This is a genomic window from Acinetobacter sp. WCHA29 (assembly GCF_002165335.1).
Classification (GTDB): Bacteria; Pseudomonadota; Gammaproteobacteria; order Pseudomonadales; family Moraxellaceae; genus Acinetobacter.
In genome coordinates, this window is the sequence record NZ_NHRQ01000007.1 from 57,672 (window position 1) to 114,485 (window position 56,814).

Sequence of the window (56,814 nt, forward strand, 5' to 3'; positions counted from 1 at the left end):
GAATGGAATCAAGTTACGCTCTTTTAATACCGCAATCACTTGATCCCACTGTGCTGGATTTAGATCCGCACCTGTCGGGTTGTGGCAGCAAGGGTGTAACAATACGATGCTTTGCTCTGGCAAAGTTTTTAATGTTGACAACATGCCATCAAAATCAACGCCACGTGTTTCAGCATCGAAATATGGATAGTAGTTGCTCTTGATGCCAGCACCGTTGAAAATCGCAACATGGTTATCCCACGTTGGTTGGCTCACCCACACTTCTGAATTTGGGAAATAAGTTTTTAAGAAATCTGCACCAACTTTTAATGCACCTGAACCACCAAGCGTTTGGATGGTAGCAACACGACCTTGTTGAATTGCAGGGCTATTTGCACCAAACAATAACGCTTGAATCGCATCACGGTAAGGTTTAAAACCTTCCATTGGTAGATAAAGTTTGGTTTGAGTATTTTTAGGTGCAATACGTTTTTGAGCTTCGATAATAGTTTCGAGCTGTGGAACGATACTGTCTTCGTTGTAGTACAAACCAATACTTAAATTAACCTTTTCAGCGCGTGGATCAGCGTTGAACTGTTCCATTAAAGAGAGAATTGGGTCGCCTGCATAAGGTGGGATATGTTGAAACATTAACAATGTCCTTTTATTCAACAAGGTGCATGGATGTGTCTTGTGGAGCGCTGCTCCAGATGCCCAATAATGTACCAATAAAGCGATGATGAAGCACGCTGTTATTTACATTTCTAGTGTAGGGTCTGTTGACATTTCACAGATGCTTGCGACAGAGGGCATTTTTTAGACGGTACAAGGCATGTTTAGCGAAATTTAGTTATTCTAAATGAGCGAAACATAACATAGTAACGGCAAAAAATGTTCCTGTCCCGCAGGGTTATGGCTAAAACCTCCCTAAACTGCGTTATGAAACTTGACAAGGGAAGGCCATTGCCTGCGTTTCATGCCTTGTTTATGTTGTTTTAGCCGATAACGCAATGCATGGCTGAAATATCAACAGACCCTATTATTTACTTACAAAAATTTGTAGCAAAGTGCTCGATTATAAAGATTGTCTACAATCAAGCTGTCATACCATAGTCGTAGCATAAGCAATATTAATGAGTCCAAAGATATACAAAATTGAGCATAGACTAATTGTGTAAAAATCATAAGTATTTGTTTTATTTATAATTATTATGATTTTTATGACGGTTTTGAATGATTCTAATCAGAATGGATAGAATGTCTGACTGACTGCACAAGTCTATTTTATTGTCGACAATCCTATTGCATTTTTTATTATATCTCGTTATAAAATCATCAAAACTGTAGAGATTGTCGACAATATGCAAGATACCCTTGTTCCTCAAGCCATCAGCACAAGTCAGAGTATTACCCTGACGGAACATGTATTTAAGCAAATTCAATCAGCAATCGTATTAGGACAAATTCCTGCGGGCAGTAAAATTTCTGAGCCTGAGTTAGCGCGTATTTACGGGATTAGTCGTGGTCCATTGCGCGAGGCGATTCATCGTCTCGAAGGGCAGCGATTGGTTGAGCGTACGGCACATGTTGGTGCGCGAGTTGTTTCTCTTTCTCTACAACAATTTAAAGAACTTTACCAAATTCGTGCTTCACTTGAAGGCTTAGCTTGTAAGCTGGCTGCACAGCACATTGATAAAAAACAAATTTTGGCATTGCGTGATGTGTTGCGAATGCATGCTGAAGATGAAAATTTTAAGGCAGGTAAGGGTTATTACCTACAAGAAGGTCAAGACGATTTCCATTACTGCATTATCAAAAGCAGTGGCAATAAAACCTTAGAAAAAATGTTATGTGATGAGCTGTATCACCTCATCCGTATGTACCGAATTCAGTTTTCAAATACCCCAAATCGACCGAGCAAAGCTTGGGACGAACATATCCGCATTTTAGATGCGATCGCAGAAGGTGACGGTGAACTTGCCGAAATGCTGATGCACCGTCACATCAATGCATCTTACAAAATTGTTGAGCAAACATTGCTGCAAACCCAAGGAGAACATCAACATGGCTAAATCTGCTGGTCAGCTATTCCGCGACGCGGTCGCAAATGAAAAACCATTACAAGTGGTTGGTGCGATTAACGCCAATCATGCATTGTTAGCAAAACGTGCAGGCTATAAAGCAATTTATTTGTCAGGTGGTGGTGTTGCCGCAGGTTCGTTAGGTTTACCTGATTTAGGGATTAGTAATCTTGACGATGTATTGACTGATGTACGCCGTATTACTGATGTCTGTGATTTACCATTATTGGTTGATGTGGATACAGGTTTTGGTGCTTCAGCATTCAACATTGCACGTACCACTAAATCAATGATTAAGTTCGGTGCAGCAGCAATGCACATCGAAGACCAAGTGGGTGCAAAGCGTTGTGGTCACCGTCCGAACAAAGCAATCGTGACCCAACAAGAAATGGTTGATCGTATTAAAGCTGCGGTTGATGCTCGTACCGATGAAAGCTTTGTGATTATGGCGCGTACTGATGCACTTGCAGTTGAAGGCTTACAAGCAGCAATTGACCGTGCAGGTGCGTATATCGAAGCAGGTGCGGATATGTTGTTCCCTGAAGCGATCACTGAATTGGCGATGTACAAGCAATTTGCTGACCTGACTAAAGTTCCAGTATTAGCAAACATTACTGAATTTGGTTCTACACCATTATTCACGACTGAAGAATTGGCTTCTGCGGATGTAAGCATTGCGTTGTATCCACTTTCTGCATTCCGTGCGATGAACAAAGCAGCGGAAAATGTGTATGTGACTTTGCGTCAAGAAGGCACACAGAAGAACGTTGTTGACACCATGCAAACCCGTCAAGAATTGTATGAACGCATTAACTACCATGCATTTGAACAATACCTAGATGGAACTTTCGCAAAGAATAAATAAGTCAAAAAATCTCCCCTAACCCCTCTTTGGAAAGAGGGATTTAGGGAGATTAAGAACTTTATAAGTTTTACCCCAAAGATATAAAAAAGGACAATCTTATGAGCAGTAATGAAACTCCAACAGGCTTCAAGCCAAAAAAATCAGTTGCGTTAAGTGGTCAAGTTGCAGGTAACACTGCACTTTGTACCGTAGGTCGTAGTGGTAATGACTTGCACTATCGTGGTTACGATATTCTTGACCTTGCAGTGGGTAGCGAATTTGAAGAAGTTGCACATTTGCTTGTACATGGCAAACTGCCAAACAAAGCTGAGTTGAAAGCCTATAAAGCAAAACTGAAAGCACTTCGTGGCTTACCAGCCGCATTGAAAACGGCACTTGAACAGTTACCACCATCTGCACACCCTATGGACGTGATGCGTACAGGTGTGTCAGTTTTAGGTTGTTTAACGCCTGAACATGAAGACCACAATGAAGCAGGTGCAAAAGACATCGCTGATAAATTGATGGCAAGCTTGGGTTCAATGTTGTTGTATTGGTACCACTTCAGCAACAACGGTCGTCGTATCGAAGTTGAAACGAATGATGACTCAATCGCTGCGCATTTCCTCCATTTACTTCATGGCGAAGCGCCATCTGAAGAATGGATTCAAGCAATGCATACGTCTTTGATTCTGTATGCTGAGCATGAATTCAACGCTTCTACATTTACTTCACGTGTTGTTGCAGGTACAGGTTCAGACATGTACTCAGCAATTACAGGTGGTATTGGTGCGTTGCGTGGTCCAAAACATGGTGGTGCGAACGAAGTTGCATTCGTGATTCAACAACGTTATGACAACGCTGATGAAGCAGAAGCAGACATCCGTAGCCGTGTAGAGAAGAAAGAAGTGATCATCGGCTTTGGTCACCCTGTTTATACCATCTCTGATCCACGTAACGAAGTGATCAAGAAAGTCGCGTATGACCTTGCTGAAGCACAAGAAAATAACAAGATGTACCTCATTGCTGAACGTTTAGAAGCAGTGATGAAAGAAGTGAAGAACATGTTCCCGAACCTCGATTGGTTCAGTGCGGTGAGCTATCACTTGATGGGTGTTCCAACAGCAATGTTCACTCCATTATTCGTGATTGCACGTACAGCAGGTTGGTCAGCACATGTGATTGAACAACGTCAAGACGGCAAGATCATTCGCCCAAGCGCGAACTATACTGGCCCTGAAAACTTAGAATTTAAACCATTGGCGGAGCGTGGTTAATGACAAATCAATACCGTAAACCGCTGGCAGGTACCCAGCTCGAATATTATGACGTGCGTCAAGCCGTTGAAGATATTCAGCCAGGCGCATATGAAACTTTGCCATACACATCTAAAGTGTTGGCAGAGCAGCTTGTACGTAAAGCTGATGCAGAAAACTTAACTGATTATTTAAAGCAATTGATTGAACGCCGTCAGGACATGGATTTTCCTTGGTATCCTGCGCGTGTAGTTTGTCATGACATCTTAGGTCAAACCGCACTCGTCGACCTTGCTGGTTTACGTGATGCGATTGCTGACAAAGGTGGCGATCCTTCTAAAGTGAACCCAGTCGTTCCAACGCAGTTGATCGTGGATCACTCTTTGGCAGTGGAATATGGCGGCTTTGATCCTGACGCGTTTGAGAAAAACCGTGCAGTAGAAGATCGTCGTAACGAAGACCGTTTCCACTTTATCGAGTGGACCAAAACTGCATTTAAAAATGTCGACGTAATCCCTGCGGGTAACGGCATCATGCACCAGATCAACTTGGAGAAAATGTCTCCAGTGATCCAAAATCGTGATGGTTTAGCGTTCCCAGACACATGTGTAGGTACAGACTCACATACACCACATACGGATGCGCTTGGTGTGATCTCAGTGGGTGTAGGTGGTTTAGAAGCTGAAAACGTGATGTTGGGTCGTGCATCTTGGATGCGTCTTCCAGACATTATCGGTGTTGAGCTTGTCGGTCAGCGTCAAGCAGGCATCACAGCTACTGATATCGTATTGGCACTCACTGAATTCTTACGTAAAGAACGTGTGGTTGGTGCATACCTTGAGTTCTTCGGTGAAGGCGCAGACACCATGTCGATTGGTGACCGTGCAACCATCTCGAACATGACACCTGAATACGGTGCAACGGCTGCGATGTTCTACATCGACCAAAACACGATTGATTATTTACGCCTGACAGGTCGTGAAGATGCACAAGTGGCATTGGTTGAGCAATACGCAAAAGAAATCGGTCTTTGGGCATCGGATATGACCAAAGCGCAGTACCCACGTGTACTTCGTTTCGATCTTTCAACAGTGACTCGTAACATTGCAGGTCCATCAAACCCACATGCACGTGTATCTACTGCTGATTTGAAAGAAAAAGGTATTGCTGGCGTTGTTGAAAACCGTACGGATGGTTTAATGCCTGATGGCGCGATCATCATTGCTGCGATCACGTCTTGTACCAATACCTCAAACCCACGTAACACGGTGGCAGCAGGTCTATTGGCACGTAAAGCCAATGAACTTGGTTTAGTACGTAAACCTTGGGTGAAATCATCATTTGCACCAGGTTCTAAAGCGGCTGCACTTTATCTTGAAGAAGCTGGTGTACTCAAAGACCTAGAAAAACTTGGTTTTGGTATCGTGGCGTATGCATGTACTACGTGTAATGGTATGTCAGGTGCGCTTGATCCAGCTATCCAGCAAGAAATTATTGACCGTGATTTATATGCGACAGCGGTACTTTCGGGTAACCGCAACTTCGATGGTCGTATCCATCCATATGCAAAACAAGCATTCTTGGCATCTCCACCATTAGTTGTGGCGTATGCAATTGCGGGTACGATTCGTTTTGACATCGAAAAAGATGCGTTAGGTCATGACAAAGACGGTAATCCAATTTACCTGAAAGATATCTGGCCATCTGATGCTGAAATCGATGCACTGGTAAAAGAAGCTGTGAAGCCTGAACAATTCCGTAAAGTCTACATTCCAATGTTTGACCTCGGTGAAGTTGAGCAAGCGGAAAGCCCACTTTACGACTGGCGTCCAATGAGTACTTACATCCGTCGTCCGCCGTATTGGGAAGGGGCGTTGGCTGCACCACGTACGTTGACCAACATGCGTCCGCTTGCAATTTTGGGTGATAACATCACGACTGACCATTTATCGCCTTCAAATGCGATCATGATGGATTCGGCTGCGGGTGAATACCTACACAAAATGGGCGTACCTGAAGAAGACTTCAACTCATACGCGACACATCGTGGTGACCATTTGACCGCCCAACGTGCAACATTTGCCAACCCGAAATTGTTTAATGAAATGGTGGTTCGTTCAGACGGCACGATTAAACAAGGTTCAAAAGCGCGTGTAGAGCCTGAAGGCGAAGTGATGCGTATGTGGGAAGCGATTGAAACTTACATGAACCGTAAGCAACCGTTGATCATCATTGCAGGTGCGGATTATGGTCAAGGTTCAAGCCGTGATTGGGCAGCGAAAGGTGTTCGTCTTGCAGGTGTTGAAGCGATCGTGGCTGAAGGTTTTGAGCGTATTCACCGTACTAACCTTGTCGGTATGGGCGTGTTACCGCTTGAGTTTAAACCGGGTGTGAACCGTAAAACGTTGAAGTTAGATGGTACCGAGCTTTATAGCGTGATTGGTAATATTGCACCGCGTTCGACTTTGACTTTAGTGATTGAACGTGCCACAGCGGATGGTAAAGAAGAGATTGTTGAAGTGCCTGTCACTTGCCGTTTAGATACAGAAGAAGAAGTGTCTGTATATGAAGCGGGCGGTGTATTACAGCGTTTTGCACAAGACTTCTTAGAAGGTCAAGTGGCTTAAATAGCTTTAAGGAACCTACTACTAATTTTAAGTAGTAGGTTCTTGTTGCATTGATAAATATTCTGTTAAAAATTCATCACGATGATAATGATGAATTAATAGAGGTATTCCACTTAATAAATGAAAATTATCTTCAAAAGAAAGCTGTTTATTTAAAATTGTTTTTTGATTAACTAAGTCCTTATTTGAAGGATAAGTATATGTTGAATTCACTAGATAATTTGACTTTAAAATGGTTTGTCTACAAACATTTTTGATTGTTTCATAACAATTAATATGCATTATTGTAGGCTCGAATTGTGACACATAACTTTTATAATTACCTAATCCATTTCTCGGTAAAGGAGTACGTGATTCTTGGATGAGTTGACCACAACTTACAAGTTTATAACAGTGTCTAAACACTTCAATCATAGGATAATTTATAAATAGTTTTCCTATGGTGAATTCATCATCGAAAATTTCACACATTCTTTTAATTTTTTCTTCATCATAATTACCTACATGAGGGTCATAGTCAAAAATTAAATATATTTCGGATATATCATCTTTGGTTATTTCATCAAAAGATATTTCATTATTTTCATTTCTTTTTTTAAAATCATCTAGAAGATGAAATAAATGAAAGTCTTCACCTGTCAAAAGATAATTTTCAACTTTCTGAAATAACCCATATAAACAAGTACCATAAACAATAGTTGGACCTGAAGGTAAAAGCTCTTCATCGTTAAGGCTAGTAAGAGATCTAATTTGTTCATTAATACTACGTTCTTGTTTCCCTTCAACTAAGTATAATATAGTTCCTTTACTCATTCGAAGCTTCCCGAACGATACATTTTTTCAATGTTATGGGCTAATCGAATATCTTTTTTAGTACTATTGTGAAGGGATGTAATTTCTGTTCCATTTATTATAAATCCACAGTCTGGTCTGATCAAATCATTGTCCAAAAGAGTAGTATTATGAGTGGTTAGCACGACTTGGCAATCAATTTCTTTTAGACGTTTTACAATTTGACGTGATAATTTAAAATGATATGAAGAGTCAAATTCATCAATAAATAATAATGATATTTTTCCTTCTTTTATTTCTTGCCACCAGAAATAAAAAAGAGCAAGGCTTTTTGTTCCTGTTGATCCAATTAAATAGATAGGGATAGTTTTGTCTTTTATTTTAAATCCAATCGTTGGTTCGCCATCATTTAAAGTTTCCTCTAGTTGACATTCAATTTCACAGTCATTTAAAAATTTTTCAAAATCTTTTAAATTTCCTTTTTTTAGAATATCTTTATATATATTGTCTGAACCATTTTTATAACCAACATAACTTAATGAGTCAAATAGTGTTCTAAAAAGTAACATTCCATTAATAAATGACATAAACTGAGAAAATGCCTTGTTTTGATTGTTTCTTTTATCTAAGTTGCTGTTATTGTATATGTATTTTAAAGCTGAAATTTTATTGTCTTTATCTATATTTTTATTAAGACGTTCTGTTCCTTTAAATAAACATTTAAATGGTGAGCCTATATTATATTTAATATATTCCATATCATCAATTTTTAAAACCTCTGATATAAGTTCAGCATCAGAGTTTTTTTGATAAGAATAATCTATTTTTGTTTTATCGAATAAAAAACTATATTCAAAAGTTGCATTATCTAGTTCTGAGTTTTCATTTAGATAATTTTTAGATGGCAAGAATCGACTATTATTGTCTGTAATGTGGGCAACAATATCAAAAATTGCCCATGCAAGATTTGTTTTACCAGTGCCATTTTTTCCATAAACTAATGCAGTTTTTACATAGGTGCTTTTAATACATTCAGAATTAAATTCATAGTTCGCGGCTTTCCAGTCAAATGTAATGGCTTTCTCAAATCTTCGAAAATTTTGAACTGTAAATTTAGTAAGCATTTTACTAACCATTGTTTTAATTAAACGATTAGAGGTAATGTAACATTACTTTGCCGTAAAAAAAATACGGCAAAATACAATGAATACAAATAAAGCTATTAAGCTTTCATTTGTCTAAATGCCATCACCACTCGTCAGAAAGGTCAATAAATAATCAAAACTATCACGCTATAGTATATGAACCATTTCTAAAATCTATGGAGAACAAAGATGGTTACTGCTGGCGAAAAACCTGGAACTGGCTTCTATTTTTGTGTTCAATGCGGACATCGCACCTATTTAGAAATTGGTACTGATCGTTTACCTCCGTGTACCAAATGCCTTGGCAATCAATTCAACAGTAAGAATGCCTAAGCCGCAAACACCAAACAGTTACCCACTGTTTTGATGAAAGCCCTGTCACTCGATAGGGCTTTTTTGTTACTGTAAAATATGAAATAACAAGATAGCGATATCTGACAAAAATAAGGAAAACCCAGATGGAAACAATATTAGGACTTTGTATCGGCGTAGGATTAAGCGCAGCCTGTGGTTTTCGTGTCTTTGTTCCCTTGTTGGTGATGAGCATTGCAACTTTGTTGGGTTGGTATGAACCTGCCAAAGACTTTGAATGGTTAGCCATTCCATCTGTATGCGCTGCACTTGGATTTGCGACGATCTGTGAAATCGCAGCTTACTATGTGCCGTGGGTCGATAATCTCTTGGATACCATTGCCACACCTGCTGCTGTAGTGGCAGGCACACTCAGTACGATGGCAGTCAGTAGTGGAGAAATGTCACAGTTTGCGACGTGGGCAGCCGCACTGATCGTGGGCGGTGGAACGGCAGGTGTGGTGCAAATGAGTACCGTAGCGGCACGTGGCGTTTCAACAGCAACCACTGGTGGACTGGGTAATTTTGTAGTGGCAACAGGTGAGTTGATTGGCTCAATTGTCTTGTCGATCTTGGCATTTGTGATGCCTGTTGTGATTACGGTATTTGTGATTATTCTCGTGATTGTGGTCGCACGTTGGATACATAAAAAGAGAAAAAATCAGATCAATCCGTCAGCGTGTTAATAACACTCGAAAAATCATAAGGAAGCGAGTAAATTACACACACATTTTGATGGTGCGTTGGCGTTTATGGCATTTACTTGGATTCTGTTCACGATCATGGCTGCGTTTATGCAAGCATGGCGCAACGCATTTCAAAAACAGCTCAGTACCACAGTCGATGCTTATGGTACGACATTGGCCCGATTTATTTTTTCTCCGATTTTTGCGTTTAGTTATTTAGCATTCCTTTATCTGCATCAACCTGTCACTGTTCAAGCCCATTTTTCCAATACATTTTGGCTTTATGTAGTGATTGCAGGAATCAGCCAAATTTTTGCGACAGCGTTGATGGTGAAACTATTTCAACAAAAGAACTATGCGATTGGTATCGGGTTGGCTAAAAGCGAAGCGATTTTGGCAGCCTTGATTGCAGTGGTTTTTCTACACGAGCGGTTGACCACTTTGGGCTGGGTTGGTGTATTGATTGGGGCAATCGCAGTTTTTTTATTGAGTAAAGGTCGACATAGTACGCAACTTTCCTTCAATACTTTAATCATTGGTTTAGGCAGTGGTTTATGTTTTGCCATTACTTCACTTCTGGTACGTGAAGCCAGTTTAGAGCTGAGCATGTTGCCATTTTTGCATCGTGCAGGATGGGTATTATGCAGTTTGATTAGTTTTCAGTGCATTGCATTATTGCTGTATTTGGGAATCTTTAGTCGCAGTACGTTGTATAACATGTGGCAACGTCTTGGTCTGACCCTTCGTGTAAGTATTTGCAGTTTTTTAGCATCTTTGGGATGGTTCAGTGCCATGAGTATGCAAACTGTGGCGATTGTGAAAACACTGGGTCAGATCGAAATTCTATTTAGCTTACTGATCTCAGTATTTTTCTTTAGAGAAAAGTTGGCAAAGACGGATCATTTAGGTTTATGGCTGGTAATTGTGGCGGCCATTATGGTGATCTGGGCATAAATTTAGGTTTTAAATGAAAAAATACACATCTAAATTGGAATATATTGAAATGTAAATCAGCTATTTTTTATTGAAATGGAAAATAATTCTGATTGTTGGATGAGATATGCAAAATTATTTCATTAGTGGCGAAAAATACCAGTTTTTAGGAAAACAATCCCGAACTGATCTGCCTAAACTATGTCTAAAGGGTTGAGGAACGATTAAAGTTCCGTAAGGGGATCGAAAAGAGTAGCATGCACCGATGCTTATAAAGCAAGTGTGTACAAACCCAAAAGGTCTCGATTCGGCTTAGGACGCTATAGATCAAAAGTCTATAGGCAAAGGTTATGGCTTACAAAGTCATAGGTGTTGAAGTAAACAACATGTTTTCCCTTGATACCCTAAAAAATTTAATATAAACAGAATATGACCAATCAGATATAAATAATAAAAACCCGATCAATGAATTTAAATATAAGTGTGAAACAGGTCTTATAATATTTATTTTTTGAATATAAACTCCTGTTTTTATAATAAAAAACAAAATGATATAATTGAAACTAGAAAATTGATCATATTGGAAGAGGTCATAAAAATAATGAAAGAATTCGATCTTAAAATACGTTATCCGCATCAAACTAATCGAAATGAAGCTGATCATTTGGGTGCTTTTGATTTAGAAACGATCGTTACTCGTTTCGATGAGATGGGATGGCGTCAGCAATTGGTTCGTCAATTACAGCTAGATGGTGTAAGTACCAGCTTTATTGTACGAGATGATTACACTGAACAGACCTTACGCATCACAATAGATGCCTTTTCACAAACACAGCAGCTTGAATTTAAATTAGAAAGCGATATTCCTGTGTTTATTCCTAAAAAAGATTTATTCGGATTGGTGACACGTAAGAGCAAAGACACGATTTCTTTTAATTACTTAACGTTGAGTCGTGCCAAAGAATATTTGATTACTTTTTTAAATCGAGACATTGCAACTTTAGAGCAGCTTTATAAAGACAGTTTAAATAAAGCGATAAAAACAGCATCATAAAAATATACGAGTTAATGTCGTAACAATAATAATCAAAACAGGCAACGGCATTAACTCTAGACATCTTTAATAACATTTCAATAAAACAAGTTCTCTATCTAGTATTTCATCTCAAAATTCGTTTTTGGCTGAGAACTCGCTATAATTGCCCCGCTCTATTTAGAACCTTTACTGCTCATGCCCCTAAATGACAACTTTATTTATCTGCCGCCGCAAGATCCACTTGAGATAATCTATGAGGATGAAGATTTAGTGGTGATTAATAAGCCAGCAGGGCTATTGTCGGTCATGGGGCGTTTGCCTGAACATCAAGATAGTGCGTATTTGCGCGTTTTAGCACAATATCCTTCTGCTAAAGTTACACATCGTTTAGATATGGCAACATCAGGATTGTTGATGTTCGCAAAACATAGAGATGCTGAAGTTGCGATTAGCAAAATGTTCCAAGCGCGAACGGTTAAAAAATATTATGTGGCGCTTGTACAAGGACAGATTCAGCAAGACGGCAGTGTCGAAGTGCCCTTGATGACAGATTGGGAAAATCGTCCTCGTCAGATGGTGCATTTTGAATTGGGAAAGCCTGCCAAAACGCTATTCCAATCAATTGAGTATGATGTGACAACAGATCAAAGTAGAGTGTGTTTAGAACCAGTGACAGGACGTTCACATCAGCTTCGTGTACATATGATGCATATTGGGCATCCCATTATGGGCGATAAACTTTATCATCCTGAGCCTGCCAAATTCCATTTTAAACGTATGGCATTGCATGCCACCTATCTTGCTTTCCAACATCCATTAAAACAATCTGCAATCGAGCTTGAGTCGGTAGTTCCTTTTTAAAGTATGCTCACAAGAGCATTCTCAAAGAAAAGCATAGTATGGCTAGCCAAATTTGAAGATCTATAATAGATTATAAAATCATATAATGTTTTGAGCCTTTGTTGGATGAGATGGATGCGAGTAGTTAAAAATTTCTATCCTTTTTTGATGATCATATAATTGTTGCGTCTAAAAACTGACATAAAAATAGGTTAATCTATAGCCAATCATGAAATCAAAACATAACAAAGGATATTGATATGACACGCGACTATGAACAATTTCCAGACAATGATAATGGTAATGTCTTGTGGCAGATGGTTGAAGATGGCAATGATCTCACGGAACCACATGAAGTTGAATTTTCGATTGTGTTTGAAAAACAAGAGCAAGTTGAAAAATGTGCACTCCATCTGTTGCACCAAGAACAAAAGATCTCACTTTATCAAGAAGAGTTACACTCAGATGGCTCAGATATGTGGGTGTTGAATATCCATATTAATATGATGCTTGAACACGATGATATTGCAGACTTAGAAGAGTGGATGACACGTATTGCACAAGAGTTTGATGGTGAATATGACGGTTGGGGTTGTATGAGCTATATCTACGATGATGAAGACGAGTGACCATATATATTCAGCCTGCATCTGCAGGCTGAAACATTTTTAATCGTTGGTAGGATGCAATTTAATCTTATTTACTCACATCCAAATAAAGACTTTCTTTGACTTCTTCCATCACGACATAGCTATGTGAAGATGCCGAAGCAGGCAGCTTTTTAAGTAAATCACCTAATAATCGTCGGTATGCACTCATTTCTTTTAGTCTTGCTTTGACTAAATAATCAAACTCTCCTGAGATCAAATGACATTCCAAAACTTCGGGAATATCAACAAGGTCACGTGCGACTTGATCAAAAACATCACCAGATTTGGCTGAAAGTTTAATTTCTAAAAAGACCAAAAGACTGCGGTCAACATGGGCAGGATTGAGCCGTGCGTAATAGCCCATGATGATCCCTTCGCGCTCTAAGCGTTTAACACGTTCTGAACACGGGGTGGTGGACAAATTGACACGTAAAGCCAGCTCACTAATCGCAATCCGACCTTCACGTTGCAGAATATCTAAAATCAGGCGATCAATACGGTCTAATTTACGCATAGATTATTCCCTTTTATTTTAATTTTTTCATGACGAAAACATGAAATTACCTAGATTATAAGCCTAAAAATAGTGAAAAAAACTATTGATGCAAAAATATACTAGTTAAATAAACTAGTGTGCGTGAGGGATTGTTATGCGCGTCATCGTCTTAGGAAGTGGTGTTATTGGTGTAGCAAGTGCTTATTACCTTGCACAGCAAGGTACTCAAGTGACTGTGCTTGATCGTCAATCGGGTCCTGCCAAGGAAACTAGCTTTGGTAATGCAGGGCAAATTTCCCCAGGATATTCGACACCGTGGGCAGCGCCAGGAATTCCTTTTAAAGCAGTTAAATGGATGTTTCAACATCATGCACCACTAGCCATTAATATTGACGGCAGTATGTGGCAGTTACAGTGGATGGCTCAAATGCTGAAAAACTGTAATCCACAAAGCTATGCAGTGAACAAAGAGCGCATGATGCGTGTTGCGGAATATAGCCGTGACTGTCTGCGTGATCTAAGAACAAAAACCGGCATTAATTACGAAAATCGTTCTAGAGGTACGTTGCAAGTATTCCGTAATGACGCTCAACTAGAGGCAGTGCAACGTGATATTCAAGTGCTCAAAGAATGTGGTGTGGATTTCGATTTACTTAATGCACAAGAGTTAGCACGTGTAGAACCTGCTTTAGCACATACCGATAAATTAGTGGGTGGTTTACATTTGCCAAATGATGAGACAGGTGATTGTTATTTATTCACCAATGCCTTGGCAAAACTGGCACAAGATTTGGGTGTGGAGTTTAAGTTTGATCAGAATGTTGAAAACTTAATTGTTGAAGGTGATGAAATCAAAGGCGTCATGGTCAATGGAGCAGTTTTAACAGCCGACCGTTTTGTTCTTGCTTTTGGTAGTTATTCTCGTGACTTCCTCAAACCATTGGCGCTCAATTTGCCTGTATATCCAGTGAAGGGCTATTCATTAACAATTCCAATTGTTGATCCTGCACTTGCACCACAATCCACCGTTTTAGATGAAACTTACAAAGTTGCGATTACACGTTTTGATCAACGTATTCGTGTTGGTGGTATGGCGGAATTAAGTGGCTTTAACTTGGGCTTGAATGAAGACCGCCGTGCCACTTTGGAAATGGTGACTCAAGACTTATTCCCGGGTGGTGATTTACAGCAAGCTTCGTTCTGGACGGGCTTACGTCCAATGACACCTGATAGTACCCCGATTATCGGTGCGACTCAGTATAAGAATTTATTCTTGAATACTGGACATGGCACTTTAGGTTGGACGATGGCATGTGGTTCAGGAAAACTAATTAGTGATCTGGTGATGAATCATCGCACAGATATTAGTACGGATGGTTTGTCCATTCAGCGCTATTCACACGCAGCATAATTACAGCGTACAAGGAAGTTTATTATGCCTCGCCCAATTACTGCGGTCATCCATACTCAGGCTTTGCGTCAAAACCTTGAGGTCTTGAGAGCAAATGTTCCAGATAGCAAGGTGTTTGCTGTAGTCAAAGCCAATGCTTATGGACATGGTATTGAACGTGTTTATGAATCGTTTAAAACAGCAGATGGTTTTGCGTTACTTGATATTGAAGAAGCAAAACGACTACGTGCACTCGGTTGGACAGGGCCTATTCTATTGCTCGAAGGGATTTTCTCTCCTCAAGATTTATTTGATTGTGTCCAGTATCAGCTCAGTTTTACCATTCACAATGAGCAACAAGTTGAATGGGTACAGCAGCATATTTACCCCGCACAGTTTGATATTTTCTTAAAAATGAACAGTGGTATGAACCGATTAGGTTTCAAGCCACAACAATACCGCAAAGTCTGGCAGCATCTGCAACGCCTTAATCATGTTGCTAAAATCACCCATATGACCCATTTCTCTGATGCGGATAGGGAGCGTTTTGATCAAGCTGGCGTGGACTATCAACTCACAGAATTTGAAAGCACCATTCAAGATTTACCTGGGGAAAGATCGGTGAGCAATAGTGCTGCCATCCTCAGATATTCATCTCAACTACACTCCGATTATGTCCGTGGTGGCATCATGCTGTATGGAAGCTCTCCCGATTATCCTCAGCATAGTATTCAAGATTGGGGGCTTGCGCCGACCATGAGTTTGCGTAGTGAATTGATTGCAATCCAACAGTTAAATGCCAATGAAAGTGTGGGCTATGGCTCGAATTTTGTCGCTGCGCATGCGATGACCATTGGTATTGTGGCATGTGGTTATGCAGATGGTTATCAGCGTATTTCTCCTACAGGCACCCCTGTTTTAGTCAATGGAATTCGTACTCGAACTATTGGACGAGTCAGCATGGATATGTTGGCAGTTTATTTAACGCCAGTACCGAATGCTGAGATTGGCAGTGAAGTTGTGCTTTGGGGAACATCAAAAACAGGACAAATTCTCTCTATTGATGATGTTGCAGCAGCCTCAGGCACAGTTGGCTATGAACTCATGTGTGGCGTAACTGCACGCGTTCCATTTATCACTCAAGACTAAGGAAGTCATCATGTCACATTCAGAGATCCAGAAAATCAATAGCACCGAAGTGATGAGTGCTGTCACCGTCTTTAATCAAGTGGTGTATTTATCAGGACAAGTCCCTAAAAACCCCGATTTAGATATCGAAGGACAAACGCGTGATGTATTGGCAACGATCGAGCAATTGTTAGCCTCCGCAAATAGCGATAAATCACGTTTACTTTCGGTTCAACTTTTTCTCAAAGACCTAGCGGATTTTCCTAAGGTCAATGCGATTTATGTGGATTGGTTAAAAGACTGTGTGGCGCCATCACGCGCTACGATTCAAGCTGATTTGGTCAATCCAAATTGGTTAATTGAAATTGCAGTGATTGCAGCACAAAAATAAAGTGAATCGCTTTATTTTTGTTTAAATGAGATTAAAAAAGAAGAAAAGTAACGTATTTGTCATAGATAAAAGTAAGGCAAATATGTATTTTCTTGCAGTCAAAATGAATGGTTCATTTATAAAGGACAGCTGGTTAAGCTCATAAATTAGCGACCGATTCATTTTAGGAAGTAGTAAAAAGGAACTTTTTTATGACGGTGATACATAATCAGTCTTCAGGTGATGATGCACCTCAAGACTTACAACGAAAACTTTCCAATCGCCATTTGCAATTGATTGCGATCGGTGGTGCGATTGGTACAGGACTCTTTATGGGTTCAGGTAAAACGATCTCCCTTGCAGGCCCATCTATTCTGTTCATTTATATGATTATTGGTGGGATGTTCTTTTTCCTGATGCGTGCATTAGGAGAGTTATTACTTGCTAACTTACAGTACAAATCTTTTGTAGATATGGCACATGATCTGATTGGTCCATGGGCAGGTTATTACTTGGGTTGGACTTATTGGCTAGGTTGGGTTTTGGTCGGTATCGCTGACTTAGCGGCTGTGATTAATTATCTTGGCTTTTGGTTGCCTGATGGCACAACCTTTACGCCAATTGGTCAGGCGATGATTAGTGCGGGCTGTGTCTTATTTGTCTTAGCGTTGAATTTGCTTACGGTCAAATTGTTTGGTGAAGTCGAATTTTGGTTTGCTTTAATCAAAATTTTGGCAATTATGGGATTAATTGTGGTGGGTGGTTATATGATTTTCAGCCACTTTGTTGCACCACATGGTAGCGTTGCTTCATTTAGTAATATTTGGTCGCATGGTGGGATGTTCCCCAAAGGTTTAGATGGCTTCTTAGCGGGATTCCAAATCGCAGTTTTTGCGTTTGTTGGAGTGGAGTTAATCGGAACAACAGCCGCTGAAACCAAAGATCCTCACAAGAACTTACCCAAGGCGATTAATGCGATTCCGATTCGTATTATTTTATTCTATGTCTTGGCTTTACTCGTGGTGATGTCTGTGACACCTTGGGATCATATTCGTGCGGATAAAAGTCCTTTTGTTGAATTGTTCTTAAATGCAGGGATTGTCACCTCTGCGATTATCATGAATCTTGTGGTGTTATCTTCGGTGATGTCATCCATGAATAGTGGTGTGTTCTCAACGAGTCGGATGTTATTTGGTTTATCGAAAGATGGTCAGGCGCCTAATGCTTTTGGTCGGTTATCAAAGAGCGCTGTTCCAGCCAATGGTTTAATCTTCTCTTGCGTATTCATCATGGGGGGCGCGGTACTACAGTACTTCGTGCCAAACACGATTGAAGCATTTACCTTAGCAAGCTCTTTATGCGTGATTCTATTTATCAGCGTCTGGAGTCTGATTATGGTGTGTTATATCCGCTACCGTAAGTTACGTCCTGAATTACATGCCCAATCAACATTCAAAATGCCGGGTGGGGTGTTCATGTCTTATATCGTGATCGCGTTCTTGATGTTTACTTTAGTGATTTTGGCGCTTGAGCCCGATACCTTGAAAGCCTTATACATTAGTCCGTTATGGATTTTAATTTTAAGCGTGACTTATCGTGTGCTCTATAAACCGAGAATGCGCCGATTAAATGAAAAGTCAGTTGTTTAGTCAGATAGATTGACCGAACTAAAACACGGGTGTCTCTATCTCAATGAGGCACCTTTTTTTATTGACGAGATGAACATTCAATTCACCAACCTTGGCAGGGTCACCGAGATTTATGACATTAAATGATGTTAACTATAAGTATATGATTTAATTGATTGTGTGTAGTTTTTAGTGGGGTGAAATTTTTAGCAATTTAGATCATTTAAGGGTATTTTGGTCACTTCATATTGGAAATTTTAGTCTATAAAAGTCACCTGTATTTTGATGCTGATTTTCATGAGAAATAATAACAATATATAATTTAATATAATGATTCTTAATCCTCATGAAAATGTTTTATATTCAATTCAATAAATGAATATTATGCTCAATCCTATTTTGGATCATTTGGAGAGTTTCTGCTTGAATTTGTGCAGGTAATAGATCATGAGCGATATCACTGAATCGGATTGCAACCTTACAAATCGAGCCAATAATTTCATCGACTTCTTGGGCAGAAAGTTCCGCTTCCTGAGTACCAAGTTTTACAAGAGCTTGTCGAGGAATATCCAGTGCCTCACCCATGATATCCATTTGATGATATCCACCTGGCCCTTCACAGAAAGTAACATCATAGGCAGGGGAGAGTTTCCATTGCCCATTTTGGGACATCAGAAATGAAAAGTTTTTGCAATGATCATCTCGATTATTGAAGACTACATTAAAAACAGCTCGCTTGAATGCAATTGCTTTTTCGCGAACATCATTGGTGCAAAAGTGTGCAGCGCGAAGAAAATTACTGTAGTCTAAACTCCCTGGTGATTTAAAATCAGCTCCGGTGAAGGCAGCTAAACTTTGCATAGGGATACGCATACCATCGCAGCGGTCAAATCTTTTTGATGCAAATGCGGTTAATCCATTCGGAAGAGTAAAATATTGAGTATCAGGGGTGTCAATATCACAATGACGTAAACATTCTGCATAAACAGCTTCAATTGCACAAACTTCAGGATGCTCTTGCTGAGCTGGAAATTTGATCAGCCAGGCTTCATGTTGATGTGAGCTAACTGTTGAGAATTCGTTGGTGACAGGATCACGATAGACGAGTGCTTTTGGCCTTGCACCTTGTGGCGATCCACCCATAATTAACAAATGCTGTAAAAATTCTGCACCTTCTCCTTTGAGAACTTCCTTAACTTCTTGAGCGAGTTTAATCAGTGGAATATTTTCAGTTAATGTTAACTCAGGTGCTGAAGGTTCAAAGGATAATGCCCCCATTGCATGTGTATTAATATACGTGAGTCGTTCTAATGGCCCAATCCGTGCTGGATTGAGTCCATTTTTTTTAAATAAGCGATCCATAAGAAGCATGCCCCAACCATCGGGTAGGGCATCATATATAGGACCTGGCAATCCCATTTGATGTGTAGGAAAGTTCGTTCTTAATGAGTCACCTTTTAATGGAAGTAGGTAAGAGGAAAGTTCTAAACCTTTACTGATCGCTTCTGCACTGTATTCAAAGGCAATTAATGGCCGACCTGTGATTGCGGTTGAGGAGACCAGTGTACCCCAAAGCCAATATTCACCCCATCCATTGTAGTAAACATTAAGTTTTTTGAGCATGGACTTATTTCCTTTTGATACGTTGGCGAGCCGTATTGCTCTCATAGCGGAGAATGTCATTTACACTGTTTAAATGAGGTTTGAAGAGTTCCTCTAATTCTTTTAATCGGCCCAATACCATGGCAACGCGTACTAAATTTTCAAATGAAACATTTCGACCAGCTTCCAGATTAGATACTGTATTCACACTAATACCAGCACGTGTAGCGACGTCTGCCTGAGTCATTTCCAGATAAAGTCGTTCTTTGCGAAGCCTTTCACATAATAAAGTAACAATCTCTTCAGGTTTTTTGAAATTTAAATCCATAATATTGGGTCTTATGTGTATATATGTATATTAAAACACAAAATAATGGATTTATATAAATAAACCATTTGATGTAAGGAAGGTGCTTAACTGGGCTGATTAGATCTTATTAGATTAAAGAAGTCTAATTAGATATTTAAAATCTAAAGGAATCTAATACGTAAGCGTCCGCTGAACCCCATAGCTATTTTTTAATTCGGTTCAGGTTTCCAGCGGTGTGTTAGTAATTCTTCTATTTGGGTCATTTATGTGTCGGCAGCCTTTTCAGCACATCATTTAAATAGGCATACGGATCTAGGCCATTCAGCTTTGCTGACTGTATTATTGACGGAATTAGGTCAGACATATATAGTCAATTTGTTATAAAACCGATACAAATAAGTTAATGAATTATTTTAATTTTTTTTAAAATAATGTATGGATAATAAAGTAGTTTGACTATACATCTTGAAAAGAAGAGGGGATTCTTATACCTCGCATTTGAATTATTGGAGAGGACTATCATTTTCAAATTTTTCTGTAATACTTTGCTTATCTTAAAGTTTAGTCTGAAGGCCTTCAACCAATTGTAAAACAGAGGCCAATCCTTGAGGGTTCTGAATCTGTTCTATTGGAATACCACTCAACAATTTATTGGGTGACATTCATAAAATGTTGCATCCATTTAGCCTCTCCACCTGTTAGAGCATCTAATGATATCGCAATACGAATTAAAATAATTGCGAGTTCTCCCTGACTTGAATCGGGATCTAACTCAAGCGAATTTAAAGTTTCCACTGAATCTAAATTGAGAACGATAGCAAGCTGGTCCTGTGTCAAACCAAGTTGTTTAGCAGCAGCTAAAACTGCCTTAGCTAATATCATTTTCTGTTTTGCAGTTTTTTTCTGATGTTGTATACATGACCGATCCCTGTTTCAGACGCTGCTAATTCATAGAGTTTATACGATTTAATTATCGTTGATTAGACATCCAATGTTTACTAAAGATATATTAAATTTGACTTTAGATAAGGAAACAACGGTTAAATTATTTAACAGCATGTGGTTGTTTTTAGACCTTCAGCTTTAAGTTCAAGAGATCGAGGTCTGCCAATACAAGCTAGATGTAAGCAAAATTTAAATGCAGCAAGAGCATGACCATCTTTTACTGAGTAGAGTTGTAGACGAGGAAACTCCTCTTGAGTTGGTGGATGTTTATCTGTTGATGCTTTTGCTAATTTGAAAAGTTGAGGCTGTTGTTTAGCATCTAACTTTGTTTGCAAATCTTGTCCAAGTAAGTGCCAAAATTTGGCAGGAAATAAAGCCTTAACTTGGGAGTAAAAATGTTCGAGTTGATCGATATTCTTCCAGCGATAATGGATACCTGTGTGTGATGCGGTCACTCGATTCAAAAATATATTCAGGACGCATGCAATTTGTATTGGATTTTTACGACCTATTTTCTGTAGATGTTCAAAAAAATAAGTCACCGCATGAAGCTCTTCAGCGCTATCAAGCATTGCTGGTTTTAAGTGGGTTGAGCTATCAATACTAAATAAACGTGGATTCCCTTTTTTTGATTTAATGTTTGCTAAATTTAGAGCATTTTCATACCAATAATTGACGAGTTCTTCTCGCAAGCACATACGTTGAGCTGTACTTTTAGGATCGTTAGTAGTCTCCAATATATTGAGCGTTTCATAGAAGCGTTGAAGTGAAATTTTAGAATCTTCTGTTCCAACAAAGAAAGCAAAAAAATCATGGGATTGATCTATTTGTAACGACAGTTCATCTAAAATGTCAGTAGCATTACTTTGAAGCCATTTTGTTGGATCGTTCAATAATACAGTTGCTAGAACGGCCTGATTTTTTCAAAATTAAAGTCTTTTTCATCATTTATTATTTGCAAATTTTTAAACGTTGCATTGTGGCCCATAATTTTTTTAGCCAATTCATTAGGCATATCTGGATGTTGCTGATTTGGTAAGAAGTACTGGAATTAATAAATCTACTTTGCACAAACTTTATAATGATGAATCTGTACGGATTGATTTTGAAACCATTGATAAAATTTGTATTGCATTAGATGTGGGAGTGGGTGATTTATTGATTTTTAAGAAAATTAATAATAATCAAAATGATAATGGCTAGTTTAGTCACATCTTGGTCACAAAATACAAATTACATTAAGAATATTTTTTATTGAATTGAATCACAAAGGAAGGCGGAATTTTCAAAAGTATAATAAAATCAACTAGAAAAAAGCCCTAATCTTTCGACTAGGGCCTTTTAAATTTGGAGCGGGAAACGAGACTCGAACTCGCGACCCCAACCTTGGCAAGGTTATGCTCTACCAACTGAGCTATTCCCGCATATTGAGCAGTTTTTACTAAAACTTACACTTAAAAAACCAAACTGGAGCGGGAAACGAGACTCGAACTCGCGACCCCAACCTTGGCAAGGTTATGCTCTACCAACTGAGCTATTCCCGCGTGCCGCTTATAATACATTAAGCAAAACAAGGGTCAACAACTTTATGCAAATAAATTAATTAATTGCATAAAATTAAAGCATTTCTGCGATTAAAAAAGTTAAAAGGCAAAATTTTGTACAAAATTTTCTCTTCATCTAGGGTCATGTATACTAAGGCACTATCACAATCTGACTTTATAGAGTGGCTGATGAAATTAGAGCAACAGTTGATTGAGCGTTTGCAAACATTAATACCGACCCATTTGGAAGTACTGAATGAGTCGGCTGGACATGGAGGCTATTTCCCAGGAAAAGAATCACATTTTAAAGTGATTGTGGTGAGTGAGGAGTTTCAGGGTTTACGTTTAGTACAGCGTCATCAAAAAATCTATGCTGTGGCTGCTGAACTAATGAGTCCTGGTAAAATTCATGCTTTAGCAATTCATGCTTACGTTGCTAGTGAATGGCAAGGTCAAGCGCCAGCCAGTCCTGAATGTGCACACGCACCTAAAAGTTAAGGATGGATCATGGACGCACATTTACTCACCAAAATTATTCATATGTCCGCTGTAAGTTTGCTGATTATTGCTTTTGTTTTTCGTGCAGCGACTTTATTTGTTGGTGTTCAGGATCAGCAGCCAAATCCAAAGGGATTTAAAGCACTCGTTGGCTTACAACACTTATCACTGACGCTGATTATTGTGACAGGTGCTATTTTAGTGGTGATGAAAAACTTTGAGGTTGCGCCTTGGTTTTATGCCAAAGTGATTCTCTTTTTTGTACTTTGGTCATCTTTAATCAAAATTTATAAAAAAGACAACAGCGTGTTGTTACAACAGCGCCGTGCAGGTTTATTGGTCGGTACAGTGGCATTGCTTGGTATTATTGGCTTAGTCATCATTAAACCTGTTTTTGCGTAATTGTTTGACATTGTTTTAGTAATTGTTTTTGCACTAGGTTAAACTGCGTGCAGTTTACAAAAATCTTGTAGAGGGAAATCATGTTAACTCGTGTGGTATTTAACCAAAAAGGTGGTGTAGGGAAATCAAGTATTACAGTCAACTTAGCTGCAATTAGTGCTAAGCAAGGTTTAAGAACTTTGGTGATTGATCTTGACCCACAAGCAAATTCAAGCCAGTACCTTTTAGGTGAAGATGCAACATATTCTGCTGACAAAGCAGCACTAGAGCCAAACATTGAAAATTTCTTTGAAGATATTTTGGGAAGCACGCAGCAAAAGGGCCTGATTGGTAATGCAATTGGTTCCATTTTGAAAGCCCCACGTGGTAAAGGGCTCGAAAGTTATGTACATCGTTCGTCATTTGAAAATTTAGATGTGATTCCTGCAAGCCCAAGTCTTGGTGCTTTGGAGCATGCATTAGAAAGTAAGCACAAAATTTATAAGTTACGCGACTCGATTCAGTCCCTGAGTGCGCGTTATGACCGTATTTTTATTGATACTCCTCCAGCGTTTAACTTTTTTACGTTATCAGCATTAATTTCAGCAGACCGAGTATTGATTCCTTTCGATTGTGATGTCTTCTCGAAACGCGCGTTACAAACTTTGATTGAAAATGTACTCGAAACCCAAGATGATCATAATGATCGCTTGGAGATTGAAGGAATTGTCGTAAATCAATTCCAGTCTCACGCAAAGTTACCGCGTGAAGTGGTTCAGCAATTAAAAGATGAAGGTTTGCCTGTTTTAGAAAGCATGTTACCGCCATCCGTGTTGATGAAAGAATCACATCAAAAGAATTTACCCTTGATTCACTTGGCATCAGAACATAAGTTGACCTTAGCTTACGTCACATTGTTCAATGAGATTGAGTCAAAGAAATAAGAGAATCTTATGAAACGCTTATATTGGATGCCTGTGGTAGCACTCAGTATGTTATTAGGTGCTTGCGCATCAACGGTTAAGCCTTCTTATGTTTCACCAACTCAGTACCAAGCTTTAAACTGCCAACAGTTGCAAGCTGAATATAATCGTATTCAACAATACATTGATAATGGTGTGCAGACACCAAAACGTACAGGTGTGGGCGTGGGTATTGGACTCGGTGGTGGCTGGGGTAAGGGCGGATGGGGCTTTGGTCCATCCATCTCGATCAATATGGGGCAGTCCATGAACACCAAGAATACCGAGCTTGCCAATGTGCTTGGACAGCAGGATGCAATTGTGCAAGCTGCACAGTTCAAAGGTTGTGCAATTGTGGTCAAGCCACGTTCAAAATCATAAGTTGAAATTCATTTATCACTGTAATTTACTACAGTGATAAATAACTAAATTTTAGCAAAATATTTCAAGATAAAAATATATAAAACAATATCTTAATAATATCTATATTCATTTCTTTAATTTTTATAGCCTAATTTTCTCCTCTAAATTTGTTTTTTTGCTTCAAATTCGTTTAAGGTGACGAGCATATTTTGTCATCTGGTCTGTCTATGATTGAAAGTTGGTTTTTTGTTTTGGCGATGTTGGCGGTGTTATTAATACCCGGTCCAACCAATGCATTCCTCGCCAGTGCAACTCATCAACAAGGGGCTTTTAAGGCCATAATCTTCATTCCAATTGAATGGTTGGGATATGTATATGGCATAAGTTTGTGGGCATTATTTATTCATCTTTTTGAGCCGATTTGGCCAGCCTTAGATGTGATTTTACATACGGCGAGTTTAGCATTGGTACTTTGGATGGCATTTCATCTTTGGAAAAGTGCGCATTTGCAAAAATATGATCAACGCCATCAGAAGATACGGAAGGCAAAATTATTTAGCGCGACCTTAAAAAATCCAAAAACAGTGCTTTTAGCGGCAGGTATTTTTCCTGTTGAAACATGGAATTCGATTGAAAATGCAGCGCTAGTTTTTGCGATTTTTAGTGTGATTTTAATCCCTGTAAGTATTTTTTGGATGTACTTCGGACGAGCACTTTTGGTTGGGAGTTTCAATGGAATTACAGCCGACCATTTATATAAAGGGTCGGCAATGTTATTACTGATCTGTATGTTGCCTATGATTTTTCGATTATTTTAATTTATTGAGCTTTACGCTCATTGAGTTTTTGCCGAACAAAACCAATCACGCCCGGCAAGATACTGATGATAATAATGCCAAAAATTAAATGGGTGAAGTTATCTTTAACGATTGGCATATTACCAAAGATATAACCTAACGTAATAAATGATGCGATCCAACAAAAAGCACCAATTACGTTATAGGTGAGGAAAAATTTATAATTCATACTGCCTGCACCTGCCACAAATGGTGCAAAGGTACGTGCAAATGGAACAAAGCGGGCAAAAATAATGGTTTTACCGCCATGACGTTGGAAGAACTGCTGTGTTTTGAGTAAATGTTGTTGATTGATGAATCGTAAATTCATTTCGAATACACGTGGGCCGATATAACGCCCAATATGGTAATTTACGGTATCACCTAATACTGCGGCAATAAATAATAAAATACCGAGTACCCACGGATCCATCGCACCAGTTGATGCTGCTAGTGCACCCGCAGCAAATAATAAGCTATCTCCGGGTAAAAAAGGCATCACTACGAGACCCGTTTCCACGAAGATAATTAAAAATAAAATGGCATAAATCCATACGCCATAATTGGTAATAAATTCTAAAAGGTGTTCATCAACGTGCAGAATAAAATCAATAAGTTCCATGAAGCTGTTAACAGTATGAATTTGAGCTAAATCGTAGCAGTGCAACTATAGAATGTCAGTATAAAAACCAATTTAATTGGTAACATTCATTGAGTAGCGACATGATTAATTTTGATCTGGAATAATGATGTTTGTTGCAAATATAGAACGATGCATTAATTAATATAATGTTTATTGCAAAATAAAGCACACATAAACTGTTTCTGTATTAAAAAACAACTAGTGTGGAATCAATTATGTTTAATCCAAATGTTATCGTAAAAAATATGGTAACGCAGTCAGGTGTAGAAAATATCGTTACGCTTGTTGCTCGTATCCTAATGGCCTATATTTTTATTATTGCAGGATGGGGCAAGCTCAGTGCTTATGGCGCTACAGCGGGTTATATGGAATCGATGGGTGTGCCTGCCGCATTGTTACCAGTAACGATCTTGGTTGAGTTTGGTGGTGGACTTGCGCTGTTATTTGGTTTTCAAGCTCGTTTAGCTGCATTTGGTTTAGGTATCTTTAGCATTATTACCGCATTCATTTTCCACGGCGCAGATGATCAAATGCAACAAATCAACTTTATGAAAAACTTAGCTATGTCTGGTGGTTTATTTTATTTAATGTTGCATGGTGCTGGTCGTTTGAGCTTAGATCATATGATTGAGAAATAATGAGCCATTTAAAACAATCCCTACGTTAGTGAGTGGGGATCGGTTTGTATACAGATAAAGTTGATGCTTAATTACAAACAGAAGCTGAAGTAACTGCTTATCTCTGTTTAGATAATAATAAAGAGAAAAGCTGGAGGAAGTATTCAATGAAACAAATTTTGATGCCTTGTGGAATAGCGATTTTAATTGGCTTATCAACATCAACTTGGGCAGGTAAAGATGATGATGTGCTTGTGCAAGAAGCAGCAAAAAATGTGGTAACGGTGAATCAGATTGCTCAACTGGCTGATGAAACGGGTGTTACTTTAACAGGTCAAATTACGAAACATTTGCGAAGTGATCATTACGAATTTAAAGATCAGAGTGGCACGATTGGCATTGAAGTTGATGATGATATTTGGCGTAAAGCAGGCTTGAAAGTGGGTGATCATGTTCGGCTAGTGGGAGAGGTGGATACCCACCGCTATAAACCCACTGACATTGAAGTGATCAAAATAGAAAAACACTTGCATTAAGCATAAAAAAGGAAGCCTTAGCTTCCTTGTTTGATTCTGATGGTATTGCTTTAGAGCATAAAGTGAATTTGCATTTCCCCAACAAGGAAACCTAGTACTGCGCCAACAATGATCAATGACCATTCATCTTCTTTAAATGCAGGGCGGAGCATACCTTCAAATTCTTCAGGGCTTAATTTTTGCATTCGTTCGACTAAAGTCGTGCGAACATCCATGGCATCTTCGGCATAAGACTCTACATAGCGCATCGTCTCTGGGAGTTGTTTTAAAATACGTTCAGCAACTTCTGCTTTCAGATTTTGATATTTTTCACCACCAATCGCATAAACAACCAATGGACGAACGATACCTGCCTGTAGGTCAATTTCTTGTTTGACATGGCGACTGACAAGTTCGATGACTTTATCTGAATTTGTTCCAGAGAAAAGCTCTTCCATCATATTACGGGATGTGAGTAATTGTTTAGAAATGAGCGCTGCATAGTCTGCCGCGACTTCATTTTGACGCTTAATGAACAAACCTTGCCATGTGTAGCCCAAAATCTTCTTTGGATACAATGGTCTAAACATCATTTGTAAAGCCATCCAGTCACTGAAAAAGCCGACAAAGCCACCGAACATTGGCAGCATCCAAGGATATTTTCCTTGAGTGACCACCCAACACAACATTTGTACAACACCGATCGCAAAACCAAAGACAAAGCCGACATTACTAAAGAATCTAAACTCTTGCTTACCGACTTTTTTGAAAATTTCGTTGAGAAGACGCTTATCTTTGAGGAGATTGCTAATCACCATGTGTTTGATGTCAAAGTATTTGATCACATCTTTTTGCACTTCGCCCATGATATGTTCAACAATCTCAGGGGCTTTGGCTTGAACTCGCTTAATTAATTTCTTGCGTGCGAACTCAGGCATACCTTCCCATAAACCCGGTTGATATTGCTGTGCAACTTCGCGAGTAATATCCTCGGCAGAGGCCATTAATGGTTTTTCAATTTCTTGAGCAATCCTTTTCGGATCCAGTCTGGCAAAAATTTCTTGGGGCTGAATTAACTTTGAGGTCATTAACTCAACGGCTATGGTCGCCATTTTTTCAGCTTTTCGCGGGACGATGCCTTGCCATCCGATTGGAAGACCAAATAACCTTAGTCCCTTAAATTCAAGTGGTGCAAACATCATTTGAATGGCAATAACTTTCGTTACATAGCCAATAAAGCCACTAATAAATGGGATCGAAATATATAACCAGAAATTCTGTTGAAAATCCGCAATCATTTCTTGAAACATTATTTTATTGGTCCTTCAAGTCCTAATTGTTGCTCGTGATAGGGCAAGCCATAGATGATAGTGAAATATTTTAGAATATTGACTGAGCCAATATCTTTTAGGCTTTTAGTTACCTTTTTATTTTCCTCTTTCCAAGGATAGTGCAGTCGCACAAAAAGGAAACGATGATGCCGACTGCATACCTTTCCGTGGTCATGCATATTTTCGACTCATCATCTTAGCACCAATTTTTGCTTTTTGTTGATCAGAATCAGCAAGAATTGTTGATTTAATTCTCTTTTCCAACACGTGCTTGGGGAATTTTAGTTTAAATATCAGTCGCAATTGATCATACATGCTAAAAAATAAGATAGATGATGAATTGCGGTGCGCCAAAGCGTGAAAAATGTTAGAATATGGCGCTTAATTCATTTGCCTTTAATGTTTAGCCATGACGACCAATACTCAAATTACTGAAGATCGTATCCTTATTTTGGATTTCGGCTCTCAATATAGCCAGCTGATTGCACGTCGCGTACGTGAAGCGGGTGTTTATTCTGAAATGTATGCTTTCGATATGTCTGAAGAAGACATTCGTGCGTTTAATCCAAACGGGATTATTTTGTCAGGTGGTCCTGAGAGCGTACATGAAGAAGGTAGTCCACGTGCGCCACAAGTTGTATTTGAACTTGGTGTACCAGTATTGGGTATTTGCTATGGCTTACAAACCATGTCTGAACAGCTTGGTGGTAAAGTAGAACCAGGTACAGTTCACGAATTTGGTTATGCTGCTGTTGATGTATTGGTACGCGATCAATTGTTGGGTGATCTCAATGATGGTGACGACAAGCTTAATGTTTGGATGAGTCATGGCGATAAAGTCAGTGTGATTCCTGAAGGTTTCTCTGTTACTGCAAGCACACCAAGCTGTCCATTTGCCGCGGTAAGTGATGAAGCACGTCGTTTCTATGGTGTTCAATTCCACCCTGAAGTGACCCATACGGCGAAAGGCGCAGAGTTATTATCGAACTTTGTGCATGGGATTTGTGGATGCCGTAATCTCTGGAATTCTGAAAACATCATCGACTTGCGTGTTGAACAATTACGTGAGCAAATTGGCGATCAAAAAGTTCTATTAGGTCTTTCTGGTGGTGTTGATTCTTCTGTTGTTGCTGCACTTTTACACCGTGCGATTGGCGATCAGTTGACTTGCGTATTTGTAGACAATGGCTTACTTCGTTTAAACGAAGGTGAACAAGTGATGGACATGTTTGCGAAAAACATGGGTATCCGTGTGATTCGTGCTGATGCTGAACAGCGCTTCTTAACTGCGTTAGCCGGTGAAGTTGATCCTGAGAAAAAACGTAAAATTATTGGTCGTGAATTCATCGAAGTTTTTGCTGAAGAAGCACGTAAACTTGATGGTGTAAATTTCCTTGCACAAGGTACGATTTACCCAGACGTGATCGAATCTGCTGCAACCAAAAATGGTAAAGCACATGTGATTAAATCACACCACAATGTGGGCGGTTTACCAGATGACTTAGCTTTTGAATTGGTTGAGCCGATTCGTGATTTGTTTAAAGATGAAGTACGCCGTCTAGGTACAACTTTAGGTTTACCACATGAAATGCTTTATCGTCACCCATTCCCAGGTCCAGGTTTGGGCGTGCGTATTTTGGGTGAAGTGAAGAAAGAATATGCAGACATTTTACGTCTTGCAGATGACATCTTTATGCAAGAGCTTCGTGCAAGCGGTTGGTATGATAAAACAGCTCAAGCATTTGCTGTCTTCCAACCTGTTAAATCAGTGGGTGTAGTCGGTGATGGCCGCCGTTATGCATGGGTGATTGCGCTTCGTGCAGTTGAAACAGTTGACTTTATGACAGCTCGTTTTGCACATTTACCATACGAATTGGTTGATAAAATCTCAACACGCATTATGAACGAAATTAAAGATGTATCACGTGTGGTATACGACGTGTCATCTAAACCACCAGCAACGATTGAGTGGGAATAATCAAATGAAAAGGCAGGATTAAATCCTGCCTTTTTTATATCTGTTTCTTCCGAAGGAGATGAGAGATGTCTGATTTCATTCAGTTAGAATATCTACAAGAAAAATTACAGCAACTTTTAGCGGAATCATTATTTGCAATCTATCTTTATGGTTCAGCTGTTGATGGTGGCTTAGGGCCAGAAAGTGACCTTGATGTTCTGGTCGTGGTTACTCAACCATTAACATCTGCTTTACGCGAGCAGCTTGCACAAGAATTACTAAAAATTTCACAGCCTGTTGGGGAATTACAAAGACCATTAGAAGTTACTATTTTATTAAAAGATGAGATTCAGTCTGGAAATTATCCTTTAAGTTATGAAATGCAGTTTGGTGAATGGCTACGTGAAGAACTTAAAGAAGGTGGAACATTAAGTTCGCAGAAAGACCCAGATATTAGTATATTGCTTAGAAAAGCGAGATCTCATCATACAGTTTTATTTGGTCCAGCTTTAGACCAATGGGCACCTGAAATTTCTGATCAAGAACTATGGCAAGCAATGTCTGATACTTATCCCGAAATTGTAGCTCATTGGGATGAGGATGCAGATGAAAGAAACCAGATTTTAGCTTTATGCCGGATCTATTTTAGTTTAGTCATGAAGGATATTGCTTCAAAAGGCAATGCAGCTCGATGGGTTATGCCTCAGCTTCCTCCTGAGCAGAAATTCGTATTGCAGCGGCTTATACAGGAATATAGAGGGGAAATCGGTAAACAAAATTGGCAAGAGGAACATTATGCTTTGCAGCCTATTGTTAATTTTCTGAGTTCAAAAATTGAAGAGCATTTTGAGCAGAAAAGAAATTTGATCACATAATAATTTTTTAGATTCTGGCTTTTCTTACCGACTTTACTAAACATACGGCTATATAAGAGTGCTTAAGCACTCTTTTTTTATTACTTAGTGTTTAAAGAAAATAATATTAATTTTAATAATTATCAAAGCAATAGGTTAGATTTTATTACTTTTTCTTGATAAAAGATATATTAAGATATATCTTAATAGTTATAAATTGTGCGTATTAGAGAACCTCCAAAGATGAGACAACAATCAGAACATCATCATGCTGAACATAATGACCATCATTACGGCCATCACCGTTCGGGGCGTCGTGGGAGACTTTTTGAAGCTGGACGTATGAAACTGTTAGTGCTGCATTTAATTCAGCAAAACCCGAAACATGGCTATGAAATTATTAAAGAAATTAGTGATTTAGTGGGTGATGGCTATATACCAAGTGCAGGAACAATTTATCCAACTCTCACCAGTTTAGAAGAAATGAACTATATTTCTTTGCTCGATGCCGAGCGTAAACAATACCAAGTCACTGAATATGGCGAAACGTACCTGAAAGATCAGCAGGAAATGTTGACAGCTTTATTGGAAAAACTACGGATTAGACGTGAAATCCATAACAACGATCAACTGATAGAGATCCATCGAGCAATGGAAAATCTAAAAACAGCATTACGATTAAAACTCAATATCGCCGATCTACAGCAAGAACAAATTTATCAAATTGCTGAAAAGATTGATCAAGCCGCAATTGCGATTGGACGTTTATAAACACCTTATCCAATATTAATTTAGAGAAAACTTATGAAACAACATCAATACCATGTCACCGTACAACATTTAAAAGATGCAAAAGGGCAAGCGTCAACTTATACCGAACGTTTAGAGTTTTATACTGGAAATCATGATGATATTTTTCAGATCGTTGAACGTTTAAATAGTGCTGAATTTTTTGATGATCAAACCACGAAAGCTTTTGCGGTGGGTTTAAAACTTTTCAGCGAAGTGATGCTCGAAAATAAAGATCATCCAGTATTCGAAGAATTCTTGCCGCAGTTCGGTCAATTTATGAAGAATCTAAAGCAACATGTAAAGAAACAGGCTGAATGAGTATGGGGACAAATGGCATACAACAAACAAAGAAGAATTTCTTTACTAAATTACCCGCAAAAGTTGAATAATAATACAGATTGTCTCATGCATAGCACTCTGCGTATTACCAAAAGACTATATTGAACACTGTTGATATTGTTAAGATCAATAAAACAACTCATTGCAATAGCATAGGTAAAAGAGAGTAATATCATGAGTAATAATAACAATTACGATATTTCTGATTCAAAAGATTGTGAAACTTATATCAATCAGTTTATTCAAGAATTTACGATTCGCTCGGCAGAAATTGGTAAGGGCACAATCATTAAGCGAGCCTTGCCGAGTCGTCAAAAGCGTTTGGTGGGGGCATGGTGTTTTCTGGATCATGCAGGGCCAGTGAGTTTTCCCGCTGGAGATGGTTTGGATGTAGGACCGCATCCACATATTGGTTTGCAGACTTTTACATGGATGATTGAAGGCACCATGATGCACACCGATAGTCTTGGTTCAAAACAACTGATTCGTCCTAAGCAAGTGAATTTAATGACGGCGGGGCGAGGAATTTCGCATACCGAAGTTGTACCCGACATTGAAACCAAAATGCATGCAGCACAGCTTTGGATTGCTTTGCCTGATGACAAGCGCAGTATGGAGCCAAAGTTTGAGCATTATCCAGAACTACCTGTGGTCATCAAAGATCAGGTTGAATTTACCATTTTAGTGGGGGATTTTCTTGATATGGTTTCTCCTGTGCAAGTGCATACACCTTTGGTTGGTGTGGACTTAACCGCACAAGCGAATACTAAAACCCGTATTCCACTCAATCCAAACTTTGAATATGCTTTTATGGCACTTGAAGGCATTGCTCAGGTCAATGGGCATGAACTCAATGCCGATAATATGGTGGTGTTGGAAACGGGACTGACTGAAATCGAAGTTGAACTGACGGAAGGTCATCGTGTATTACTCATCGGGGGTGAACCGTTTGAGTCGCCAATTTTGCTGTGGTGGAACTTCGTTGGACGTACGATGCAAGATTTACAACAAGCACGAGAAGATTGGATCAATCATGATGCCCGTTTTGGTGAAATTCCTGATTATCAAGGGAAGCGTCTCGAAGCACCTGTACTGCCTGAGCAAATGAGGGCTTCAAAATGAGTGTGATTGCGAGTGCAAAAGTTCAGGTTTTAGCCGAATCGTGGAAAGGAGTGGAAAAGAGAGGTGATAAGTGGCTCACACCAATTTCTAACCGATAAACCCGAATCTTTTGGTGGACATGACACGGGACCTGCACCTTATGATTTTCTGAGTGCAAGTTTAGCATCATGTACCATGATTACCTTACGCATGTATGCACAGCATAAGCAAATAAACTTGGGTGATTTTCAGTGTTGAAGTTGATTTTTATACTAACCGCGAACAGCAAGAAAAGATGACACGTCGTATTATATTTGAGCAGATTCCATCACCAGCGTTACAAGAAAAGCTGCTGAATGTATGTAGTAAAACACCTGTGACGAAAACTTTGTTACGCAGTTTAGACATACACACCGTGATTGTTTGAGACTAAAATGCTATTGTGCTTGGGCAAATCATAATTCTAAACGTAACTGTGAGAGGGATTCATACAGCAGTTGCGTAGACAAAGCAGGCACAAAAATGATTACCTTACATTACCTACAATGCTCACGTTCGTTCCGTATTTTGTGGGCATTAGAAGAGCTTGGTATGGACTATCAAGTTGAGTATTATCAGAGATTACCTAGCTACGCAGCTCCTGAAAGTTTGAAACAGATTCATCCGCTAGGTAAAGCACCAATTCTGGTGGATGATGAGAATGTCATTGTGGAGTCGGCTGTTATTTTGGATTACCTGCAACAGCAGTATGATGTTAAACAACAGTTCAAACCGCAGCAATTCAAAGATCAGCTTCAATACTCGTATTGGATGCACTACGCTGAAGGCTCTCTCATGCCTTTATTGGTGATGACTCTCGTCATCAATAATGTGAGTAAGCATGTTCCGTGGATTATTCGACCTGTTGCTGAAAAAATTACCGATGGCGTGAAAGCTGGCTTTGTTCGCCCTCGAATGAAAGAACATATGCTATATCTGGAGCAGTATTTGGGAGAGCATGATTATTTTGCTGGAGCTTTTTCTTTTGCAGATATTCAAATGGCATTTCCACTGATTGCAATTCAAAATCGACTACACGGGAAATATCCCAACATTCAGGCTTTTGTCCAGCGTATTCAGCAGCGTCCAGCGTTTCAGCGAGCTGAGCAGAAAAGCCTGCACTCTCAATGTGCTTAAAGCCAGATATAGAATGAGAAAGGGGAAACAGATCGTTTCCTTTTTCTCATGTTATCAATGTATTAACGCTTGATTACGATGGAGTCAATGCCGCTATGTTGCAGGGTTTGCTGGGCTGCCAGAGCCGCATCCTGACTATTATAAGGGCCAGAGAAAACACGGTACCATGTCTGGCCATTCTCCACTGTTTTAACCACATCGGCAGATAAACCATTCAGAATAATTTCTGCACGACGTGCATCAGCACTGTCAGGATCAGGATAGCTACGTACTTGTAAGATATAACTGGCTTGATCTGGTGCAGTTGGTTCAGTCGAGGTGATCGTTATTGGATCTTCAGTGGTCGTTTCAGGTTTTGGTGATTCAATAATCACGACATTACCTTGTTGTTTGGTTTCAGGGACAGCTTGTTCAGGGATTGGAGTAACTTGTTGTTGTGGCAACAAATCGTAGAAACGATAATCTTTGTTGGTATCTTCTTCTTGATAATGATCGGAGGTTACCTGATTTTTTGCTGGAACAGGTTGCCATGGTTGCCATAGCATGAGCATGACACCAACACATAGAATCGCAAGAATCGCGACAAGCATTCCCAACCACTTTGGAATAAGTGGTTTTTTCGGCTTGTTTGGTCGTTCAGATACACCACGTTGCGTTTTTCCAAACACCTGAAATTCCTCTTGATCCTATTAGATTATTTGTAACTTGAATCTTGTTAAAAACAAAGCATTATGTTTGAAAATAATGCTTTGTTTAAGATATTGCCGACCAATGATAGGCTAAGTTTAAAAGTAGATCTGTATAACGTTGTTAACAACAATATTTCAGATTCAAACTTTTTATTGCAACTGTGTGTATTGATTACATCGCTTCAGGAGCAGATACACCTAGTAACTCTAAGCCATTACGTAAAACTTGCTGTACATTAATTGAAAGTAATAAACGCGCTTGTGATAAAGGAATATTTGTTTCATCAACAAATTTAACGCCATCTTGAGCATACCATCCATGAAATAGCGCAGCTAAGTCTTTTAGATAATTACCAATTTGATGTGGTTCGTAGACATTCGCAGCACGAATCAAAATTTCAGGATAAGCTGCTAATTTAGCGAGAATCTCTGTTTCAGTCTCTAATGCTAAGAGATTAGCAACTTGGCGAGCAGATGCGACATCAAATGTAATGCCTTTCTCTTTCGCGCGGTTCAAAATGCTATTTACACGTGCATGGGCATACTGAATGTAGTACACCGCATTGTCTTTGCTTTGAGAAACGGCAAGGTCTAAATCAAAGTCGATATGTTGTTCAGATTTACGCATCACGTAGTAGAAACGTGCCGCATCGTTGCCGACTTCTTTACGTAGATCACGTAAAGTCACGAATTGACCTGAACGAGATGACATTTGTACCATCTCACCACCACGCCATAAACTCACGAACTGAACTAAAAGAACAGTCAGTTTCTTAGAGTCGTAACCCATTGCATCAATCGCAGCTTTTACACGTGAAATATAACCGTGGTGATCTGAACCCCAAATATCAATCAGGTCAGTATAACCACGTTGTAGTTTATTCAAATGGTAAGCAATGTCAGATGCAAAATAAGTGGTTTGACCATTACGACGTTTGACCACACGGTCTTTCTCATCGCCAAATTCAGTTGATTTAAACCAAATATTGCCATCTTTTTCATAGAGAAAGCCACGTTGATCAAGCGTCGCAAGTGCTTCATCAATTTTTTCGGTTAGCGAAGCTTCGCTAAACCATTCATCAAAAGTCACGCCAAAGTCAGCAAGGTCATCTTTGATATCATCCAAAATGGCATGTAAAGCCGCTTGGTGAAATACGCGATAGCCCGCACCTAACTGTTGTTGTGAATTGGCGATTAAGCCATCAATGTGTTTTTCTTTATCACCACACAGAATAACTTTATTGCCTTCGGCATCGAGTTCTTCAGCATATTGAACATCTTCAGGCACATCGTTGTAAATGTCAGCAACTGGACGAACGTGTGCATCGCCATCTTGATCAATAATGCTTTGTGCGATTTCTTTAACATAGTCGCCTTGATAGGCATTTTTAGGGAAAACAAGCGTTTGCCCAGTCAATTCTAAATAACGTAAATAAGTTGATGTTGCCAAAATATCCATTTGGCGTCCTGCATCATTGACATAGTATTCACGGTCAACTTGTGCACCTGTTGCTTCTAAAAGGTTGGCAACAGTCATGCCGTAAGCTGCACCACGACCATGTCCCACATGCAGACTAGATGTTGGGTTTGCAGAAACAAATTCGACTTGGATTTTTTTAGCTGCATTGGCTTGGCTGCGTCCATATTGGTCTTTTTGTGCTTGAATTTGATCAAGTACAGCGAAGCGTTGGTCTGCGTTTAGAAAGAAGTTAATAAAACCAGGCCCTGCGATTTCTGCTTTTGTAATGTCAGCGACTTCAGGTAGTGCTGCTAAGATTTTTTCAGCTAAATCACGTGGTTTCATACCAGCAGCTTTAGAGCCGATCATAGCAATATTGGATGCAAAGTCACCGTGACTTCGGTCTTTGGTACGGGTTAAATGGCTCGTGTTTGTCCAATCTGAAGGAAGTACCCCTTGTTGTTGAAGGGATTGTACCGCATGATCAAGAGCTGCTTGTATTGCCGTATTCATAGTTACCGAAATAAATGTCGCAGAAAAACGTCAAATATAGCAAATTTTAGCAGCTTAAGGGGAGAGTGATTGAAGTGGAATTAACATATTCATATAAATCTTTCGAGTTTATTGATTAGAGATGCTGTGCTTACAACATCTCTTCTCTTGTGTTATAGATTAAAAAATACGAGAACCTTTAATCCATCGCATTTTGCGGCCAAATTTATAATTATCTCCCTCAATACTTAAAATTAAGACGGCTTGATTTAATGGCATATTATTTTGAATTTCTTGTAAAACATCCTCAATTCGCTTTTTATTGGTGAATTGGTACCAACGAGTCGTTGAAAATGCCAAGACATAACAGGGTAAATGTGTCAAATAATCAACTTTCTTTTTGACGAAATATGCTTTCTTTAAATCCTTGATTTTGCTCAATGCATCTGTGAGCTGTTGTAACTCGATTGAACTTAAATCATGTGGGGTGAACTTATTGTTTAAGTGAAGCTGATTTCGCTCTTGTTGTGCAAGACTCTCTAATTCAAGACGCTCTACAAGTAAGTGGTGATAATGTTGAGCTTGATCTGGTTGTCCTTGTTGCCAATAAAAATCACGTAGTCTTTCATAGCAAGTTGTCTTCATAAATTCATTCAGTTCTGCGGCACGAATCATGTAGACACAACCTTGATCATCATTTTTTTCTAATAATGCTCTGCCATATTCCAAACAAATTTCAGCATGTTCTGGTGCTTTTTCATGAAGTGCTGCCAATTGTTGACATGCTTGCTCTGTTTGTTTGGCAATAAAGAGCGTGAGTTGAGCACGTTCAAATGCTTCATCAATATTCAAATCATCGCTCTGTTGTTTTTGATCAAGTTCTATAAGGCGCTGTTTGCCACCTTGGATGAACTGGTATCTTTCTTGCCACGAAGAAGAAATATTACTTTGCCACATTTGGTCAAAATTGGCGGTCACTTTTTCGAGTTGCTTACCAAGTAGGCGATCTGCACGTTGTTCAGCAGAAGGGTATTTAAACTCAGGAACTACCCCAATTGCTTTTAAACGATCTTGTAATGATGGATGCGTATCAAGATGCGTTGTCATTTGTTGCATCGACACTGACAACCATGCTGTAGTATTTTCTTTCTCTAATTCATGTGTCAGAGCATGGGTGAGATTAAAGAACGGTGTCATCACAGGTTGTGGCATATCATCCGCATGTTTATAAATTTCAGTCCAATATTTTTCATCAAGATATTGGCTAATAATACTCACAGTGGTTAATGCCTCGGCTGTAGATTGCGAAGAGGTTAGTTGAACCGCGATGGCATCTGCTTCATATTCATTTGCCTGTGCAAGAGGGAAAGAATAAGCCGTAAAGTATGGGACAAAGCGATTGAGAAAAGGTCTAAATAAGAAGTCTCCTCGACTTTGGTTCTGTTCTAATACCTCGACTAACTGCGTCCAACGAATACGTTGACGATAAATCCAGTTTGAAAATTGTGCATGATTTTTTGCGAGATGACCAAATTCATGAGCTAGAACCGCAGTAAATTGCGCTACGGTTAAGGACTTAAGTAATGGCAACCCTAACAATAAATAATTTTGAGAAGAGCCTAAACCCAGAAAACGAGGGATTTGAACAACGCCAGCATTTAAGTCTTCTACGATAAGCACTTTATGAAAATCAGGTGCATTGAGCTGTTGTTGTAATTTATGAATAATCTCAAATAATTCAGGAGCATCTGTAGCAGTAATTGCATAACCCTGAGGTGGCATTTGCTTAACCCACAAAGATCGTAAAATGACCCAAATAAAAAAACCAACGATTAGAATGAGTTTAATTGCAAAAGCTTTTAAAAATAGAATCGACATCAGTAATAGGGGAATGAGGGCTAATAAGAATAAAATCATGATTCCTATATATAAATTTCCTAAAATAGCCAGCATAAATACTTTTAATTGATAGGCTTTAGGATTTTTTTTGATTTTCTCTTGTAGCTGAAGAATGAGCTTTTCAAATCTTTCATTTTCTGAATATTGCGTATTGTTCATGTTTTTTCTTTAAACTGATAATGATTTAAATAATTCTCTTTGCAGCATATTAGATCGAGTTGGATGCTATTTATGCTGCAAAGTTTTTTATTATATTGAAGAAATTTTATTCTTTTCAATTCTAAATTTTATTCTTTTCAATTCTAAATTTTATAATTCAATAACTTCTTCGAGTAATTCATCACTTGGTGCGAAATAATATGCCCCATCAATCGGAGTAGTGAAATGCAATAAACGGTCATGAATACCATCACCTGTGGTACCGAACATTCGTTTTAACATGGCATCAATAATGCTCAAATTATTGGTATAGGCAACAAAAAATAGACCTTGTTCACCTTTACCATCACCATAAGGCAAACTGTGACGCAAGATTTCCATTTCTTCGCCATCCTCATCTTCTACCACGGTACGTGCGACATGCGAATTTTGGGGTTTGATGTCATCATCAAGTTCAATAGATTCAAGTTTGGTACGTCCAAAAACATGTTCTTGAGCATCGACTTTGAGTTGTTGCCATTTTGCTAAATTATGAATATAGCGCTGTGCGAAAATAAAACTGCCATCTGCAAAAGCCCCTGCTGTTTCTGCAAGGAGGGCAGCTTCAGCACGGTCATCTGGGAATTGAGGATTTTCTGTACCATCAATAAAGCCTGTCATATCGCGACCATCAAAGAAACGGAAGCATGCACGCTCATCTAAAACATCAACTTTGCTTTGAATACCATTGAAGAAAGCTTGACTGATCGCAAAGCAGATATCAGCACGAGCACTCGCAATGTGTATAAATACATCTGCAGGTACCACAGGCATGTCAAAAGCCCCATGTTGCGGGTCAAGCTGTCTAAAGTCCTCAGGTGTCTGAGAATAAAGCTTTGACCAAAGCTCAGGACCAAAGGCAATCGCTGTTTTAATTTGATCGTTAGGGTGTTGGGTAATCAGACGATCACGGGTTGAGAGCAGAGCTTCAATCTGCTGTTTGAGTTCAGATATGCTTAAATCTTTTAAACGCAAAACAATAAAACGGGCATGATCAGAAGGTAATGGAAGAATGACGGATTGAGCAGTCATGAAGCTCTCCTTGGTTCGTTATTTTTAAATGATACAAAGAGATGATTTTGCCCGATGTGAGCAGTGCTTAATAGCTTATTTTTGACGATTTTTGCGATATTGGTGATCGTTAAAATAATAGTCGACATAGCATCCAAGTATTGAATGCTAAGATTGGAAACATTTAATTGGTTTTAAAATTCGGTAAGAATTTTTGTACTGCAAAAATAACGGCAAAGCAAAGCGCCATACATAAAACGATACTGAGACCTGTGGCAATATTTAACGCCGCACTAGACCATAAGCCAACCGTCACAGCCAATTGAGCCAGTAAGAATGCCCAAATCACCATTTGTTTAGGTGAATGTGCAAGTAAGCGTGCGCTTAGTGCAGGAATCACCAGTAATGCACCCATAAGGAGTGAGCCAACAGCACGGAGCGCAAGTACCGTAAATAGCGCCAATAACAGCATGAAAATCAAGCGTTGCCAATTGGCTCTCACCCCTTCACTCATTGCAATATCGGGATCAATTGCAATTTGAATTTGTGCAGACCATGAACGATACAAAACGATAAGCGAACCTACAATCACGACCGCAAACATGGGTAAATCAGACCATTCAATACTAAGAAGATCGCCAAATAAGTAGCTTAATAATTCGGGGCGTAAACTCGGAATATGCTGAATTAATAACAAACCAGAGCACAGTAATGTCGCTGAACTTAATGCGAGTAAGGCATCATTAGGGAGGCGGGAGTCATGCAGTACCCATAAAATACCAACCAGTAAAGCAGCCAGAAAAGCGACCCCTAACCAAAAGGGTAGATGTAGTAAGGCTGCAATAGCGACGCCTAATAGCGTGCCATGTGCCATGGTATCAGCAAAAAAAGACATTCTGCGCCAAAGCATCAGACAGCCGAGTGGTGCTGTCAGAAATACCAAAAGTGACCCCATAATCCAAGCAGGTAATAGCAGTTGTAACCATTCCATCATCGCTTAGACCTTCGGTTCAGGGTGAATGTGTGGGCGTGGATCATGAGAACAGGGTTCCGCATGATCGCTATGTCCACAATGATTGTGATGATGCTGATAGAACATCCGTTGCGTACCAAAAATCGCTTGGTATTCAGGATGCTGCTGAATACTTTCAGGTAAACCACTACAACAAATGTGTTTGTTCAGACAAACAACGCGATGTGTACCTTGCATCACCCATTGTAAATCATGTGACACCATTAATACCGCGCAGCCGTAGCGTTCAGGTAGGCTTCTCACATAGTCGTAAAGCTCAGCTTCGGATTGAATATCCAAACCTTGCATGGGTTCATCAAGCACTAGGATATCGGGTTGGCGGAGTAGTGCACGTGCGAGTAAAACCCGTTGCCGTTCGCCACCTGAAAGTTGTTGTACTTTAGAGGCTTGTAATTTTTGAATGCCCGTATCTCGGATAATTTCTTCGCGTAAATCAGCGGCACAAATTTCTAAATCAAGTAAGTCTTGAACACGTAAGGGAAGACTGGCTGAGGGGTTGAATTTTTGTGGGACGTAGGCCAATTTTAATTTCTTGGAAAAGTGAACTTTTCCCTTATTTGGCGACATAATGCCAAGCAAGATTTTAATTAATGTTGATTTGCCAGCACCATTGGGACCAATTAGTGTCACAATTTCTTTTGCCTGCAATGCAAAATCAATATTTCTTAAAATATCTCGTTCGTCGCGTCGAACAGAAATATTCTCCAACTGAATAAGTGGAGCGCTTATTGGCGTGTGTTGCACTGATGACATTTTCCAGAAATTTCAATAATGCTGTGTTGGGCAGCAAATTGGTCAGAAGCAGCAAGTTGATCGAGCTGTTGAATTAATCCTTGTGCTGAAGCCTCTTTCACTGAATGACATTCAGTGCAGATCAGAAAAGCAGCTTGATGCCCTTCACGTGGGTGGCAACAAGGAATATAGGCATTAATTGAGGTCAGTCGATGAATTAGACCTTTTTCTAATAAGAAGTCTAAAGTTCTATAAACTGTAGGTGGGGCAGCAGGGCGATCAGCTTGACCTTTTATTTTTGCAAGCAGATCATAAGCACCCATAGGTGCTGAGGCATTTAGAATGAGTTCAAGAACTTCTTTGCGTAAAGGTGTTAGTCGTGCGCCAACCGCAGTACATAACAGCTCTGCTTCCGTAATTCTTGCTTTAATATCGTGATGACCGTGGACACCGTGCAAAGCATTATCATGTTCATGTGAACAAGAACTCATAACTTGACCTCATTGTTTTGCACATATCATAACATGCAAATGATCTATAACTATCTATATCGTGATCTTGATGATTATGGTGACAAAGGGGGATGGAAAATAGACATAGGCAATTTTTAACTTTTGTTATATTATAACACGCTTCGCTGAGTTGAGTAATGTTGTGATGTCCCGCCTAATAGTATTTGTTTTCTTTTCAATGTTAAGCACATGGGGATGGACTCAAAGTTTAGTTGTTTCAACGCATCCAATTTATTTAATTGCTAAAGAGGTTACAGCAGGCATAGAAGAGCCTGTTCTGTTACTTGGCGATCAAACAGGACATGATGTACAACTCACACCCGCTCATCGTAAGGCGATTCAAGATGCTTCGCTGGTATTGTGGCTAGGTAAAGTACATGAAGCGCCTTTAGATAAGTTGCTTAATCAAAACCCTAAAGCAATTGCACTTTTAGATTCTGGTATTTTGACGATTTTACCGCAGCGTAGTTTGCGTGGTGCTGCATTGGCAAACACCGTAGATAGTCATGTCTGGTTAGAGCCAAACAATGCAGTGCGAATCGCTTTCTTTATTGCAACTTTACGTTCACAACAATATCCAGAAAATAAAGCCAAATACATGGCGAATGCAAAAGAGTTTTCGCAACAAATGCTGCAGGTTTCACAGCAATATGAAAGTTCCAATAAAGCAAAACCTTATTGGTCTTATCATGATGCCTATCAATATTTAGAAAGAGCACTCAATTTGAAATTTGCTGGAGCATTGACTGATGATCCTCATATTGCACCTACAGTAGCTCAAATTAAATTCTTAAAAGATAGTCGCCCTAAAACACAAATGTGCTTGTTGGCTGAAACATCAGCAAGTCGTGGTCAATATCAAAAGCTAAATCCAGTCGTGTTCCAACCAGTTGATGAAAGTATGCGTGGTCAAGATAATTTTGTTGCGGCATGGAAAAAATTGGCTACAAAAACTGATAAATGCGTATTAAGTACACAAAATTGATGAGAAAAATAAAAAACCAGTTGACTCTATCGTCAAAAAATGGACCAGCGAAAAAAACAGACTTAAGTCGAGAAAAGATTGCATGTTCATGGGTGTAACTCTATAATGCCTGCGATTCGAAACAATCATGATTAAAACTTGTCAAGCAGTTATGTTGTAAGTGGGTAAAAAATGAGCCGAACTAGTCGCTTGATTGACCGACGATTAGCAAAAGCTTTGGTCTTCTTACAGGCGTGTATGATTCCTGTTGCAGCTTTGCTTGCATGGGTGATAAAAGACACTACTGCTGCCCTGAGTGCTGCGCTTGGAGCGCTGGTTTGTTGGTTGGCGCATTGTTATTTTGCCTGGCAGTCGTTTAGAACGGCAGGCGCAAGAGCATCAAAACAAGTCATGCTGAACATGTATCGAGGCATGCTTGGGAAGTTTGCAATCGTGATCGTGGGTTTTATTTTAATTTTGAGCAATGTTAAACCGCTGTCACCGGTTGCGTTGTTTTGTGGATTTATCCTCGTTCAGGCCATGTCGTGGGTCGCGCCATTTTGGGTGTCACGTCTACAAAAACGAGTTTAAAACACATTTAAGATTTTTTGGAAGTGTGAGTGAGATTATTGCAGTTCGCAGAATTCGCTTCGCTTCTTTTTAATGATTGACATTGACCAGGTGTGATTTATGGCTGCTGAAGAACATGCCCTGACTTCGACCGAGTATATCAAGCATCACTTGACCAATATGACCTATGGCAAAATGCCTGATGGTACATGGAAGTTGGCTGAGACTGCTGAAGAAGCTCATTCGATGGGGTTCACTGCAATTCACTTGGATTCAATGGGTTGGTCTATCGGACTTGGTGTTATTTTCTGTTTGTTATTTTGGACAGTTGCGAAAGCTGCAAATGCTGGCGTTCCAACTAAATTCCAATCTGCAATCGAAATGATTATCGAGTTTGTGGACTCAAGTGTTCGTGATACTTTCCACGGCAAATCACGTTTAATTGCTCCTTTATCATTGACCATCTTCGTGTGGATTTTCCTCATGAACGCAATGGACTTGATTCCTGTTGACTGGATTCCTTTCCTAGCTCAAAAGATTGGTGCAAGCGTGTTTGGTATGGACCCTCACCACGTTTATTTCAAGGTTGTTCCATCTACAGATCCTAACATTACCCTTGGTATGTCATTGTCTGTATTTGCACTGATCTTGTTCTATAGTATTCGTGAAAAAGGGATCGGCGGTTTCGTCGGTGAATTGGCACTTAACCCATTTAACCCAAGTAACCCAGTTGCAAAAGCGTTATTGATTCCAGTGAACTTGATTTTGGAATTAGTAACTTTTCTTGCTCGACCAGTTTCGTTGGCTCTACGACTGTTCGGTAACATGTATGCGGGTGAGTTAATCTTCATCTTAATTGCGTTATTACCGTTCTGGATTCAATGGGCGTTATCTGTGCCTTGGGCTATTTTCCACATTCTTGTAATTACGTTGCAAGCATTCATCTTTATGATGCTGACCATCGTTTACTTGAGCATGGCAAGCGAAAAGCATTAATGGTATTGCCTAATTATCAATCGATGGTTAGGCTTAAATTTTAGTTTAATTTGGTAATAACCTAACCTCTGAGGAATTTTTCATGGAACTCACTTTAGGTCTAGTTGCAATTGCATCTGCTATCTTGATCGCTTTTGGTGCTTTAGGTACTGCGATTGGCTTCGGTCTTTTAGGTGGCCGCTTTTTAGAAGCTGTTGCTCGTCAACCGGAATTGGCTCCACAACTTCAAACTCGTATGTTCTTAATTGCGGGTCTTCTTGATGCTGTGCCTATGATCGGTGTTGGTATTGGCTTGTTCTTCATCTTCGCTAATCCATTTGTAGGTTAATAGCTTAATTCCTAAATCCACATATTGAGGAATAGCGAAATGAATATCAACCTCACATTGATTGGTCAAGCGATTGCATTTGCGTTCTTTGTCGCATTCTGCATGAAGTTCGTTTGGCCACCACTAATCAATGCGATTAGTGAGCGTCAGCGTAAAATCGCTGATGGCTTAAATGCTGCTGAAAAAGCAAAAGCTGACCTTGCTGATGCGCAAGCACAAGTTAAGGCAGAATTAGACGCAGCAAAAGCACAAGCGGCTCAATTGATCGAACAAGCGAACCGTCGTGCAGCACAATTGGTAGAAGAAGCGCGTACCCAAGCATCTGCTGAAGGTGAGCGTATTCGTCAACAGGCGAAAGAAACTGTTGATCAAGACATCAATGCTGCTCGCGAAGAATTACGTCAACAAGTTGCTGCTTTGGCAGTTGCTGGCGCAGAAAAAATTCTGAACCAACAAGTTGACGCAGAAGCTCATAATGCCATGCTGACTCAGCTGGCTGCTAAACTTTAAGCGAGGCGAAATATGGCTGAACTCTTGACGTTAGCACGCCCGTACGCCAAAGCAGCATTTGCTTATGCATCTGAGCAGAATGCAACTGACGCTTGGTCAAATGCGTTACAACTGCTCAGTGCTGCGGTGCAAGACGAAGCATTTTCCGCTTATTTAAATCGCCCTGAGCTGACTCCTGCGGAACAAGTAGGTCTTTTTGCGAAAGTTTTAGGTGAAGATCAATCTCAATCAGTGTCTAACTTTTTGACACTTCTTGCAGATAACGATCGTTTAGTTTTATTGCCTGAAATTGCTGCAGAATACGAATTACTTAAATCGCAGAACAACAACACGTTGGAAGTGGAGATTGAATCTGCTTTTCCAATGGATGCGACACAAGAGCATATTTTAGCTCATGCGCTTGAAAAACGTTTTAACAGAACTGTACATGTGACTGTTAGCGTTAATCCAGCGTTAATCGCAGGTGTTGTGATTCGTGCAGGCGACCAAGTGATAGATGACTCTGCGCTTAACAAGCTTGAAAAAATGCGGACTCGTCTTCTTGCCTAACAGCAAAAAGACTGAACTTAAAAAAGATTGAGGAATAGCGCAATGCAACAACTGAATCCATCCGAGATCAGTGCGCTCATTAAACAGCGTATCGGCGATCTGGACACCAGCGCGACCGCTAAGAATGAAGGTACCATCGTCATGGTATCTGACGGTATCGTGCGTATTCACGGTCTTGCGGATGCAATGTACGGTGAAATGATCGAATTCGACGGCGGCTTATTTGGTATGGCACTGAACCTAGAACAGGATTCAGTGGGTGCCGTTGTTTTAGGTAACTACCTAAGCCTTCAAGAAGGTCAAAAAGCTCGTTGTACAGGTCGTGTATTAGAAGTTCCGGTAGGTCCTGAACTTCTTGGCCGTGTCGTAGACGCTTTGGGTAACCCAATTGATGGTAAAGGCCCTATTGATGCAAAACTAACTGATGCTGTTGAAAAAGTAGCACCAGGCGTAATTTGGCGTCAATCTGTCGACGAACCTGTTCAAACTGGTTATAAATCAGTTGATACCATGATCCCTGTAGGTCGTGGTCAGCGTGAGTTGATTATTGGTGACCGTCAAACTGGTAAAACAGCAATGGCGATCGATGCGATCATCGCTCAGAAAAACTCTGGCATTAAATGTGTATACGTTGCGATTGGTCAAAAACAATCAACAATTGCAAACGTTGTACGTAAGCTAGAAGAAACGGGCGCTATGGCGTATACAACTGTTGTCGCAGCTGCGGCAGCTGATCCTGCAGCTATGCAGTATTTAGCTCCGTACTCAGGCTGTACAATGGGTGAATACTTCCGTGACCGCGGTGAAGATGCGTTAATTATTTATGATGATTTGTCTAAGCAAGCTGTTGCTTACCGTCAAATTTCATTGTTATTACGTCGTCCACCAGGTCGTGAAGCGTATCCAGGTGACGTATTCTATCTTCACTCACGTCTTCTTGAGCGTGCTTCGCGCGTTTCAGCTGACTATGTTGAGAAGTTCACGAACGGTGCAGTAACTGGTCAAACTGGTTCTTTAACTGCGTTACCGATCATTGAAACTCAAGCAGGTGACGTATCTGCATTCGTACCAACGAACGTAATTTCGATTACTGACGGTCAGATCTTCTTAGAAACATCATTATTCAACGCGGGTATTCGTCCTGCTGTGAACGCGGGTATCTCGGTATCGCGTGTTGGTGGTTCTGCTCAAACTAAGATCATCAAAAAATTGTCTGGTGGTATCCGTACTGCTTTAGCACAATACCGTGAATTGGCTGCGTTTGCTCAGTTCGCTTCTGATCTTGATGAAGCAACTCGTAAGCAACTTGAGCATGGTCAACGTGTAACTGAGTTAATGAAGCAGAAACAATATGCTCCTTACTCAATTGCTGACCAAGCTGTATCTGTTTATGCATCTAACGAAGGCTACATGGCTGACGTTGAAGTGAAGAAAATCGTAGACTTTGATGCTGCGTTAATTGCTTACTTCCGTTCAGAAAAAGCTGCGTTAATGCAACAGATCGATGAAACTGGTGATTATAACAAAGACATCGAAGCAGCAATCAAATCAGGTATTGAGAGCTTCAAAGCGACTCAAACTTACTAAGTTTACCTTTAGTTAAGTTTGGTTCACGGATCAACCTTCGAAAGCTCGAAAGGGCTTTCGAATACTAGGTTAAGCGTATGGCAAATTTAAAAGAAATTCGCGCCAAAGTAGCTAGTATCAAGAGCACGCAAAAGATTACTCGCGCGATGCAAATGGTAGCTGCTTCTAAAATGCGTCGTGCGCAAGAGCGCATGGCTCAGGGCCGTCCGTATGCCGATAATATGCGCCGTGTAATTGCTCACTTAGTTCAAGCAAACCCTGAATACAAACACCGTTATATGGTTGACCGCCCAGTTAAGCGTGTTGGCTATATCGTGGTGTCTTCAGATCGTGGCTTGGCGGGTGGCTTGAACATTAACTTGTTCAAGAAAGTTGTGCAGCATGTCAAAGCACAACAACAGCAGTCAATTGAAGTTGAATTTGCTTTGATTGGTCAAAAAGCGGTTTCGTTTTTTAAGAATTACGGCGGTAAAGTGCTTGGTGCAACGACCCAACTTGGCGATGCGCCGAGTTTGGAACAGTTAACTGGCTCTGTACAAGTTATGCTTGATGCATTTGATAAAGGCGAATTAGATCGCATCTACCTCGTTTCAAATGGTTTTGTCAATGCAATGACTCAACAGCCTAAAGTAGAACAACTTGTTCCTTTAGCACCAGCGCAAGCAGGCGATGATCTCAACCGTACTTATGGTTGGGACTATATCTACGAACCAGAAGCAGAAGAATTGTTAAATGGTTTGTTGGTTCGCTACATCGAGTCTATGGTTTATCAAGGTGTGATTGAAAACGTTGCATGTGAGCAGTCTGCTCGTATGGTCGCGATGAAAGCGGCGACAGACAACGCAGGACAATTGATTAAAGACCTACAACTCATTTACAACAAGCTGCGTCAAGCCGCGATTACTCAGGAAATTTCCGAGATCGTTGGCGGTGCCGCTGCCGTTTAACATTATTAAGTTTGAATTGAGGAGACAGCAATGAGTAGCGGTCGTATCATTCAGATCATCGGCGCGGTTATCGACGTCGAGTTTGAGCGCAATAGCGTTCCTAAGATCTATGACGCTCTCCAAGTTGACGGTACTGAAACTACTTTAGAAGTTCAGCAACAGCTTGGCGATGGTGTTGTTCGTACCATCGCAATGGGTTCTACAGAAGGTCTTAAACGTGGCCTTAATGTAACTAGCACAAATGCACCGATTTCTGTTCCAGTGGGTCCTGCTACGCTTGGTCGTATCATGGACGTATTGGGTCGCCCTATCGATGAAGCAGGTCCTGTAGCGACTGAAGAACGTTTGCCGATTCACCGTCAAGCACCTTCTTATGCTGAACAAGCAGCTTCTACTGATCTTTTAGAAACTGGTATTAAAGTCATTGACTTACTTTGCCCGTTCGCGAAAGGTGGTAAAGTTGGTTTATTCGGTGGTGCGGGTGTTGGTAAAACCGTTAACATGATGGAGTTGATCAACAACATCGCGAAAGCACACTCAGGTTTATCTGTGTTTGCTGGTGTTGGTGAGCGTACTCGTGAAGGTAACGACTTCTATCACGAAATGAAAGATTCTAACGTTCTTGACAAAGTAGCAATGGTCTACGGTCAGATGAACGAGCCACCAGGTAACCGTTTACGCGTAGCGTTAACTGGTTTGACTATGGCTGAATACTTCCGTGATGAAAAAGACGAAAATGGTAAAGGTCGTGACGTATTATTATTCGTCGACAACATCTACCGTTATACACTTGCGGGTACTGAAGTATCAGCATTGTTAGGTCGTATGCCATCTGCGGTAGGTTACCAACCGACACTTGCAGAAGAAATGGGTGTTCTCCAAGAGCGTATTACGTCTACTAAGTCTGGTTCGATCACATCGATCCAAGCTGTATACGTACCTGCGGATGACTTGACTGACCCATCACCTGCAACAACGTTTGCTCACTTAGATGCAACAGTAGTATTGAGCCGTGATATCGCATCTTCTGGTATTTACCCAGCGATCGATCCACTTGACTCAACTTCACGTCAGTTAGACCCATTGGTTGTTGGTACTGAGCATTATGAAATTGCACGTTCTGTACAGAACGTATTGCAGCGTTATAAAGAGCTTAAAGACATCATCGCAATCTTGGGTATGGATGAGTTAGCAGAAGAAGATAAATTGGTTGTTTACCGTGCGCGTAAAATCCAACGTTTCTTCTCTCAACCATTCCACGTAGCTGAAGTGTTTACTGGTGCTCCTGGTAAATTAGTACCGCTTAAAGAAACGATTCGTGGCTTTAAAGGTCTATTAGCTGGTGAATACGATCACATCCCAGAACAAGCGTTCTATATGGTTGGTGGTATTGACGAAGTGATTGCTAAAGCTGAGAAACTCTAATTTAAGGAGATCATCTCATGGCGACTATGCAATGTGATGTCGTAAGTGTTAAAGAGTCTATTTACTCTGGGCAAGTTACGATGTTAATCGCAAAAGGTGCGGGTGGTGAGCTAGGTATTTTACCAGGGCACGCGCCACTTGTAACTTTACTCCAACCGGGACCGATCCGTGTTCAGTTGGAAAATGGTACAGAAGAAATCGTGTATGTATCAGGCGGTGTGTTAGAAGTTCAACCTCATGTTGTTACTGTGCTTGCAGATACTGCAATTCGTGCTGACAACTTGGATGAAGCGGCAATTATGGAAGCTCGTAAACAAGCTGAACAATTGTTAGCAAATCAAAAGAGTGATTTGGACTCGGCTGCTGCTCTTGCTGCGCTTGCAGAAACTGCGGCTCAGCTTGAAACCATCCGTAAAATCAAGAATCGTGCAATGTAATTGCAGATTTAAGATTGAGAAAGCCACCGAAAGGTGGCTTTTTTATTGATACATTTTAAAAAAACGGGTCAGTTTGATAAATGCTGAGCTCGAAAAGTATAAACAAATGAATCAAATCGGGCATGATTTTCCAAATCTAAGCAAGCAGAAAGCTAATACTTCAGTTTCTATGCCATCGTATCAGATACAACCCATCAAAATGAGTTATGAGATTTAATATTGCTAAGATCATGTAATAAGTATTCTTATTCTCTAAAAGCTCAAGTATTTCTAATAAAGATACTTGAGCTCAAGAATTTAAATACTCATATCAGCAAGCCAGAGGAAATAACCACCGTAGCTATTAAATTTAAATTCACCACCAACATTTTTCCCTTCATCTGTTAATTGGTGCCTACCTTTATCATTAATCATGAGAAAGCCTTTAGCTACAAATTTTTCTAAAAGCTCATTTGTTTTCAGTTTATGTTTGGCAGCAAGTTTTGAAGTTGTTAATTTGCTAAAATCATCTTGTTCACTATTTTCTTGGCTTATTTCTGTATCTTTCACCTCATCAAGAGAAATTCTAACTTCATCGCTGATTCGAATAATGCGTTGGGCTTCTTCATAAGCATCTTTGAACACTAATTCATCATGATCTTTTTCAATCAAAATTCCCATCTCATTATTATTCACTTGGCTAAACTCATATAAGTTTAGACTGGAAATTATACAAGTTGATTCATTGATGTAACATTTAGCATGAAGGTTCTTACAGAAGCTCACCCTTACATAATCAAGTTTTTGCATCCATTTGATTTCATCAGGATGTAAATCACTTTTGCCATAAATTATACGAATATCAATTTTAAGACGATTTTTATCTTCAAGAAGTTCCTTTATACGATCATTTAGTTTTAAAAAAGGGCTAATTAGGATAAGGCGTTCTTTTGCATTTTTAATTAATTCTTCTAGATAAAAATTAGTTGCACTTGTATTAAGAAATTTAGACATGTCGTTCCAACATTTATGTAAATATTAAAATTAAAGTAAAAAAATTATAATATTTATTTTAATAAAGAGAATAGTTAAACCATTCTCTTTATTAATTTTTTATTTTATTTTGCTAATTCAGCTTCAATCGCACTGACGATACGTTCATCATCTGCGGTAATGTCAGGTGCAAAACGCGCTACGATTTCCCCATTTTTATTAACTAAGAATTTCTCAAAATTCCATAGTACTTCAGGTGGATTGTTTGGTGTTAAGCCATAATCAACGAGGTCTTTCCACCAAGGTCCTTCACCAATACGTTCTGGAATTGCTTGTGTGAGTGTTTGATATAAAGGATGTTTGTCTTCACCTGCAACAGAGATTTTTGCAAATAAAGGGAAGTGGACGTCATAGTTGAGTGAACAGAATTGTTCGATTTCATCATTTGTCCCTGGTTCTTGCTCTAAGAAGTTATTTGCAGGGAAGCCTAAAATTTCTAAGCCCTGATTTTTTTTCGCTTGATAAAGTTTTTCTAGGCCTTCGTACTGTGGTGTTAAGCCACATTTTGAGGCTACGTTAACAATTAGTAGAACTTTACCCTGATATTGCTCAAGATCAACATCTTGACCTTTAATATCTTTAACTGGAATGTGATAAACCGACTGGCTCATGGAATACGTCCTAATGTTGTTGTGACAAGACTTGTTTGTTTTAACTGCTAATTTCGTACAGTGCAATCCTCTTGATATGAATCCATACAAATTATGAGCAAAAGCACGTCTTGGATTTATATCGAGGCATTTTTGAGTTGAATAGGAGTTTGTCCTGTATAGCGCTTGAAGAATTCAATAAAGCTAGAGCTATGGTGATAACCTAAAGTATATGCCAATTGTTTAATGGTCGTGCCTTGACGAATTTGATTGATTGCAAAAATAATTTTGGCTCGATTGCGCCATTCTGACAGAGAGAGTTGCAATTCTTGTTGGCTCAGCCGTAACACATGGCGCTCACTGACCGTAAAGTTATACAATACTTGTTGTAGGCTCATATGAAATAATTCAGGATTCGCAAGTTGATCGAGGATCGGAGCTAAGGTTGGATGCGTGCTTTGCGGTAAATAATGTGTATATGCTGGGGCTTGCTTTAGTTGATCGAATAACACTTGTAATAAATGTTCAAGATATTCAGGCGCAGGATTTTGCTTTTGTTGCTCTAGAATTTGAATGACCAAAGAGCGAAAAAAAGATTGAATACTAAAACAGCGGCAGACATCGCCTAATGCATCTCCGAAACGAGGATGAAGTCGGATGCAAATATAATGAATTTCATGTTCAACAGGCAGTGATTGGTGTTCTGTGCGTGGTGGTAGCCATAGCCCATAGCTTGGCGGTGATAAATAATATTTTCCTTCAATATCAAATTCTAAAGTGCCATTGAGACTGAAGTTAAAATCCCCCCAAAGTGAAGAATGAGGGCTGACAATATCATCTTTCTGATAAAGAAATTCATGTACTTCGATACCATTTAAAAAAGATAATTTTTCAGTCTCATCATACTTCATTCAGTGTTCTCATTTAATTTTCACAAGTGACTTTAAGATTGTTCAAACCTTTTGCTAAGGTGAAAAGATGGATACAGACGGAGGTAATAAAGCTGATTACAGCATAAATTAAGATATTTTTATTGAAGTGATCAAGCGTATAAGTCTTAAGTTGTAAATTTGGATCTGCTTTTAGATTTGATGTCGACATAGCGGTATAAATGTCTGAAATACGATATTTCAATTATTTTAGACATCTTTCAGAATAATCCTAATCTAGAAATATTGTGAGATGGCTGATGACTCAGTTAAGTAGATACCAAAAATGGGCATTTGTACTGCCATTGATAGCAGTCTTAATTTGGTCATTAAATATTGCAGTGACTCGTTATGTTGCGGACTATATTTCACCCGTCAGTATTAGTTTTTATCGCTGGTTTGTTGCCTTTCTCATTTTGACACCATTTATGTTGCCCAAAGTATGGAGACAGCGAGCTTTGATTCGCCCATATATTCCTAAATTAGCAGTTCTGAGCGCTTTTGGAATGGTTTTATATCAAGGCCTTTCTTATACAGCAGCACATTATACCACTGCAACAAATATGGGTATTGTAAATGCCTTTGTTCCAGTTTTTACCATTTTTATCTCTTATATTATTTTAAAAGATAAGCCAAATCGATTTGCGATTTTTGGCAGTTTCCTATCATTTTTCGGCCTACTTTATGTAATGAGCCAAGGGCATTTCTCTCGCTTATTTGATCAAAGAGGTCATTGGGGAGATGCTGTTATGGTCTTGGCTGTAGGTTTTTATGCATTTTATGGCGTCTTTCTAAAAAAATGGCAAGTACAATTGCCATTGATGACCAGTCTCTATATCCAAATCGCTTTTGCGTTGCTATACCATCTTCCATTTCTACTTTGGTTGGGCTTAGATACAATTAATGTAGATAATGTAGCAAGTGTATTGTATGCAGGTATTTTTCCATCGTTAATCGCACCTTTATTATGGATGATTGCTGTACAAAGCATTGGTCCAAACCGTACTAGTATTTTTATGAATTTGATGCCTGTATTTACTGCAATTATTGCAAGTGTATGGCTATCTGAGCATTGGACGATCTACCATACCTTAGGCGGTGTGACGATTTTGGTCGGTATCATTTTAGCGCAAAAGAAAACGGAAAAAGCACCTGTAGAATTGATTTAAAGCGCCACTTAAATATGAAATGATCGTATAAAATTGGTTGAAATAGCGACAAACACATCAAAATTTTTATTTAATGAAGATTATTTCTATATGATTTTCAAATATATTTTAGATATTTATCAAGTCTGTGACCAAAAAAATTTCAATAAAAATAGAAATATAATTTTATTGAAATTTTAAAACTGACAAAAATGGTACGCTTTTCACATTTTTTGTTAGAGAAATAATATATTTGTATAAATCAAATCATTGATCCATAATAGCTTTCAGAGTAGCTAGATTCATTTTTAATGATGAATATACTCAACCAATTTGCAGACCCTCTGGATGTGATTATACACATCCTTTTTATGCTCAGTTATCCCTATATAACTGAGCTTTTTTTTATTCACTATTTACATAATCAAGCGCGAATTACTTCACCTGTTAATGCGTTGAGAATTCGACTAGGTTCTTGGCTAAGTCCTAAATCACCCTCCAAATAATTCAGGGATGCACCAAAATAACCTTGAGCTTGTTCTAAATTTTGTGCTGGGTTTAGTCCCGCGGGATTGGCACTGGTCGATACAATAAAGCCGCCAAAGGCATTACAGAGTTCGACGCACAAAGGATGCGTGGTTACACGTACAGCAACCAATGGATGTTGACCTTTAATCCAAATAGGAATGTGCTCATCAGCGGGAAGTAACCACGTAGTTGCTCTTTCAGTTGCTACACGATCCGTCCAACTATCAATCACTTGCTTACGTATCTTTGGGGCTAAGCTTTGTAACAAATGCTCAACTTGCCCTAAGTGACCTGCTAATAAAATGACTCCTTTTTCAATTGGGCGATGTTTTAGCTCAAGAATGTTTTGAAAAGCTTGTTGATTGAATGGATCGCAGCCTAAGCCCCAAACAGCTTCTGTTGGATAAGCAAGAACTTGTCCTTGCTTCAAAAGCTGTGCTGCTTCCAAAATTGATGAGGTAATCATGGGATTATATTTAGCGACAAAGATAGGGTTATTTTAATGAATTGGACGACAACGTAAATAGCGACCGCCCTGTTGTATACAGAAACCGAGTAATTCTAATTCCATCAATTGAGCTGTAAGTTCTGCGATCGGAATTGGATGACGTTGAGCAAGTTCATCCAAGTCTTGTCCAACCCAGTCGAGACTTTGATAAAGAGCAATTAAATGTGTTGGTAAACTTGGTGTGATGGTTACAGGTTCTTCAGGAATTTGTTGTTGTACTTGCCATTGTGTAGGTAAGGCTAGATCTTCAATAATTTGTTCTGGATGATCAACTAAGGTTGCACCTTCACGAATTAATTGATGGCAGCCTTGATGATACTCATTGTAAATATGTCCAGGAATGGCAAATACCATTTTCCCTTGATTGGCTGCTTCATTTGCTGTGATCAGTGAACCACTTTTCAAAGCGGCTTCTACAACCAAAACCCCAAGACTTAGACCACTAACGATACGATTACGGCGTGGAAAATGCTGCTGTAAAGGTAGGGTAGTCGGAAGAAACTCAGTGACAAGAGCGCCTGTTTGAATAATTTCTTGGGCTAGTTTGCTATTTTGCGATGGATAAACTGTGTCTAAACCTGTTCCAGTCACCGCGATTGTCCGATGATGGGCTAAACCGCCACGATGAGCCGCTTCATCAATTCCGTGGGCTAAACCACTGCTGATGTAAAATCCTTTTTCACTTAAATAATACGCAAAATCATAGGCAACTTGTCGTCCATGAAGACTCGGCTTTCGACTTC

At 39.5% G+C, this 56,814-nt stretch carries 60 protein-coding genes, 2 tRNA genes and 4 pseudogenes (2 of these 66 running past the window's edge); 40 read left to right on the forward strand and 26 right to left on the reverse strand.

The window, feature by feature from the left end; all coding sequences use genetic code 11:
- A protein-coding gene (locus CDG59_RS07080) for an aromatic amino acid transaminase (protein WP_087544471.1) crosses the window boundary here: on the reverse strand, positions 1-630 show its 5' portion. 576 nt of this gene lie to the left of the window's left edge; the window shows 630 of its 1,206 coding nt (coding positions 1-630); the start codon lies at positions 628-630; the stop codon falls past the left edge of the window.
- A 710-nt stretch (positions 631-1,340) separates the two neighbouring features.
- Between CDG59_RS07080 and CDG59_RS07085 the strand changes: the two genes are divergently transcribed.
- The 4 genes from CDG59_RS07085 to acnD all read left to right on the forward strand — a co-directional run bounded on the left by CDG59_RS07085 (position 1,341) and on the right by acnD (position 6,787).
- On the forward strand, positions 1,341-2,051 hold the full coding sequence (locus tag CDG59_RS07085) for a GntR family transcriptional regulator (protein ID WP_004956801.1): 711 nt from the start codon (positions 1,341-1,343) through the stop codon (positions 2,049-2,051).
- The gene (gene prpB, locus CDG59_RS07090; protein ID WP_004956800.1) at positions 2,044-2,925 is read left to right on the forward strand and encodes a methylisocitrate lyase; all 882 of its coding nucleotides are present in this window, start codon (positions 2,044-2,046) and stop codon (positions 2,923-2,925) included. Before CDG59_RS07085 ends, prpB begins: the two co-directional genes overlap by 8 nt.
- Before the next feature lie 98 nt (positions 2,926-3,023).
- Positions 3,024-4,181, forward strand: a complete 1,158-nt coding sequence (gene prpC / locus CDG59_RS07095) for a 2-methylcitrate synthase (protein ID WP_087544472.1) — start codon at positions 3,024-3,026, stop codon at positions 4,179-4,181.
- Positions 4,181-6,787 carry a Fe/S-dependent 2-methylisocitrate dehydratase AcnD gene (gene acnD / locus CDG59_RS07100; protein WP_087544473.1) on the forward strand — a complete coding sequence of 869 codons (2,607 nt, stop codon included), beginning with the start codon at positions 4,181-4,183 and terminating at the stop codon, positions 6,785-6,787. Before prpC ends, acnD begins: the two co-directional genes overlap by 1 nt.
- A 27-nt stretch (positions 6,788-6,814) precedes the next feature.
- Here the strand turns inward: acnD and CDG59_RS07105 are convergent, their stop codons facing one another.
- Positions 6,815-7,600 carry a hypothetical protein gene (locus tag CDG59_RS07105; protein ID WP_087544474.1) on the reverse strand — a complete coding sequence of 262 codons (786 nt, stop codon included), beginning with the start codon at positions 7,598-7,600 and terminating at the stop codon, positions 6,815-6,817.
- Entirely contained in the window at positions 7,597-8,703 is a 1,107-nt protein-coding gene (locus CDG59_RS07110; protein WP_087544476.1) for an AAA family ATPase, read from the reverse strand. The genes CDG59_RS07105 and CDG59_RS07110 overlap by 4 nt, the downstream gene beginning before the upstream one ends.
- Before the next feature lie 210 nt (positions 8,704-8,913).
- Here CDG59_RS07110 and CDG59_RS07115 point away from each other — a divergent pair, with 210 nt between their 5' ends.
- The 6 genes from CDG59_RS07115 (at position 8,914) to CDG59_RS07140 (ending at position 13,199) form a co-directional block, all read left to right on the forward strand.
- Entirely contained in the window at positions 8,914-9,057 is a 144-nt protein-coding gene (locus CDG59_RS07115; RefSeq protein ID WP_004637424.1) for a zinc ribbon-containing protein, read from the forward strand.
- A gap of 125 nt (positions 9,058-9,182) precedes the next feature.
- A complete protein-coding gene (locus CDG59_RS07120; protein ID WP_087544478.1) occupies positions 9,183-9,761 on the forward strand; it encodes a DUF4126 domain-containing protein in 579 nt (192 codons plus the stop codon).
- 66 nt (positions 9,762-9,827) lie between these two features.
- Positions 9,828-10,715: a DMT family transporter gene (locus tag CDG59_RS07125; protein ID WP_087544480.1), complete on the forward strand. Its 888-nt coding sequence runs from the start codon at positions 9,828-9,830 to the stop codon at positions 10,713-10,715.
- A 580-nt stretch (positions 10,716-11,295) separates the two neighbouring features.
- A complete protein-coding gene (locus CDG59_RS07130) occupies positions 11,296-11,748 on the forward strand; it encodes a hypothetical protein (protein ID WP_087544482.1) in 453 nt (150 codons plus the stop codon).
- Between the two features lie 177 nt (positions 11,749-11,925).
- A complete protein-coding gene (locus CDG59_RS07135; protein WP_087544484.1) occupies positions 11,926-12,591 on the forward strand; it encodes an RluA family pseudouridine synthase in 666 nt (221 codons plus the stop codon).
- Between the two features lie 239 nt (positions 12,592-12,830).
- Positions 12,831-13,199: a ribonuclease E inhibitor RraB gene (locus tag CDG59_RS07140; RefSeq protein WP_087544486.1), complete on the forward strand. Its 369-nt coding sequence runs from the start codon at positions 12,831-12,833 to the stop codon at positions 13,197-13,199.
- Between the two features lie 67 nt (positions 13,200-13,266).
- Here the strand turns inward: CDG59_RS07140 and CDG59_RS07145 are convergent, their stop codons facing one another.
- A complete protein-coding gene (locus CDG59_RS07145; protein WP_005218880.1) occupies positions 13,267-13,734 on the reverse strand; it encodes an Lrp/AsnC ligand binding domain-containing protein in 468 nt (155 codons plus the stop codon).
- A 136-nt stretch (positions 13,735-13,870) separates the two neighbouring features.
- Here CDG59_RS07145 and CDG59_RS07150 point away from each other — a divergent pair, with 136 nt between their 5' ends.
- The 4 genes from CDG59_RS07150 to CDG59_RS07165 all read left to right on the forward strand — a co-directional run bounded on the left by CDG59_RS07150 (position 13,871) and on the right by CDG59_RS07165 (position 18,253).
- A complete protein-coding gene (locus CDG59_RS07150) occupies positions 13,871-15,127 on the forward strand; it encodes a D-amino acid dehydrogenase (RefSeq protein WP_087544488.1) in 1,257 nt (418 codons plus the stop codon).
- 24 nt (positions 15,128-15,151) lie between these two features.
- Positions 15,152-16,255 (forward strand): alanine racemase, encoded by a 1,104-nt coding sequence (gene alr / locus CDG59_RS07155; protein WP_087544490.1) that lies wholly within the window; start codon positions 15,152-15,154, stop codon positions 16,253-16,255.
- 10 nt (positions 16,256-16,265) lie between these two features.
- A complete protein-coding gene (locus CDG59_RS07160; protein WP_087544492.1) occupies positions 16,266-16,625 on the forward strand; it encodes a RidA family protein in 360 nt (119 codons plus the stop codon).
- Positions 16,626-16,816: 191 nt separating this feature from the next.
- A complete protein-coding gene (locus CDG59_RS07165) occupies positions 16,817-18,253 on the forward strand; it encodes an amino acid permease (protein ID WP_087544493.1) in 1,437 nt (478 codons plus the stop codon).
- 342 nt (positions 18,254-18,595) lie between these two features.
- Here the strand turns inward: CDG59_RS07165 and CDG59_RS07170 are convergent, their stop codons facing one another.
- The 5 genes and pseudogenes from CDG59_RS07170 to CDG59_RS07190 form a co-directional block, all read right to left on the reverse strand.
- Positions 18,596-19,855, reverse strand: a complete 1,260-nt coding sequence (locus CDG59_RS07170) for a type II toxin-antitoxin system HipA family toxin (RefSeq protein ID WP_087544495.1) — start codon at positions 19,853-19,855, stop codon at positions 18,596-18,598.
- A gap of 4 nt (positions 19,856-19,859) precedes the next feature.
- Positions 19,860-20,162 (reverse strand): helix-turn-helix transcriptional regulator, encoded by a 303-nt coding sequence (locus CDG59_RS07175; protein WP_044431308.1) that lies wholly within the window; start codon positions 20,160-20,162, stop codon positions 19,860-19,862.
- Between the two features lie 191 nt (positions 20,163-20,353).
- Positions 20,354-20,496, reverse strand: a pseudogene (locus tag CDG59_RS07180) (transposase domain-containing protein); the annotation flags it as partial.
- 296 nt (positions 20,497-20,792) lie between these two features.
- Positions 20,793-21,026, reverse strand: coding sequence for an antitoxin Xre-like helix-turn-helix domain-containing protein (locus CDG59_RS07185; RefSeq protein WP_227519112.1), 234 nt, complete (start codon positions 21,024-21,026; stop codon positions 20,793-20,795).
- A gap of 167 nt (positions 21,027-21,193) precedes the next feature.
- A pseudogene (locus CDG59_RS07190) lies at positions 21,194-22,119 on the reverse strand (site-specific integrase); the annotation flags it as partial.
- Here CDG59_RS07190 and CDG59_RS07195 point away from each other — a divergent pair.
- Positions 22,107-22,292, forward strand: a complete 186-nt coding sequence (locus CDG59_RS07195) for a helix-turn-helix domain-containing protein (RefSeq protein ID WP_087544497.1) — start codon at positions 22,107-22,109, stop codon at positions 22,290-22,292. The pseudogene CDG59_RS07190 and the gene CDG59_RS07195 sit on opposite strands and share 13 nt — an antisense overlap.
- A 145-nt stretch (positions 22,293-22,437) precedes the next feature.
- Here CDG59_RS07195 and CDG59_RS07200 read toward each other — a convergent pair.
- Together CDG59_RS07200 and CDG59_RS07205 are read right to left on the reverse strand one after the other, a co-directional pair.
- Positions 22,438-22,513: transfer RNA gene (locus CDG59_RS07200), tRNA-Gly, on the reverse strand.
- Between the two features lie 44 nt (positions 22,514-22,557).
- Positions 22,558-22,633: transfer RNA gene (locus CDG59_RS07205), tRNA-Gly, on the reverse strand.
- Between the two features lie 189 nt (positions 22,634-22,822).
- Between CDG59_RS07205 and CDG59_RS07210 the strand changes: the two genes are divergently transcribed.
- The 5 genes from CDG59_RS07210 to CDG59_RS07230 all read left to right on the forward strand — a co-directional run bounded on the left by CDG59_RS07210 (position 22,823) and on the right by CDG59_RS07230 (position 25,655).
- Positions 22,823-23,131 (forward strand): BolA family protein, encoded by a 309-nt coding sequence (locus CDG59_RS07210; protein WP_087544499.1) that lies wholly within the window; start codon positions 22,823-22,825, stop codon positions 23,129-23,131.
- Positions 23,132-23,140: 9 nt separating this feature from the next.
- Positions 23,141-23,533 (forward strand): SirB2 family protein, encoded by a 393-nt coding sequence (locus CDG59_RS07215; protein WP_087544501.1) that lies wholly within the window; start codon positions 23,141-23,143, stop codon positions 23,531-23,533.
- An 80-nt stretch (positions 23,534-23,613) separates the two neighbouring features.
- Entirely contained in the window at positions 23,614-24,456 is an 843-nt protein-coding gene (locus CDG59_RS07220; protein WP_087544503.1) for a ParA family protein, read from the forward strand.
- Between the two features lie 9 nt (positions 24,457-24,465).
- On the forward strand, positions 24,466-24,855 hold the full coding sequence (locus CDG59_RS07225) for a hypothetical protein (RefSeq protein WP_087544505.1): 390 nt from the start codon (positions 24,466-24,468) through the stop codon (positions 24,853-24,855).
- Positions 24,856-25,064: 209 nt separating this feature from the next.
- Positions 25,065-25,655: a LysE family transporter gene (locus CDG59_RS07230; RefSeq protein ID WP_087544507.1), complete on the forward strand. Its 591-nt coding sequence runs from the start codon at positions 25,065-25,067 to the stop codon at positions 25,653-25,655.
- A 1-nt stretch (position 25,656) separates the two neighbouring features.
- Here the strand turns inward: CDG59_RS07230 and CDG59_RS07235 are convergent, their stop codons facing one another.
- Positions 25,657-26,295, reverse strand: a complete 639-nt coding sequence (locus CDG59_RS07235) for a DedA family protein (protein ID WP_005155341.1) — start codon at positions 26,293-26,295, stop codon at positions 25,657-25,659.
- 236 nt (positions 26,296-26,531) lie between these two features.
- Between CDG59_RS07235 and CDG59_RS07240 the strand changes: the two genes are divergently transcribed.
- Together CDG59_RS07240 and CDG59_RS07245 are read left to right on the forward strand one after the other, a co-directional pair.
- A complete protein-coding gene (locus tag CDG59_RS07240) occupies positions 26,532-26,954 on the forward strand; it encodes a DoxX family protein (RefSeq protein WP_087536703.1) in 423 nt (140 codons plus the stop codon).
- Between the two features lie 146 nt (positions 26,955-27,100).
- The gene (locus CDG59_RS07245) at positions 27,101-27,469 is read left to right on the forward strand and encodes a NirD/YgiW/YdeI family stress tolerance protein (protein WP_087544508.1); all 369 of its coding nucleotides are present in this window, start codon (positions 27,101-27,103) and stop codon (positions 27,467-27,469) included.
- A gap of 50 nt (positions 27,470-27,519) precedes the next feature.
- Here the strand turns inward: CDG59_RS07245 and CDG59_RS07250 are convergent, their stop codons facing one another.
- Positions 27,520-28,746 carry a DUF445 family protein gene (locus tag CDG59_RS07250; protein WP_171063521.1) on the reverse strand — a complete coding sequence of 409 codons (1,227 nt, stop codon included), beginning with the start codon at positions 28,744-28,746 and terminating at the stop codon, positions 27,520-27,522.
- 442 nt (positions 28,747-29,188) lie between these two features.
- Between CDG59_RS07250 and guaA the strand changes: the two genes are divergently transcribed.
- From guaA to CDG59_RS07290, 7 genes and pseudogenes are all read left to right on the forward strand, one after another.
- Positions 29,189-30,757 carry a glutamine-hydrolyzing GMP synthase gene (gene guaA, locus CDG59_RS07260; RefSeq protein ID WP_087544512.1) on the forward strand — a complete coding sequence of 523 codons (1,569 nt, stop codon included), beginning with the start codon at positions 29,189-29,191 and terminating at the stop codon, positions 30,755-30,757.
- Between the two features lie 65 nt (positions 30,758-30,822).
- Positions 30,823-31,611: an ANT(3'')-II family aminoglycoside nucleotidyltransferase gene (locus CDG59_RS07265; protein WP_005137601.1), complete on the forward strand. Its 789-nt coding sequence runs from the start codon at positions 30,823-30,825 to the stop codon at positions 31,609-31,611.
- 222 nt (positions 31,612-31,833) lie between these two features.
- A complete protein-coding gene (locus tag CDG59_RS07270; protein ID WP_087544514.1) occupies positions 31,834-32,361 on the forward strand; it encodes a PadR family transcriptional regulator in 528 nt (175 codons plus the stop codon).
- A 33-nt stretch (positions 32,362-32,394) separates the two neighbouring features.
- Positions 32,395-32,700, forward strand: coding sequence for a DUF3861 domain-containing protein (locus tag CDG59_RS07275; RefSeq protein WP_087544515.1), 306 nt, complete (start codon positions 32,395-32,397; stop codon positions 32,698-32,700).
- A gap of 195 nt (positions 32,701-32,895) precedes the next feature.
- Positions 32,896-33,843: a pirin family protein gene (locus CDG59_RS07280; protein ID WP_087544517.1), complete on the forward strand. Its 948-nt coding sequence runs from the start codon at positions 32,896-32,898 to the stop codon at positions 33,841-33,843.
- Positions 33,840-34,249, forward strand: a pseudogene (locus CDG59_RS07285) (OsmC family protein). The gene CDG59_RS07280 and the pseudogene CDG59_RS07285 overlap by 4 nt, the downstream one beginning before the upstream one ends.
- A 95-nt stretch (positions 34,250-34,344) precedes the next feature.
- Positions 34,345-34,998, forward strand: a complete 654-nt coding sequence (locus CDG59_RS07290; protein ID WP_087544519.1) for a glutathione S-transferase family protein — start codon at positions 34,345-34,347, stop codon at positions 34,996-34,998.
- A 62-nt stretch (positions 34,999-35,060) separates the two neighbouring features.
- On the opposite strand, the gene CDG59_RS07295 is transcribed toward CDG59_RS07290, so the two are convergent.
- The 7 genes from CDG59_RS07295 to CDG59_RS07325 all read right to left on the reverse strand — a co-directional run bounded on the left by CDG59_RS07295 (position 35,061) and on the right by CDG59_RS07325 (position 43,002).
- Positions 35,061-35,666 (reverse strand): SPOR domain-containing protein, encoded by a 606-nt coding sequence (locus CDG59_RS07295; protein WP_087544520.1) that lies wholly within the window; start codon positions 35,664-35,666, stop codon positions 35,061-35,063.
- Positions 35,667-35,859: 193 nt separating this feature from the next.
- Complete coding sequence (argS, locus tag CDG59_RS07300; protein WP_087544522.1) at positions 35,860-37,659, reverse strand: arginine--tRNA ligase; 1,800 nt, start codon at positions 37,657-37,659, stop codon at positions 35,860-35,862.
- 159 nt (positions 37,660-37,818) lie between these two features.
- Positions 37,819-39,696, reverse strand: coding sequence for a M48 family metallopeptidase (locus tag CDG59_RS07305; protein ID WP_087544524.1), 1,878 nt, complete (start codon positions 39,694-39,696; stop codon positions 37,819-37,821).
- 150 nt (positions 39,697-39,846) lie between these two features.
- Positions 39,847-40,767, reverse strand: a complete 921-nt coding sequence (locus tag CDG59_RS07310) for a Dyp-type peroxidase (protein ID WP_087544526.1) — start codon at positions 40,765-40,767, stop codon at positions 39,847-39,849.
- 163 nt (positions 40,768-40,930) lie between these two features.
- Positions 40,931-41,740 carry a zinc ABC transporter permease subunit ZnuB gene (znuB, locus tag CDG59_RS07315; RefSeq protein WP_087536714.1) on the reverse strand — a complete coding sequence of 270 codons (810 nt, stop codon included), beginning with the start codon at positions 41,738-41,740 and terminating at the stop codon, positions 40,931-40,933.
- A gap of 3 nt (positions 41,741-41,743) precedes the next feature.
- Positions 41,744-42,532, reverse strand: coding sequence for a zinc ABC transporter ATP-binding protein ZnuC (gene znuC / locus CDG59_RS07320; protein ID WP_087544528.1), 789 nt, complete (start codon positions 42,530-42,532; stop codon positions 41,744-41,746).
- A complete protein-coding gene (locus CDG59_RS07325) occupies positions 42,505-43,002 on the reverse strand; it encodes a transcriptional repressor (protein ID WP_087544530.1) in 498 nt (165 codons plus the stop codon). The genes znuC and CDG59_RS07325 overlap by 28 nt, the downstream gene beginning before the upstream one ends.
- 166 nt (positions 43,003-43,168) lie before the next feature.
- Here CDG59_RS07325 and CDG59_RS07330 point away from each other — a divergent pair, with 166 nt between their 5' ends.
- The 10 genes from CDG59_RS07330 to CDG59_RS07375 all read left to right on the forward strand — a co-directional run bounded on the left by CDG59_RS07330 (position 43,169) and on the right by CDG59_RS07375 (position 51,336).
- Positions 43,169-44,008: a metal ABC transporter substrate-binding protein gene (locus CDG59_RS07330; RefSeq protein ID WP_087536717.1), complete on the forward strand. Its 840-nt coding sequence runs from the start codon at positions 43,169-43,171 to the stop codon at positions 44,006-44,008.
- 171 nt (positions 44,009-44,179) lie between these two features.
- On the forward strand, positions 44,180-44,578 hold the full coding sequence (locus CDG59_RS07335; RefSeq protein WP_087544532.1) for an ATP synthase subunit I: 399 nt from the start codon (positions 44,180-44,182) through the stop codon (positions 44,576-44,578).
- A 99-nt stretch (positions 44,579-44,677) separates the two neighbouring features.
- On the forward strand, positions 44,678-45,553 hold the full coding sequence (gene atpB, locus CDG59_RS07340) for a F0F1 ATP synthase subunit A (RefSeq protein WP_004665210.1): 876 nt from the start codon (positions 44,678-44,680) through the stop codon (positions 45,551-45,553).
- 82 nt (positions 45,554-45,635) lie between these two features.
- A complete protein-coding gene (gene atpE, locus CDG59_RS07345) occupies positions 45,636-45,881 on the forward strand; it encodes a F0F1 ATP synthase subunit C (protein WP_000424060.1) in 246 nt (81 codons plus the stop codon).
- A gap of 39 nt (positions 45,882-45,920) precedes the next feature.
- Entirely contained in the window at positions 45,921-46,391 is a 471-nt protein-coding gene (locus CDG59_RS07350; RefSeq protein WP_004665208.1) for a F0F1 ATP synthase subunit B, read from the forward strand.
- A 12-nt stretch (positions 46,392-46,403) separates the two neighbouring features.
- Complete coding sequence (locus CDG59_RS07355) at positions 46,404-46,940, forward strand: F0F1 ATP synthase subunit delta (protein WP_004905545.1); 537 nt, start codon at positions 46,404-46,406, stop codon at positions 46,938-46,940.
- A gap of 42 nt (positions 46,941-46,982) precedes the next feature.
- Positions 46,983-48,527 carry a F0F1 ATP synthase subunit alpha gene (atpA, locus tag CDG59_RS07360; RefSeq protein WP_087544534.1) on the forward strand — a complete coding sequence of 515 codons (1,545 nt, stop codon included), beginning with the start codon at positions 46,983-46,985 and terminating at the stop codon, positions 48,525-48,527.
- A 77-nt stretch (positions 48,528-48,604) separates the two neighbouring features.
- Positions 48,605-49,474, forward strand: a complete 870-nt coding sequence (gene atpG / locus CDG59_RS07365) for a F0F1 ATP synthase subunit gamma (protein WP_004665202.1) — start codon at positions 48,605-48,607, stop codon at positions 49,472-49,474.
- 30 nt (positions 49,475-49,504) lie between these two features.
- Positions 49,505-50,899 carry a F0F1 ATP synthase subunit beta gene (gene atpD / locus CDG59_RS07370; RefSeq protein ID WP_087544536.1) on the forward strand — a complete coding sequence of 465 codons (1,395 nt, stop codon included), beginning with the start codon at positions 49,505-49,507 and terminating at the stop codon, positions 50,897-50,899.
- A 17-nt stretch (positions 50,900-50,916) separates the two neighbouring features.
- Positions 50,917-51,336, forward strand: coding sequence for a F0F1 ATP synthase subunit epsilon (locus CDG59_RS07375; RefSeq protein ID WP_004665198.1), 420 nt, complete (start codon positions 50,917-50,919; stop codon positions 51,334-51,336).
- 297 nt (positions 51,337-51,633) lie between these two features.
- Here the strand turns inward: CDG59_RS07375 and CDG59_RS07380 are convergent, their stop codons facing one another.
- From CDG59_RS07380 to CDG59_RS15480, 4 genes and pseudogenes are all read right to left on the reverse strand, one after another.
- The gene (locus CDG59_RS07380; RefSeq protein WP_005155294.1) at positions 51,634-52,329 is read right to left on the reverse strand and encodes a phospholipase D family protein; all 696 of its coding nucleotides are present in this window, start codon (positions 52,327-52,329) and stop codon (positions 51,634-51,636) included.
- A gap of 104 nt (positions 52,330-52,433) precedes the next feature.
- Positions 52,434-52,979, reverse strand: coding sequence for a glutathione peroxidase (locus tag CDG59_RS07385; RefSeq protein ID WP_087544537.1), 546 nt, complete (start codon positions 52,977-52,979; stop codon positions 52,434-52,436).
- A 116-nt stretch (positions 52,980-53,095) separates the two neighbouring features.
- The gene (locus CDG59_RS07390) at positions 53,096-53,869 is read right to left on the reverse strand and encodes an AraC family transcriptional regulator (protein ID WP_087544539.1); all 774 of its coding nucleotides are present in this window, start codon (positions 53,867-53,869) and stop codon (positions 53,096-53,098) included.
- A 13-nt stretch (positions 53,870-53,882) separates the two neighbouring features.
- A pseudogene (locus CDG59_RS15480) lies at positions 53,883-54,011 on the reverse strand (MFS transporter); the annotation flags it as partial.
- A gap of 136 nt (positions 54,012-54,147) precedes the next feature.
- Here CDG59_RS15480 and CDG59_RS07400 point away from each other — a divergent pair.
- The gene (locus tag CDG59_RS07400; protein WP_087544541.1) at positions 54,148-55,056 is read left to right on the forward strand and encodes a DMT family transporter; all 909 of its coding nucleotides are present in this window, start codon (positions 54,148-54,150) and stop codon (positions 55,054-55,056) included.
- A 403-nt stretch (positions 55,057-55,459) separates the two neighbouring features.
- On the opposite strand, the gene CDG59_RS07405 is transcribed toward CDG59_RS07400, so the two are convergent.
- Positions 55,460-56,029, reverse strand: coding sequence for a Sua5/YciO/YrdC/YwlC family protein (locus CDG59_RS07405; RefSeq protein WP_087544543.1), 570 nt, complete (start codon positions 56,027-56,029; stop codon positions 55,460-55,462).
- Positions 56,030-56,062: 33 nt separating this feature from the next.
- On the reverse strand, positions 56,063-56,814 hold the 3' portion of the coding sequence (gene dprA / locus CDG59_RS07410) for a DNA-processing protein DprA (protein WP_087544545.1). Its footprint extends 379 nt past the window's final position; 752 of the gene's 1,131 nt are visible here — the last part of the coding sequence; its start codon lies off the right edge, out of view; the stop codon is at positions 56,063-56,065.

Coding starts and splice junctions, on each gene's coding strand:
- CDG59_RS07385 (WP_087544537.1), bottom strand. CDS start 52,979: ATGAGCCAGTCGGTTTATCACATTCCAGTTAAAGATATTAAAGGTCAA.
- prpC (WP_087544472.1), top strand. CDS start 3,024: ATGAGCAGTAATGAAACTCCAACAGGCTTCAAGCCAAAAAAATCAGTT.
- prpB (WP_004956800.1), top strand. CDS start 2,044: ATGGCTAAATCTGCTGGTCAGCTATTCCGCGACGCGGTCGCAAATGAA.
- atpG (WP_004665202.1), top strand. CDS start 48,605: ATGGCAAATTTAAAAGAAATTCGCGCCAAAGTAGCTAGTATCAAGAGC.
- CDG59_RS07270 (WP_087544514.1), top strand. CDS start 31,834: ATGAGACAACAATCAGAACATCATCATGCTGAACATAATGACCATCAT.
- CDG59_RS07380 (WP_005155294.1), bottom strand. CDS start 52,329: ATGTCTAAATTTCTTAATACAAGTGCAACTAATTTTTATCTAGAAGAA.
- CDG59_RS07330 (WP_087536717.1), top strand. CDS start 43,169: ATGTCCCGCCTAATAGTATTTGTTTTCTTTTCAATGTTAAGCACATGG.
- atpD (WP_087544536.1), top strand. CDS start 49,505: ATGAGTAGCGGTCGTATCATTCAGATCATCGGCGCGGTTATCGACGTC.
- CDG59_RS07150 (WP_087544488.1), top strand. CDS start 13,871: ATGCGCGTCATCGTCTTAGGAAGTGGTGTTATTGGTGTAGCAAGTGCT.
- CDG59_RS07140 (WP_087544486.1), top strand. CDS start 12,831: ATGACACGCGACTATGAACAATTTCCAGACAATGATAATGGTAATGTC.
- CDG59_RS07115 (WP_004637424.1), top strand. CDS start 8,914: ATGGTTACTGCTGGCGAAAAACCTGGAACTGGCTTCTATTTTTGTGTT.
- znuB (WP_087536714.1), bottom strand. CDS start 41,740: ATGATGGAATGGTTACAACTGCTATTACCTGCTTGGATTATGGGGTCA.
- CDG59_RS07145 (WP_005218880.1), bottom strand. CDS start 13,734: ATGCGTAAATTAGACCGTATTGATCGCCTGATTTTAGATATTCTGCAA.
- alr (WP_087544490.1), top strand. CDS start 15,152: ATGCCTCGCCCAATTACTGCGGTCATCCATACTCAGGCTTTGCGTCAA.
- CDG59_RS07120 (WP_087544478.1), top strand. CDS start 9,183: ATGGAAACAATATTAGGACTTTGTATCGGCGTAGGATTAAGCGCAGCC.
- CDG59_RS07230 (WP_087544507.1), top strand. CDS start 25,065: ATGATTGAAAGTTGGTTTTTTGTTTTGGCGATGTTGGCGGTGTTATTA.
- CDG59_RS07250 (WP_171063521.1), bottom strand. CDS start 28,746: ATGATTGCGGATTTTCAACAGAATTTCTGGTTATATATTTCGATCCCA.
- CDG59_RS07335 (WP_087544532.1), top strand. CDS start 44,180: ATGAGCCGAACTAGTCGCTTGATTGACCGACGATTAGCAAAAGCTTTG.
- CDG59_RS07185 (WP_227519112.1), bottom strand. CDS start 21,026: ATGATATTAGCTAAGGCAGTTTTAGCTGCTGCTAAACAACTTGGTTTG.
- CDG59_RS07175 (WP_044431308.1), bottom strand. CDS start 20,162: ATGGATTTAAATTTCAAAAAACCTGAAGAGATTGTTACTTTATTATGT.
- CDG59_RS07220 (WP_087544503.1), top strand. CDS start 23,614: ATGTTAACTCGTGTGGTATTTAACCAAAAAGGTGGTGTAGGGAAATCA.
- CDG59_RS07375 (WP_004665198.1), top strand. CDS start 50,917: ATGGCGACTATGCAATGTGATGTCGTAAGTGTTAAAGAGTCTATTTAC.
- CDG59_RS07170 (WP_087544495.1), bottom strand. CDS start 19,855: ATGCTCAAAAAACTTAATGTTTACTACAATGGATGGGGTGAATATTGG.
- acnD (WP_087544473.1), top strand. CDS start 4,181: ATGACAAATCAATACCGTAAACCGCTGGCAGGTACCCAGCTCGAATAT.
- CDG59_RS07085 (WP_004956801.1), top strand. CDS start 1,341: ATGCAAGATACCCTTGTTCCTCAAGCCATCAGCACAAGTCAGAGTATT.
- CDG59_RS07130 (WP_087544482.1), top strand. CDS start 11,296: ATGAAAGAATTCGATCTTAAAATACGTTATCCGCATCAAACTAATCGA.
- CDG59_RS07235 (WP_005155341.1), bottom strand. CDS start 26,295: ATGGAACTTATTGATTTTATTCTGCACGTTGATGAACACCTTTTAGAA.
- CDG59_RS07210 (WP_087544499.1), top strand. CDS start 22,823: ATGAAATTAGAGCAACAGTTGATTGAGCGTTTGCAAACATTAATACCG.
- CDG59_RS07125 (WP_087544480.1), top strand. CDS start 9,828: ATGGCATTTACTTGGATTCTGTTCACGATCATGGCTGCGTTTATGCAA.
- CDG59_RS07350 (WP_004665208.1), top strand. CDS start 45,921: ATGAATATCAACCTCACATTGATTGGTCAAGCGATTGCATTTGCGTTC.
- argS (WP_087544522.1), bottom strand. CDS start 37,659: ATGAATACGGCAATACAAGCAGCTCTTGATCATGCGGTACAATCCCTT.
- guaA (WP_087544512.1), top strand. CDS start 29,189: ATGACGACCAATACTCAAATTACTGAAGATCGTATCCTTATTTTGGAT.
- CDG59_RS07215 (WP_087544501.1), top strand. CDS start 23,141: ATGGACGCACATTTACTCACCAAAATTATTCATATGTCCGCTGTAAGT.
- atpA (WP_087544534.1), top strand. CDS start 46,983: ATGCAACAACTGAATCCATCCGAGATCAGTGCGCTCATTAAACAGCGT.
- CDG59_RS07135 (WP_087544484.1), top strand. CDS start 11,926: ATGCCCCTAAATGACAACTTTATTTATCTGCCGCCGCAAGATCCACTT.
- znuC (WP_087544528.1), bottom strand. CDS start 42,532: ATGTCATCAGTGCAACACACGCCAATAAGCGCTCCACTTATTCAGTTG.
- CDG59_RS07110 (WP_087544476.1), bottom strand. CDS start 8,703: ATGCTTACTAAATTTACAGTTCAAAATTTTCGAAGATTTGAGAAAGCC.
- CDG59_RS07265 (WP_005137601.1), top strand. CDS start 30,823: ATGTCTGATTTCATTCAGTTAGAATATCTACAAGAAAAATTACAGCAA.
- atpE (WP_000424060.1), top strand. CDS start 45,636: ATGGAACTCACTTTAGGTCTAGTTGCAATTGCATCTGCTATCTTGATC.
- CDG59_RS07390 (WP_087544539.1), bottom strand. CDS start 53,869: ATGAAGTATGATGAGACTGAAAAATTATCTTTTTTAAATGGTATCGAA.
- atpB (WP_004665210.1), top strand. CDS start 44,678: ATGGCTGCTGAAGAACATGCCCTGACTTCGACCGAGTATATCAAGCAT.
- CDG59_RS07355 (WP_004905545.1), top strand. CDS start 46,404: ATGGCTGAACTCTTGACGTTAGCACGCCCGTACGCCAAAGCAGCATTT.
- CDG59_RS07240 (WP_087536703.1), top strand. CDS start 26,532: ATGTTTAATCCAAATGTTATCGTAAAAAATATGGTAACGCAGTCAGGT.
- CDG59_RS07400 (WP_087544541.1), top strand. CDS start 54,148: ATGACTCAGTTAAGTAGATACCAAAAATGGGCATTTGTACTGCCATTG.
- CDG59_RS07165 (WP_087544493.1), top strand. CDS start 16,817: ATGACGGTGATACATAATCAGTCTTCAGGTGATGATGCACCTCAAGAC.
- CDG59_RS07325 (WP_087544530.1), bottom strand. CDS start 43,002: ATGAGTTCTTGTTCACATGAACATGATAATGCTTTGCACGGTGTCCAC.
- CDG59_RS07280 (WP_087544517.1), top strand. CDS start 32,896: ATGAGTAATAATAACAATTACGATATTTCTGATTCAAAAGATTGTGAA.
- CDG59_RS07290 (WP_087544519.1), top strand. CDS start 34,345: ATGATTACCTTACATTACCTACAATGCTCACGTTCGTTCCGTATTTTG.
- CDG59_RS07305 (WP_087544524.1), bottom strand. CDS start 39,696: ATGAACAATACGCAATATTCAGAAAATGAAAGATTTGAAAAGCTCATT.
- CDG59_RS07105 (WP_087544474.1), bottom strand. CDS start 7,600: ATGAGTAAAGGAACTATATTATACTTAGTTGAAGGGAAACAAGAACGT.
- CDG59_RS07225 (WP_087544505.1), top strand. CDS start 24,466: ATGAAACGCTTATATTGGATGCCTGTGGTAGCACTCAGTATGTTATTA.
- CDG59_RS07245 (WP_087544508.1), top strand. CDS start 27,101: ATGAAACAAATTTTGATGCCTTGTGGAATAGCGATTTTAATTGGCTTA.
- CDG59_RS07310 (WP_087544526.1), bottom strand. CDS start 40,767: ATGACTGCTCAATCCGTCATTCTTCCATTACCTTCTGATCATGCCCGT.
- CDG59_RS07275 (WP_087544515.1), top strand. CDS start 32,395: ATGAAACAACATCAATACCATGTCACCGTACAACATTTAAAAGATGCA.
- CDG59_RS07160 (WP_087544492.1), top strand. CDS start 16,266: ATGTCACATTCAGAGATCCAGAAAATCAATAGCACCGAAGTGATGAGT.
- CDG59_RS07405 (WP_087544543.1), bottom strand. CDS start 56,029: ATGATTACCTCATCAATTTTGGAAGCAGCACAGCTTTTGAAGCAAGGA.